Origin of the sequence: Anaerostipes hadrus ATCC 29173 = JCM 17467 (assembly GCF_030296915.1) — a bacterium.
Classification (GTDB): Bacteria; Bacillota; Clostridia; order Lachnospirales; family Lachnospiraceae; genus Anaerostipes; species Anaerostipes hadrus.
In genome coordinates this window covers 1,391,199-1,448,869 of record NZ_AP028031.1, presented here as the reverse complement: position 1 = coordinate 1,448,869, position 57,671 = coordinate 1,391,199, and the positions used below count along the sequence as shown (strand labels likewise).

Annotated in this window: 54 protein-coding genes, 1 tRNA gene and 2 pseudogenes (2 of these 57 cut by a window edge); 46 read left to right on the top strand and 11 right to left on the bottom strand. The window is 36.0% G+C overall.

Annotated features, from left to right (window positions below):
* The 6 genes from QUE18_RS07115 to QUE18_RS07090 form a co-directional block, all read left to right on the top strand.
* A protein-coding gene (locus tag QUE18_RS07115) for an acyl-CoA carboxylase subunit beta (RefSeq protein WP_009203336.1) crosses the window boundary here: on the top strand, positions 1-579 show its end. The gene continues 807 nt to the left of window position 1, outside the view; only the last 579 of its 1,386 coding nucleotides appear in the window; the start codon falls outside the window, past its left edge; its stop codon occupies positions 577-579.
* Between the two features lie 15 nt (positions 580-594).
* Positions 595-897 (top strand): OadG family protein, encoded by a 303-nt coding sequence (locus tag QUE18_RS07110; protein WP_009203337.1) that lies wholly within the window; start codon positions 595-597, stop codon positions 895-897.
* Between the two features lie 16 nt (positions 898-913).
* A complete protein-coding gene (locus tag QUE18_RS07105; RefSeq protein ID WP_009203338.1) occupies positions 914-1,234 on the top strand; it encodes a biotin/lipoyl-containing protein in 321 nt (106 codons plus the stop codon).
* A 15-nt stretch (positions 1,235-1,249) separates the two neighbouring features.
* Positions 1,250-2,398 carry a sodium ion-translocating decarboxylase subunit beta gene (locus tag QUE18_RS07100; protein ID WP_009203339.1) on the top strand — a complete coding sequence of 383 codons (1,149 nt, stop codon included), beginning with the start codon at positions 1,250-1,252 and terminating at the stop codon, positions 2,396-2,398.
* Between the two features lie 13 nt (positions 2,399-2,411).
* A complete protein-coding gene (locus tag QUE18_RS07095) occupies positions 2,412-3,806 on the top strand; it encodes an oxaloacetate decarboxylase subunit alpha (RefSeq protein ID WP_040344146.1) in 1,395 nt (464 codons plus the stop codon).
* Between the two features lie 149 nt (positions 3,807-3,955).
* Complete coding sequence (locus tag QUE18_RS07090; RefSeq protein ID WP_009203341.1) at positions 3,956-5,074, top strand: 5-methyltetrahydropteroyltriglutamate--homocysteine S-methyltransferase; 1,119 nt, start codon at positions 3,956-3,958, stop codon at positions 5,072-5,074.
* A 9-nt stretch (positions 5,075-5,083) separates the two neighbouring features.
* Here QUE18_RS07090 and truA read toward each other — a convergent pair whose 3' ends face one another.
* Positions 5,084-5,830: a tRNA pseudouridine(38-40) synthase TruA gene (gene truA, locus QUE18_RS07085; protein ID WP_009203342.1), complete on the bottom strand. Its 747-nt coding sequence runs from the start codon at positions 5,828-5,830 to the stop codon at positions 5,084-5,086.
* Positions 5,831-5,998: 168 nt separating this feature from the next.
* Between truA and QUE18_RS07080 the strand changes: the two genes are divergently transcribed.
* Together QUE18_RS07080 and QUE18_RS07075 are read left to right on the top strand one after the other, a co-directional pair.
* Positions 5,999-7,372, top strand: a complete 1,374-nt coding sequence (locus QUE18_RS07080) for an aldehyde dehydrogenase (RefSeq protein WP_009203343.1) — start codon at positions 5,999-6,001, stop codon at positions 7,370-7,372.
* Positions 7,373-7,390: 18 nt separating this feature from the next.
* On the top strand, positions 7,391-7,645 hold the full coding sequence (locus tag QUE18_RS07075) for a hypothetical protein (protein WP_008391098.1): 255 nt from the start codon (positions 7,391-7,393) through the stop codon (positions 7,643-7,645).
* A gap of 238 nt (positions 7,646-7,883) precedes the next feature.
* On the opposite strand, the gene yfcE is transcribed toward QUE18_RS07075, so the two are convergent.
* Positions 7,884-8,420 (bottom strand): phosphodiesterase, encoded by a 537-nt coding sequence (gene yfcE / locus QUE18_RS07070; protein ID WP_008391094.1) that lies wholly within the window; start codon positions 8,418-8,420, stop codon positions 7,884-7,886.
* Between the two features lie 125 nt (positions 8,421-8,545).
* Here yfcE and QUE18_RS07065 point away from each other — a divergent pair, with 125 nt between their 5' ends.
* Positions 8,546-10,654: a DNA topoisomerase III gene (locus QUE18_RS07065; RefSeq protein WP_009203344.1), complete on the top strand. Its 2,109-nt coding sequence runs from the start codon at positions 8,546-8,548 to the stop codon at positions 10,652-10,654.
* 7 nt (positions 10,655-10,661) lie between these two features.
* Here the strand turns inward: QUE18_RS07065 and QUE18_RS07060 are convergent, their stop codons facing one another.
* Positions 10,662-11,276 carry a hypothetical protein gene (locus QUE18_RS07060; RefSeq protein ID WP_040344149.1) on the bottom strand — a complete coding sequence of 205 codons (615 nt, stop codon included), beginning with the start codon at positions 11,274-11,276 and terminating at the stop codon, positions 10,662-10,664.
* Positions 11,277-11,434: 158 nt separating this feature from the next.
* On the opposite strand from QUE18_RS07060, the gene QUE18_RS07055 reads away from it, so the two are divergent.
* The 3 genes from QUE18_RS07055 to QUE18_RS07045 all read left to right on the top strand — a co-directional run bounded on the left by QUE18_RS07055 (position 11,435) and on the right by QUE18_RS07045 (position 13,990).
* Positions 11,435-12,418: a diaminopimelate dehydrogenase gene (locus QUE18_RS07055; protein ID WP_009203346.1), complete on the top strand. Its 984-nt coding sequence runs from the start codon at positions 11,435-11,437 to the stop codon at positions 12,416-12,418.
* 119 nt (positions 12,419-12,537) lie between these two features.
* Positions 12,538-13,245 carry a zinc metallopeptidase gene (locus QUE18_RS07050; protein ID WP_009203347.1) on the top strand — a complete coding sequence of 236 codons (708 nt, stop codon included), beginning with the start codon at positions 12,538-12,540 and terminating at the stop codon, positions 13,243-13,245.
* A 100-nt stretch (positions 13,246-13,345) separates the two neighbouring features.
* Positions 13,346-13,990, top strand: coding sequence for a ribonuclease H1 domain-containing protein (locus tag QUE18_RS07045; RefSeq protein ID WP_009203348.1), 645 nt, complete (start codon positions 13,346-13,348; stop codon positions 13,988-13,990).
* Here QUE18_RS07045 and QUE18_RS07040 read toward each other — a convergent pair.
* Positions 13,966-14,463: a GNAT family N-acetyltransferase gene (locus QUE18_RS07040; protein WP_009203349.1), complete on the bottom strand. Its 498-nt coding sequence runs from the start codon at positions 14,461-14,463 to the stop codon at positions 13,966-13,968. The two genes, QUE18_RS07045 and QUE18_RS07040, sit on opposite strands and share 25 nt — an antisense overlap.
* Before the next feature lie 260 nt (positions 14,464-14,723).
* On the opposite strand from QUE18_RS07040, the gene QUE18_RS07035 reads away from it, so the two are divergent.
* A complete protein-coding gene (locus QUE18_RS07035; RefSeq protein ID WP_245193714.1) occupies positions 14,724-16,193 on the top strand; it encodes an ATP-binding protein in 1,470 nt (489 codons plus the stop codon).
* A gap of 18 nt (positions 16,194-16,211) precedes the next feature.
* On the top strand, positions 16,212-16,658 hold the full coding sequence (gene rlmH, locus QUE18_RS07030; RefSeq protein WP_008391085.1) for a 23S rRNA (pseudouridine(1915)-N(3))-methyltransferase RlmH: 447 nt from the start codon (positions 16,212-16,214) through the stop codon (positions 16,656-16,658).
* Here the strand turns inward: rlmH and QUE18_RS07025 are convergent.
* From QUE18_RS07025 to QUE18_RS07015, 3 genes are all read right to left on the bottom strand, one after another.
* Complete coding sequence (locus tag QUE18_RS07025; RefSeq protein ID WP_008391084.1) at positions 16,655-17,062, bottom strand: acyl-CoA thioesterase; 408 nt, start codon at positions 17,060-17,062, stop codon at positions 16,655-16,657. The genes rlmH and QUE18_RS07025 overlap by 4 nt on opposite strands.
* Positions 17,063-17,128: 66 nt before the next feature.
* Positions 17,129-18,469, bottom strand: coding sequence for an MATE family efflux transporter (locus QUE18_RS07020; RefSeq protein ID WP_009203351.1), 1,341 nt, complete (start codon positions 18,467-18,469; stop codon positions 17,129-17,131).
* 131 nt (positions 18,470-18,600) lie between these two features.
* Positions 18,601-18,673 (bottom strand) — tRNA-Arg (locus tag QUE18_RS07015).
* A 186-nt stretch (positions 18,674-18,859) separates the two neighbouring features.
* Between QUE18_RS07015 and QUE18_RS07010 the strand changes: the two genes are divergently transcribed.
* From QUE18_RS07010 to QUE18_RS06935, 16 genes are all read left to right on the top strand, one after another.
* On the top strand, positions 18,860-19,534 hold the full coding sequence (locus QUE18_RS07010; RefSeq protein ID WP_008391080.1) for a hypothetical protein: 675 nt from the start codon (positions 18,860-18,862) through the stop codon (positions 19,532-19,534).
* Between the two features lie 5 nt (positions 19,535-19,539).
* On the top strand, positions 19,540-19,950 hold the full coding sequence (locus QUE18_RS07005; RefSeq protein ID WP_009264847.1) for a 23S rRNA (pseudouridine(1915)-N(3))-methyltransferase RlmH: 411 nt from the start codon (positions 19,540-19,542) through the stop codon (positions 19,948-19,950).
* A 23-nt stretch (positions 19,951-19,973) separates the two neighbouring features.
* Complete coding sequence (locus tag QUE18_RS07000) at positions 19,974-20,888, top strand: DUF2156 domain-containing protein (RefSeq protein ID WP_009203353.1); 915 nt, start codon at positions 19,974-19,976, stop codon at positions 20,886-20,888.
* 59 nt (positions 20,889-20,947) lie between these two features.
* Positions 20,948-21,874, top strand: coding sequence for an aspartate carbamoyltransferase (gene pyrB / locus QUE18_RS06995; RefSeq protein ID WP_009203354.1), 927 nt, complete (start codon positions 20,948-20,950; stop codon positions 21,872-21,874).
* Positions 21,864-22,283: an aspartate carbamoyltransferase regulatory subunit gene (locus QUE18_RS06990; protein ID WP_008391072.1), complete on the top strand. Its 420-nt coding sequence runs from the start codon at positions 21,864-21,866 to the stop codon at positions 22,281-22,283. The genes pyrB and QUE18_RS06990 overlap by 11 nt, the downstream gene beginning before the upstream one ends.
* A 26-nt stretch (positions 22,284-22,309) precedes the next feature.
* Complete coding sequence (locus QUE18_RS06985) at positions 22,310-24,607, top strand: RelA/SpoT family protein (protein WP_009203355.1); 2,298 nt, start codon at positions 22,310-22,312, stop codon at positions 24,605-24,607.
* Positions 24,608-24,615: 8 nt separating this feature from the next.
* On the top strand, positions 24,616-25,275 hold the full coding sequence (locus QUE18_RS06980; protein WP_009203356.1) for an MBL fold metallo-hydrolase: 660 nt from the start codon (positions 24,616-24,618) through the stop codon (positions 25,273-25,275).
* Between the two features lie 3 nt (positions 25,276-25,278).
* Entirely contained in the window at positions 25,279-26,709 is a 1,431-nt protein-coding gene (gene hemZ / locus QUE18_RS06975) for a coproporphyrinogen dehydrogenase HemZ (RefSeq protein ID WP_009203357.1), read from the top strand.
* Between the two features lie 14 nt (positions 26,710-26,723).
* Positions 26,724-27,347 carry an HD-GYP domain-containing protein gene (locus tag QUE18_RS06970; protein WP_009203358.1) on the top strand — a complete coding sequence of 208 codons (624 nt, stop codon included), beginning with the start codon at positions 26,724-26,726 and terminating at the stop codon, positions 27,345-27,347.
* Positions 27,344-28,588, top strand: coding sequence for a histidine--tRNA ligase (gene hisS, locus QUE18_RS06965; RefSeq protein WP_009203359.1), 1,245 nt, complete (start codon positions 27,344-27,346; stop codon positions 28,586-28,588). The genes QUE18_RS06970 and hisS overlap by 4 nt, the downstream gene beginning before the upstream one ends.
* 85 nt (positions 28,589-28,673) lie before the next feature.
* Positions 28,674-29,192 carry a flavin reductase family protein gene (locus QUE18_RS06960; RefSeq protein ID WP_008391060.1) on the top strand — a complete coding sequence of 173 codons (519 nt, stop codon included), beginning with the start codon at positions 28,674-28,676 and terminating at the stop codon, positions 29,190-29,192.
* A 76-nt stretch (positions 29,193-29,268) separates the two neighbouring features.
* Positions 29,269-31,062 (top strand): aspartate--tRNA ligase, encoded by a 1,794-nt coding sequence (gene aspS, locus QUE18_RS06955; protein WP_009203360.1) that lies wholly within the window; start codon positions 29,269-29,271, stop codon positions 31,060-31,062.
* A 4-nt stretch (positions 31,063-31,066) separates the two neighbouring features.
* Complete coding sequence (locus tag QUE18_RS06950; protein WP_009203361.1) at positions 31,067-31,537, top strand: ACT domain-containing protein; 471 nt, start codon at positions 31,067-31,069, stop codon at positions 31,535-31,537.
* A gap of 92 nt (positions 31,538-31,629) precedes the next feature.
* Positions 31,630-32,865, top strand: a complete 1,236-nt coding sequence (gene glyA / locus QUE18_RS06945) for a serine hydroxymethyltransferase (protein ID WP_008391053.1) — start codon at positions 31,630-31,632, stop codon at positions 32,863-32,865.
* Positions 32,866-32,901: 36 nt separating this feature from the next.
* Positions 32,902-34,392, top strand: a complete 1,491-nt coding sequence (locus QUE18_RS06940; protein ID WP_009203362.1) for a L,D-transpeptidase family protein — start codon at positions 32,902-32,904, stop codon at positions 34,390-34,392.
* 25 nt (positions 34,393-34,417) lie between these two features.
* On the top strand, positions 34,418-34,807 hold the full coding sequence (locus tag QUE18_RS06935; protein WP_009203363.1) for a hypothetical protein: 390 nt from the start codon (positions 34,418-34,420) through the stop codon (positions 34,805-34,807).
* On the opposite strand, the gene QUE18_RS06930 is transcribed toward QUE18_RS06935, so the two are convergent.
* A complete protein-coding gene (locus QUE18_RS06930) occupies positions 34,776-35,714 on the bottom strand; it encodes a helix-turn-helix transcriptional regulator (RefSeq protein WP_009203364.1) in 939 nt (312 codons plus the stop codon). The genes QUE18_RS06935 and QUE18_RS06930 overlap by 32 nt on opposite strands.
* A 194-nt stretch (positions 35,715-35,908) precedes the next feature.
* The gene (locus tag QUE18_RS06925; protein WP_040344153.1) at positions 35,909-36,547 is read right to left on the bottom strand and encodes a lactate utilization protein; all 639 of its coding nucleotides are present in this window, start codon (positions 36,545-36,547) and stop codon (positions 35,909-35,911) included.
* Positions 36,548-36,688: 141 nt separating this feature from the next.
* Between QUE18_RS06925 and QUE18_RS06920 the strand changes: the two genes are divergently transcribed.
* The 11 genes and pseudogenes from QUE18_RS06920 to QUE18_RS06870 all read left to right on the top strand — a co-directional run bounded on the left by QUE18_RS06920 (position 36,689) and on the right by QUE18_RS06870 (position 48,021).
* Positions 36,689-38,668 (top strand): DNA topoisomerase, encoded by a 1,980-nt coding sequence (locus QUE18_RS06920; protein WP_009203366.1) that lies wholly within the window; start codon positions 36,689-36,691, stop codon positions 38,666-38,668.
* A 73-nt stretch (positions 38,669-38,741) separates the two neighbouring features.
* Entirely contained in the window at positions 38,742-39,668 is a 927-nt protein-coding gene (gene spoIIIAA, locus QUE18_RS06915; RefSeq protein WP_040344156.1) for a stage III sporulation protein AA, read from the top strand.
* On the top strand, positions 39,665-40,183 hold the full coding sequence (locus tag QUE18_RS06910; RefSeq protein ID WP_009203368.1) for a stage III sporulation protein AB: 519 nt from the start codon (positions 39,665-39,667) through the stop codon (positions 40,181-40,183). The genes spoIIIAA and QUE18_RS06910 overlap by 4 nt, the downstream gene beginning before the upstream one ends.
* Before the next feature lie 36 nt (positions 40,184-40,219).
* Complete coding sequence (gene spoIIIAC, locus QUE18_RS06905; protein ID WP_008391038.1) at positions 40,220-40,417, top strand: stage III sporulation protein AC; 198 nt, start codon at positions 40,220-40,222, stop codon at positions 40,415-40,417.
* 21 nt (positions 40,418-40,438) lie between these two features.
* Entirely contained in the window at positions 40,439-40,828 is a 390-nt protein-coding gene (locus QUE18_RS06900) for a SpoIIIAC/SpoIIIAD family protein (RefSeq protein WP_009203369.1), read from the top strand.
* Positions 40,825-41,952 (top strand): stage III sporulation protein AE, encoded by a 1,128-nt coding sequence (locus tag QUE18_RS06895; RefSeq protein ID WP_009203370.1) that lies wholly within the window; start codon positions 40,825-40,827, stop codon positions 41,950-41,952. Before QUE18_RS06900 ends, QUE18_RS06895 begins: the two co-directional genes overlap by 4 nt.
* A gap of 5 nt (positions 41,953-41,957) precedes the next feature.
* Entirely contained in the window at positions 41,958-42,401 is a 444-nt protein-coding gene (locus QUE18_RS06890; RefSeq protein WP_009203371.1) for a stage III sporulation protein AF, read from the top strand.
* Positions 42,402-42,408: 7 nt separating this feature from the next.
* Positions 42,409-42,948: a stage III sporulation protein AG gene (locus tag QUE18_RS06885; protein WP_009203372.1), complete on the top strand. Its 540-nt coding sequence runs from the start codon at positions 42,409-42,411 to the stop codon at positions 42,946-42,948.
* 2 nt (positions 42,949-42,950) lie between these two features.
* Positions 42,951-43,526: a SpoIIIAH-like family protein gene (locus QUE18_RS06880; RefSeq protein ID WP_009203373.1), complete on the top strand. Its 576-nt coding sequence runs from the start codon at positions 42,951-42,953 to the stop codon at positions 43,524-43,526.
* Positions 43,527-43,727: 201 nt separating this feature from the next.
* Positions 43,728-46,799 carry a metallophosphoesterase gene (locus tag QUE18_RS06875; protein WP_051040956.1) on the top strand — a complete coding sequence of 1,024 codons (3,072 nt, stop codon included), beginning with the start codon at positions 43,728-43,730 and terminating at the stop codon, positions 46,797-46,799.
* Between the two features lie 193 nt (positions 46,800-46,992).
* Positions 46,993-48,021 (top strand): annotated as a pseudogene (locus QUE18_RS06870) (IS256 family transposase).
* A gap of 164 nt (positions 48,022-48,185) precedes the next feature.
* On the opposite strand, the gene QUE18_RS06865 reads toward QUE18_RS06870, so the two are convergent.
* Positions 48,186-50,477 carry a hypothetical protein gene (locus QUE18_RS06865; protein WP_009203377.1) on the bottom strand — a complete coding sequence of 764 codons (2,292 nt, stop codon included), beginning with the start codon at positions 50,475-50,477 and terminating at the stop codon, positions 48,186-48,188.
* A gap of 17 nt (positions 50,478-50,494) precedes the next feature.
* Positions 50,495-50,725: a hypothetical protein gene (locus tag QUE18_RS06860; RefSeq protein WP_009203378.1), complete on the bottom strand. Its 231-nt coding sequence runs from the start codon at positions 50,723-50,725 to the stop codon at positions 50,495-50,497.
* 676 nt (positions 50,726-51,401) lie between these two features.
* Between QUE18_RS06860 and QUE18_RS06855 the strand changes: the two genes are divergently transcribed.
* The 5 genes and pseudogenes from QUE18_RS06855 to QUE18_RS06835 form a co-directional block, all read left to right on the top strand.
* Positions 51,402-51,683, top strand: a complete 282-nt coding sequence (locus QUE18_RS06855) for a hypothetical protein (RefSeq protein ID WP_040344159.1) — start codon at positions 51,402-51,404, stop codon at positions 51,681-51,683.
* 40 nt (positions 51,684-51,723) lie between these two features.
* Positions 51,724-52,119: pseudogene (gene mutT / locus QUE18_RS13810) on the top strand (8-oxo-dGTP diphosphatase MutT); the annotation flags it as partial.
* Positions 52,120-53,173: 1,054 nt separating this feature from the next.
* Positions 53,174-53,341: a hypothetical protein gene (locus tag QUE18_RS06845; RefSeq protein ID WP_009203382.1), complete on the top strand. Its 168-nt coding sequence runs from the start codon at positions 53,174-53,176 to the stop codon at positions 53,339-53,341.
* A 52-nt stretch (positions 53,342-53,393) separates the two neighbouring features.
* Entirely contained in the window at positions 53,394-55,190 is a 1,797-nt protein-coding gene (locus QUE18_RS06840; RefSeq protein ID WP_009203383.1) for a DUF4209 domain-containing protein, read from the top strand.
* 68 nt (positions 55,191-55,258) lie between these two features.
* Positions 55,259-57,671, top strand: the 5' portion of a protein-coding gene (locus tag QUE18_RS06835; RefSeq protein WP_009203384.1) for a nitrilase-related carbon-nitrogen hydrolase. Its footprint extends 497 nt past the window's final position; 2,413 of the gene's 2,910 nt are visible here — the first part of the coding sequence; the start codon lies at positions 55,259-55,261; its stop codon lies beyond the right edge, outside the window.

Below are 57,671 nucleotides of genomic sequence, written 5' to 3'. Positions count from 1 at the left end.
GGATTTATCCGCCTGAATGGAGAAACGATAGGATGTATTGCCAATAAGGAAGAAAGAATCAGCGCACAGGGAGCGAAAAAAGCAGCATCCTTTGTGAAATTATGCGATGCGTTTGGCATTGGAATTTTGACAGTTACAGATACCGTTGGATTTGTAGCCGAAATCGAACAGGAAAAAGAACTTTCACAGGCAATCGGAGCAATGACAGGAGCGTTTGTACAGGCAACAGTTCCAAAAGTGAATGTGATCTCAAAGAAAGCATTTGGAAGTGCCTATGTATCTATGAACAGTAAATCAATTGGAGCAGACTTCGTATATGCATGGAGTGATGCAAAGATTGGAATGATGGAAGCAGATATGGCTGTCAAGATCATGTATCCAGGAGCAAATGCAGATGTACTAAAAGAAAAAGCAAAGGAATATGAAGAATTACAGTCAGATGTTTATACAGCAGCAAGACGTGGATATGTTGACACAGTGATCGATCCGGCAGAAACAAGAAAATATGTCATTGGTGCTTTTGAAATGCTGTATACAAAAAGAGAAATGCAGATACCAAAAAAACATTCTGTATTTTAAAGAAGGAGGGAACCTATGCAGACAGCAGTAAGTAATACGATCATGGGTGTATCCATTGTATTTTTTGTACTGGTTTCATTAAGTTTTCTCATTTACTTATTTCGTTTTATTCCAATGTTGGAAGAAAAATTGACGAAAAAGAAGATAGCAGAACCGGTAAAGCAAGAAGTACCTGTAGAGGTACCAGTAGAAAAAGAACTCGTTGATGATCTGGAACTAATTGCAGTGATCACAGCAGCGATCGCAGCTTCTGAAGGAAAAGATCCAAGACAATATATTGTTCGTTCGATAAAAAAAGTACACAGAAATCAATGGTAGATCAGGAGGAGAGAAAATGAAAAGTTATAGGATCACAGTAAATGGAAATGTATACGATGTAACAGTGGAAGAAACAACAGGAAATGAAGCAGCAACTGCAACACATCCAGTATCAAATGCAGGAAGTGTTGAGATTAAATCTTCTGTTCCAGGAAAGATCATTGCAGTTGAAGTATCACAAGGACAGGCAGTGAAAGCTGGAGATACGGTTGTGATCTTAGAATCTATGAAAATGGAGATTCCAGTCGTTGCACCTCAGGATGGAACAATTGCAAGTATCGCTGTATCACAGGGAAATAATGTTGAAAATGGAGCTGTCTTAGCTACAATGAATTAGAATGGAGGGGATTTGATGGCTAATATCACACATACTTTATCGAATCTGATCCACTCTACAGCATTTTTTCATCTGACATGGGGGAACTATGTCATGATCTTAGTCGCACTGGTATTTTTATATCTTGCGATCCGTCATGGATTCGAGCCATTGTTATTAGTACCGATCGCATTTGGAATGTTACTTGTTAATATCTACCCGGATATCATGGCAGATCCAGCAAGTACATCAAACGGTGTAGGTGGATTATTACACTACTTTTATACTTTAGATGAATGGAGTATTCTTCCATCATTGATCTTCCTTGGTGTTGGAGCTATGACAGACTTTGGTCCACTGATCGCTAATCCAAAGAGTTTCTTATTAGGAGCAGCAGCACAGCTTGGAATCTATAGTGCATATTTCTTAGCAATTTTCTTAGGATTTAATGGAAAAGCAGCGGCAGCGATCTCAATCATCGGTGGAGCAGACGGACCAACTTCCATTTTCCTTGCAGGAAAGTTACATCAGACAGGACTTATGGGACCGATTGCAGTAGCAGCATATTCCTATATGTCACTAGTACCGATCATTCAGCCGCCAATCATGAAATTATTGACAACGGAAGAAGAGAGAAAAATCAAGATGGAACAGTTACGTCCAGTATCAAAGACAGAAAAGATACTGTTCCCAATCATTATCACAATCGTTGTCTGCCTGATCCTTCCAACAACAGCACCGCTCGTTGGTATGTTAATGCTTGGAAACTTATTCCGTGAAAGTGGAGTAGTCAAACAGTTATCAGAAACTGCATCCAATGCTTTGATGTATATCGTTGTCATTTTACTTGGAACATCTGTTGGAGCATCCACAAGTGCAGAAAACTTCTTAAATATCGCAACACTTAAGATCGTATTATTAGGACTGGTTGCATTCGCAGTAGGAACCGCAGGAGGAGTCTTATTTGGAAAACTGATGTGTAAATTATCTGGTGGAAAGATCAATCCACTGATCGGTTCTGCAGGAGTATCCGCAGTGCCAATGGCAGCCAGAGTATCACAAAAAGTCGGAGCAGAAGCGGACCCAACGAATTTCTTATTAATGCATGCAATGGGGCCAAATGTAGCAGGAGTCATCGGAACAGCCGTTGCAGCAGGTACATTTATGGCGATCTTTGGAGTGTAAGGAGGAAAATATTATGGCAAAACCAATTAAAATAACAGAAACAATCTTAAGAGATGCACATCAGTCCCTGATCGCCACAAGAATGACGACAGAACAGATGTTACCGATCATCAACAAAATGGATCAGGTCGGATACCATTCTGTGGAATGCTGGGGTGGAGCAACCTTCGATGCATCCCTGCGTTTCTTAAAAGAAGATCCATGGGACAGACTAAGAAAATTCAGAGATGGATTTAAAAATACAAAATTACAAATGTTATTCAGAGGACAGAATATCTTAGGATACCGTCCATACGCAGATGATGTTGTTGAATATTTTGTACAGAAATCCATTGCAAATGGAATCGATATCATTCGTATCTTTGACTGTATGAACGATCTTCGAAATTTACAGACGGCAGTAAATGCAGCAAACAAAGAAAAAGGACATGCCCAGGTCGCAATGTCATATACATTGGGAGATGCCTATACCTTAGATTACTGGAAAGACCTTGCAAAAGGAATCGAAGATATGGGAGCAAACTCTATCTGTATCAAAGATATGGCTGGATTATTATTACCATACAAAGCAGAAGAACTGGTAAAAGAACTAAAAGCAACGGTTGATATTCCAATCCAGTTACATACACACTATACATCCGGAGTAGCATCTATGACATACATGAAAGCAGTAGAAGCCGGAGTTGATGTCATTGATACAGCTATGTCACCATTTTCCATGGGAACATCCCAGCCAGCAACAGAAGTTATGGTAGAAACATTCAAAAATACACCATACGACACAGGCTTAGACCAGAAATTATTAGCCGAGATCGCAGATTATTTCCGTCCGATCAGAGATGAAGCCTTAGATTCTGGATTATTAAATCCAAAGAACTTAGGAGTCAATATCAAGACCCTGCTCTATCAGGTACCAGGAGGAATGCTCTCTAACCTGACATCCCAGTTAGAAAGCCAGCATGCATCTGATAAATACTACGAAGTACTAGAAGAAGTACCAAAAGTAAGAAAAGACTTGGGAGAATGCCCACTCGTTACTCCATCCTCTCAGATTGTTGGAACACAGGCTGTATTTAATGTTGTGACTGGTGAACGCTACAAGATGGTAACAAAAGAAACCAAAGAAATCCTTGAGGGGAAATACGGAGCAACAGCTAAACCATTCAATCCCGAAGTACAGAAAAAATGTATTGGAGATAAACAGCCAATTACATGCCGATATGCAGACATGATCGAAGACGAACTTCCTGAATTTGAGAAGGAGGTAGCAGCTTATAAAGAACAGGATGAAGATGTATTAAGTTACGCTTTATTCCCTCAGGTTGCTACAGAGTATTTTAAATATCGCGATGCACAGGAAAAGAAAGTTGATGTTACAGAAGGAAATGAAGAAGCATACCCTGTATAAAATGTAATTCACTTTAATGCCTATGTAGTCCATTACTATAACTTAAAACTATGGCAAACTGATAATTATATATATTTTGAAAAATAGTTTTTTGATGATATACTCTATGTATAACTTAAAAATAAGGCAAACAAAGGAGATACAGCAAGATGAGTAAATTACAAGAGCCATTTCGATATGATTATGTAGGAAGCTTTTTAAGAACAGAAGAATTAAAGAAAGCAACAACACAATATAACGAAAACAAGATCACAAAAGAAGTATACGATAACATCGTAAATGAAGAGATCGCAAAATTAGTAGCAAAACAAAAAGAATTAGGATATCATGTGATTACGGACGGAGAGTTCAGAAGAACTTACTGGCATTTAGATTTTATGTGGGGATTTGAGGGTGTAGCACATGAACAGACAGGAAGTGGAGTACAGTTCGATGGAGAATTAGCTTCTTTAGAAGACACTTATCTGGTAGGAAAGATCAAAGCGAAAAAGCATCCATTTGTAGAGTATTTTAAATATTTAAAACAGTTTGAAGATGAAAATACAATTGCAAAATATACAATTCCTGCACCAGCACAGATGTTTCAGCAAATGATTGTTCCAACAAACATTGAAACGACAAGAAAATATTATGCGACAAATGAAGAATTGATTCAGGATATTGGTGTTGCATATCAGGATGTGATCAAACAGTTCTATAAGGCAGGATGCCGTAATCTTCAGTTAGATGACTGTACTTGGGGAGCAATCGTGGGAGATGCTGCGAAACAAAGATATAAAGCATTAGGAATTGATCTTGAAGATGTGAAGAAACAGCTGCTTACTGTGAACAACCTTGCATTAGAAGGAAGACCAGAAGATATGGTAATTACATCCCATATCTGTCGTGGAAATTATCATTCTACATTCTTCACAAGTGGTCCATATGATACAGTTGCAGATTATGTATTTGCAAAAGAAAATGTTGATGCACTTTTCCTTGAATATGATGATGAAAGATCTGGAGGATTTGCACCACTTAAGAAAGTATCAGAAGACAAGAAAGTTGTCCTTGGTCTGATCACGACAAAGAAACCAGATCTTGAAGACAAAGAAAAAGTAATCAACAGAATCAGACAGGCAGCAAAATACATTCCTTTGGAAAGACTATGCCTAAGCCCACAGTGTGGATTTGCTTCTTGTGCGATCGGTAATAAATTAACAGAAGAAGAACAGTGGGCAAAACTAAAATTAGTGAAAGAAATTGCTGAGGAAGTCTGGGGAGAATAAGATTAGATCTTAATACTCCACAGAAACCAGAAATAACCCTTGAGGCGGTGCAGTAATCCCTGCATCGCTTCTTTTTGTACTTTCCAGTGCTTTTGTAATATCCTCTGGTTTTATTTTTCCACATCCAACTTCTACTAAAGTTCCAGTAAGAATCCGGACCATGTTATGAAGGAAGCCATTTCCTGTATAAGAGATCTGGATTTCTTTTTTTGTCTTTTTGATCTCGATGTTATAGATAGTACGGACGGTAGATTTCTTCGTTTTCTTAATTGAAGAAAATCCTTTAAAATCATGCGTTCCGATCAGTAATGATGCAGCTTCTTCCATCTTTTTGATATCCAAAGTTTCCGGGAAATACCAAAGGTATTTACGTTCAAAAACATTCGATACACCAGGAATTGCAATCCGGTAAAGATAAGTTTTCTCTTTCGCATTTAAACGACTGTGAAAACGTTCGGAAGCTTCAGAAACTTCCACAATACCGATATCAGATGGAAGATATTTGGTAAGATAGTTTTTGATCTCACTAACAGACATCATACAGTTTGTATGGAAATTGGCAACCTGACCATAAGCATGAACACCAGCATCGGTACGGCCAGATCCATTGATATTGACATCTTCTCCAGTCATTTTTGATAAAACAGACTCTAATTTTCCTTGAATCGTATTCGCATTGGAATCACCGCCAAGCCTCTGCCAGCCCTGATAGCGGGAACCATCATATTCAATTGTTAATCTGATATTACGTTTCATATATGTATAAATCCTTTCATTGTAAAGATATGGTTGTTGTAAAACAAATTTATTATAGCGAATTTCTTAAAAAGTGGCAATAAATAAAAAAGAGAGGCGGTAGTTTACTATATATGGTAAAATTAAGATAAAACGCGGTGAAGGTAGAGAAAGAAAGGATAGGTTATCATGGAAATCAATCAAATGTTAAAAAGACAAGAACATTTTTTTCAAAGCCAGAAGACAAAGAAATACGAATTTCGAAAGAAAGCATTATTGCGCTTGGAATGTGCGATCAAACAACATGAAGAAGATATGGAACATGCATTATACAAAGATTTAGGGAAATCATCTTTTGAGTCCTATATGGCAGAGATTGGCATGGTAAAAAGTGAACTTTCTTATGCAAAGAAGCATCTAAAAAAATGGATGAAAACAGAGCAGGTAAAAACACCGCTTGCCCAGTTTCCATCCCAAAGTTATAAGATCAAAGAACCACTCGGAAAGGTATTGATCATAGCCCCATGGAATTATCCAATTCTTTTATCCTTACAGCCGCTGATCGGAGCGATCGCAGCAGGAAATTGTTGTGTTTTAAAACTATCTGAACACGCACCACATTGTGCCAGTCTTTTAAAGAAGATGATTGGAGAAGTTTTCCCTTCTCATTACGTTGCTGTGATCAATGGAGGAGTAGAAATCAGTGAAAAACTTCTGGAACAGTCATTTGATCATATTTTCTATACTGGTGGAGAACGAGTTGGAAAGATCGTGATGGAAAAAGCATCGAGACATTTAACACCAGTGACTTTGGAATTAGGTGGAAAAAGTCCATGCATTGTAGAAGAAAGTGCCAATATTAAGTTGGCAGCAAAACGAATTGTTTTTGGAAAATTTTTAAACAGTGGGCAGACCTGTGTTGCGCCAGATTACATTTTCGTAGATAAAAAAGCAGAAAGTGAACTGATCTTCTACTTAAAATACTGGATCAATAAAATGATCGGGGAACATCCTTTGTCGAATAAAGATTATTCATCTATGATAAATCCGAGACATTATCAGCGCATTATGGAATTGATGAAACATGAAAAGATCGTTGAAGGCGGTTATGGAGATATAAGACTTCGAAAGATCGCCCCAACGATACTTGTGAATGTAAAAGAAGAATCCACGGTGATGCAGGAAGAGATTTTTGGTCCATTACTTCCTATAATGACATATGACAAATTAGAAGATGCAGTTTCGTATATCAGAGATCATAACAAGCCTTTGGCATTGTATTTATTTACAGAAAATGATAAAGTAGAACAAGATGTACTTTCACAGTTGTCTTTTGGCGGTGGCTGTATCAATGATACGATCATCCACCTTGCAACTCCATATCTAGGATTTGGAGGAGTTGGGAATAGCGGAATGGGGTCTTATCATGGGAAGAAAAGTTTTGATACATTTACGCATGAAAAGAGTATCATAAAGAAATCAGATAAGATTGATATTCCAGTTCGTTATATGCCATATAACAAAGCTAAAGAACAATTGATGAAATTTTTTCTAAAATTATAAGATAAAGGAGCAACTTTTATGGAATTTACAAATGTATTACCAGGAGTGAAATTGGTAAAACAAGATGAAGCTGGGAATGAGGAAGAACTTTTTGTTTCACAAAATGATCATGTGATCGTAAAGACATTAAATGGAAGAGAGATCAAAGGTATTTTTATGCAGATTGAATTTGCAAGATGTTTAGAAGAAGATGATATTGTACATGTGCATAAAGACAACGGGGAAAATGAGGGAATCCCATTTGACACGATCGATGATATCATTAAGGGTTAAGAAAGAAATAGAGGATGAATTTATATGGGAAATCCAAATGATACTATATAATCTTCTAGTATATAAAACAAATAAAAAAGAGATAGAATACGAAACATGAATTTCATGACGGATTTTTTGCAAAACGCTGATCCGCCATGAAATTCAATCGTTTTCGTATTCCATCTCTTTTTTATTTGTTTTATATACATGAAGGTTATAGAATACCATTAAGATATGTGATAAGAAAACAAAAAAGTTAAAGTGTATGATATACGTCACCTTTTAAGGTTTTCCATAAAAACTTCTTATTTTCATAGATCATATACCCATGTTCGGATCCTTCTTTTGGGATGGACACAGATCCTGGATTTAAATATAAAAAGTTATCATATTCTTCCCAGGCTGGGATATGGGTATGGCCAGTCAACAGAATATCTCCTTTATGTAATTTTGGAGGATTTGCTGGAGAGTTTATGTGCCCGTGGGTTGCGTAGATGGTTTGTCCATCGATGTATAGGATGCAGGATTCGCTTAGGACAGGGAAGTTTAGTACCATCTGGTCGACTTCGGCTTCGCAGTTTCCTCTGACACAGATCAATTGGTCGCTGATAGCGTTTAGCATTTCGATGACTTGTTTTGGTGCGTAATCTTTAGGAAGGTCATTTCTTGGGCCATGATAAAGTAAATCTCCTAAAAGAAGTAGTTTATCAGGCTGTTCTTGTTTATATGCTTCGATTAATTGTTTACAGTAAAAAGCAGATCCGTGAATATCGGATGCGATCATTAATTTCATATGTAAATACCTCAATTCTGTAAAAATACGATAAAATATCTTTATTCCAGTATACCACAAAATATGTTAAAATGGTCGGGATAATAAATTTGAGATGACAATTTTAGAAAGGTTTAAATAATAAAATGAAACGATTAGTATTAGCAGAAAAGCCTTCGGTTGGGCGTGATATTGCGAGAGTTCTTGGTTGTAAGAAGGAAACGCATAGTTATATCGAAGGAAATGATCATATTGTAACGTGGGCATTAGGGCATTTAGTATCTCTGGCGGATCCTGAGCAGTATGGAAAGGAATACAAAGAGTGGAATATGGATGTCCTTCCAATGATGCCAAAACATTGGAAATTAACAGTGTTAAAGAAGACATCCAAACAATTCCAGACAGTAAAGAAATTACTCCTTCGAAATGATATCAAAGATGTGATCATTGCAACCGATGCAGGAAGAGAAGGAGAATTAGTTGCCAGATGGATCTTACAGATGTCTGGAAATAAGAAACCAATCTACCGTTTGTGGATATCTTCGGTAACAGACAAAGCGATCAAAGATGGTTTTGCACATTTAAAACCGGGAAAAGAATATGATGATCTCTTCCGTGCAGCAAGATCAAGAGCTGAAGCAGACTGGTTAGTCGGGATCAATGCGACAAGAGCTTTGACATGTAAATACAATGCTCAGTTATCTTGTGGGCGTGTGCAGACCCCAACTTTGGCAATGATCATGAACCGAGAGCAGGAAATTAAGAGTTTCAAACCGCAGAAATATTACGGTTATAAGATTTTTGCAACAGGAATGAATTTCACATGGGAGAATCAGAAAGGAAATCAGAGAATTTCTGACAAGAAATGGGCAGAGGAACTTGGTAAGAAATTAAGAGGTCATGATCTTGTGATCACGGAGGTTTCAAAAAAAGAGAAAAAGAACTATGCTCCAGAACTTTATGATCTGACAACTTTGCAGAAAGAAGCGAGTAAACGTTACGGCTTTTCACCAAAACAGACATTAAATATCATGCAGAGTCTTTATGAGCATCACAAAGTATTGACATATCCAAGAACAGATTCCAGATATTTGACCAATGACATGACAGATACATTAAAAGACAGGATCAAAGCATGTCAGAATGGATCATATAAAAAGTCAGCAGCAACGTTATTAAGAAAAGAAATCAAAGCAAGCAGCCGTTTTATCAATGATAAAAAAGTATCTGACCATCATGCGATCATTCCAACAGAGCAGTATGCATCCTTGACAAGTTTTAGTTCCGATGAACGAAAGATCTATGATATGGTTGTTGCAAGATTTTTAGCTGTTTTATCAGCACCAGCAATTTCTGAACAACTCTCTGTGAAAGCAAGCATAAATGGAGAACTTTTCCGTGCAAAAGCAGAGAATATCAAACAGCTGGGATGGAGAGAACTCTACGAAGAGGAAACTCAAACAAAAGACACGATCAAAGCAGGAAATATCCCAGTCAAAGGAAAAGAATATCCGGTTGGAACGATTTCCATGACAGAAGGAACAACGAATCCACCAGGGCGTTACACAGAAGGAACATTGATCGATCAGATGGATAAAAAAGGACTTGGAACGGTTGCGACAAGAGCCGATATCATTGATAAGTTATTTAACAGTTATCTTCTTGAGAAAAAAGGAAATGAAATCCATATCACATCCAAAGGAAAACAATTGTTAGAACTTGTTCCAGAAGATCTAAAAAAAGCAGAGTTAACCGCCGACTGGGAGAAGAAACTGACAGCAATCTCTAAAGGAAAACAAAATGATCAGAAATTTATGAGAGAAATCTCAGACTATACACAGGCATTGATCAATGATATTAAAACATCGGATGGTAAATTTAGACATGATAATGTTACAAGACACCGCTGCCCGGAATGTGGAAAATTTTTATTGGAAGTCAATGGAAAACACGGAAAACGTCTAGTATGTCAGGACCGTATCTGTGGATATAAAAAGACGATCTCAAAAGTCACAAACGCCAGATGTCCCGTATGCCACAAGAAGATGGAAATGGTCGGAGAAGGTGAAGGACAGAAGTTTGTATGTGTTTGTGGGTATAAAGAAAAACTGTCTGCATTTAAACAAAGAAAAGAAAAACAAGGTTCTGGAATGAGTAAAAAAGAAGTGAACCGATATTTGAAAAAACAGCAAAAAGAAGCACAGGAGCCGATCAATAATGCATTTGCGGAGGCTTTTTCGAAGATAAAACTATAAAGTAGCATTATCTTAAAACATAAGATTTCACAGGCTTTCCTACAGGATTATATTCGGATTGCTGGTCATAATATTGAATCAATCCATCCAATTCTTTTGCAACAGTTTTCTGCAATACATCAACAGAGGTGATCTGTGAAAGATATGGAAGGTTATCAAAGTGTTCCCGATATTTTTCATCTCCGCCAGTAAAGAAATGTTCCATTGGGGTTGCGAGCCGTTGTGCGTAGGCACAATAACGTACTTGATGATGTTCTAAGATGTATTCTTCCTGACGGATTTTGCGTCCAACCAGAAAGTTTACAGGTTCTGTATTGGCTGGGTTGGATGTCATTTTTACAAGCAGAGATTGGAAGAAAGAAGCATCTAGGATATTCTTTAAATGCAGATATTCATAAACCAGATCTTCGATGGCAATGACTTTTGAGGAAAATTCAAAAGGATTCTGGACTAAGATCTGGTTAGCACCAAAAGTTGTTGCAATTCCGTTTTGGAATACAAAGAGCTTTTCTGGATTTCTGTGAACGTCTTCATAAGATTGCCCGTTTTCTACTCTGGATGCCTTTGAATCAACGACAGCGACAATGCCGTTTTTTGCTTTGAAAATGCCGGTAAATGACATGATAAAATTCCTCATTTCTGTTAGAATATTCCCGAAGGATCAGGAATCATCGGGAATTTTTAAGATCATTATAGCAAAAAAATCATAAAAAGAATACATTGAACGCAAAACACAGAGATGATATACTATGTTTAATAAAGTCAAAAAGGAGAAAATCAATGATTAGAATTGGTATTATGGGTTATGGTAACCTTGGACGCGGAATTGAATGCGCGATCAAACAGAATGACGATTTGGAGCTTGTAGCTGTATTTACAAGAAGAGATCCAGCGACAGTCAGCATTTTAACAGAAGGTGCAGCTGTATGTAATGTCAAAGATGTTGAAGATTGGAAAGATAAGATTGATGTTTTAATGTTATGTGGAGGAAGTGCAACAGACCTTCCTGTTCAGACACCAGAATATGCCAAATTATTTAACGTGGTAGACAGCTTTGATACACACGCAAGAATTCCAGAACATTTTGCAAATGTCGATAAAGCAGCGAAAGAATATGGACATATTGGAATCATTTCTGTAGGTTGGGATCCAGGAATGTTCTCTTTAAATAGAATGTATGCAAACGCGATCCTTCCAGAAGGAAAAGACTATACATTCTGGGGAAAAGGAGTCAGCCAGGGACACTCTGATGCGATCCGTCGTGTGGAAGGTGTCAAAGATGGTAAACAGTACACAATTCCTGTAGAAGCAGCTTTAGAAGCAGTTCGTAATGGGGAAGATCCAGAACTTACAACAAGACAGAAGCATACAAGAGAATGCTTTGTAGTACTTGAAGAAGGTGCAGATGCGAAGAAAGTTGAAGAAGAGATCAAGACAATGCCGAACTACTTCTCAGACTATGATACAACTGTACATTTCATCAGCCAGGAAGAATTAGATCGTGACCACAGCAAGATCCCTCATGGTGGATTTGTATTAAGAAGTGGATGTACAGGATGGGAAAAAGAAAACAAACATATCATCGAGTACAGCTTAAAATTAGATTCTAATCCAGAATTTACATCAAGTGTTTTAGTTGCATATGCAAGAGCTGCATATAAGCTTTCCAAAGAAGGACAGAGTGGATGTAAGACTGTATTTGATATCGCACCAGCATATTTAAGTGCGAAATCAGGAGACGAATTAAGAGCTTCTTTGTTATAAAAATATGAAGAATTAATCATTCAATAAAATGATTATAAAATATTTCTAAACTGCCTTGATTTCATGTAGGAGGAACGATATAATCATCTACATGTTACAGAGAAAGAAGGGAGATATTTATGTATCCATACGGTTATGGTTATTATTTTGACCCAACGTATATTTTGATCATCATCGGAGTGATCATCACGATGATCGCATCTTCCAAGATGAATTCAACGTTTCGAAGATATTCAAGAGTCCGTTGTCATTGCGGACTGACGGGTTCTCAGGCTGCTGAACGTATTTTAAACCAGGCAGGAATTTACGATGTTTCGGTAGAACGTGTCAGCGGGAACCTTACAGATCATTATGATCCAAAGAATAAAGTATTAAGATTATCAGATGCAACTTATGGATCTGATTCGATCGCAGCGATCGGTGTTGCAGCCCATGAGTGTGGGCACGCTGTACAGCATCAGCAAGGATATGCACCATTGAAGATCCGTGGGGCTATGGTTCCAGCTGTAAATCTTGGATCCAATCTTTCCTGGTTGTTTATTCTAGGTGGAGTGATTCTTGGAATGAATCAGACATTATTGAATGTTGGAATTTTATTATTTTCATTAGCGGTGATCTTTCAATTAGTAACACTTCCGGTGGAATTTAATGCATCTTCAAGAGCGTTACGAATTCTTGGAAGTACAGGGATCATGTACGAAGATGAAGTGGGGCAGACAAGGAAGGTTTTATCAGCAGCTGCACTGACATATGTAGCAGGTGCAGCATCAGCACTTCTGAGCTTGCTTCGTCTGGTCATTTTATTTGGTGGAAGAGATAACGACTAGAATCATAAGGTTAGGGAAAATCCTGCAATGCAGGATTTTTTCTTTTCAAAGAAAATTATAATATAAGGATTAAGACTATTAAAGAAATAAGAGGAAATATATGGCAGGAAAATTTTACGCAGTAAAAAAAGGAAGAAAACCAGGAATTTATATGTCATGGGATGCATGTAAAGCACAGGTCATGGGATTCCCAAATGCAAGATACAAAGGATTTAAGACAAAGGCAGAAGCAGAAGCGTTCTTAAATCCCGATGCAAATGAATTAATGCAGATTGATGAAGATACATTAGTTGCATATGTTGATGGAAGTTATGATCATTCTCAGAAGAGATTTTCTTATGGTATGGTATTAATGCATGATGGGGTAGAACGTTATTTTGCATATCCTTATGCGGATGAAGAATTAGCAACCATGCGCAATGTAGCAGGCGAGATCAAAGGTTCTGAAGCAGCCATGCGTTTTGCAAAAGAAAATGGCTATAAAAAGCTGGCGATTCATTATGATTATGAAGGGATCCAGAAATGGTGCACAGGAGAATGGGCAGCAAAAAAAGAAGGAACACAGGCTTATCAGCGAATTTACGAAGAAATGAAACAATATGTGCAGATCAAGTTCGTGAAAGTGAAAGGACATTCTAATGATAAATATAATGATTATGCTGATATGTTAGCAAAATCTGCATTAGGAATCGGAGATGGCAGCTTTGAGAAAAAAGAAGATCAAGAATGGATCAAAGTTAGATAATGAGGAATGATATCTTCATAAGTGCCATCTTTTAATAAAAATCCTTTTGGAATGATACCAAGCTGGATAAATCCAAGTTTTTTGTATAGATGTAAAGCTGCCTTATTACTTGCAACAACTGCATTAAACTGAAGGATCTTAAAATCAAATTCAGGAGCGCGTTTTATACAGTCAGTGACCAGAAATTCACCAATCTGTTTTCCTCTGTGAGCAGAAGAAACTGCATAACTTGCATTACAGATATGGCCGCATCTTCCAACATTATTTGGATGTAAAATATAAAGTCCGACAATTTCATTTGTATCAGAATCAACAGCGATCCCGGTATATGTCTGTTCTTCAAAGAAAGCAAGACCACTTTCATGATCTAAGTCATCTAACTGAGGAAAGGCAACGCCGTCGTCAATAACTTCGTTCCAGATCTTGACTGCTGCATCTGTATCATCGGGTTTAAATTTTCGGATTTCAATCATTGTTAGTTGCCTCGTTTAATAATTTTATTATTTCAATTTTAGTACATAAAAATGTTTTTTGCAATAAAGTATCTATTGCAGATGAAAAGAGGGTTCTTGTCATTGTATGAGTGAAGTTTGATGGGGTTATGGAAATGTGCTACACTTTTATGTAAGATGAGAAAATTATATTGTAAATGTCAAAATTGTATGATATGATTCAAAACATATTTATATAGTATTAAGTATATTTTTGATGCATAATGATAGGAGAAGTTATATTGAAAAATAAATTGTTTTCAGGAGAGTCAATAAATATTGAATATAAAGTTGAAATGCCCAAAAAAAGTGAAAAATATATGAAAACAGTAGTAGCTTTTGCAAATGGCAGAGGAGGACGTATTGTTTTTGGTGTTGATGACAAGACATTAAATATCGTTGGTATGAATCCTGATACGATTTTTCAGACAATGGATGCTATTACAAATGCTATTTCAGATAGCTGTGAGCCTAAAATTTATCCAGATGTAACGTTGCAATCAATTGATGACAAGACGATTATAGTAGTAGAGATTCATCCGGGACCGATGCGTCCATATTATATAAAAAACAAAGGACTTGTAGATGGAACCTATGTACGTGTAGCTGGTACATCAAGACATGCGGAAGGATATATGCTGAAAGAATTAATTCTGGAAGGTCAAAATAGATATTTTGATAATGAGCCATGTGAATATCTTGAAATTAATGAAGATGACATAAAAGATTTATGTGACAAAATGAAAAAAATAGCAATTGAAAATACATGGAATGATGAAGAGAAAGCAGCAATACGTGATGTTACAAAGAATATATTGATTACGTGGGGAATTTTGAAAGAAGATAATGGAAAAATTATTCCTACTAATGCTTATGCATTATTGACAGGGAAAATGCAAATTCAACCAACAATTCAATGTGCAGTATTTAAAGGGAAAACAAGAGCTTATTTTGTGGATCGCAGAGAGTTCAGCGGACCGATTCAAGATCAGGTACAATTAGCTTTTCAGTATGTGTTAGAAAAGATTAATATGGGTATGCAGATTAAAGGAATATATCGGCAAGATGTTTATGAACTTCCAATAAATAGTGTAAGGGAACTAATAGCCAATGCAGTTGCTCATCGTAATTATCTGGAACCAGGTAATATACAGGTAGCGATATTTGATGATCGATTAGAGGTAACATCACCTGGTATGCTTTTAAATACGGTATCAATAAAGAAAATGATTGAAGGGTATTCAAGACTAAGAAATCCAGCGATAGCCAATGCATTTGCGTATATGAAAATTATCGAAAAATGGGGAACCGGAATACCAAGAATTCTTAGGGAATGTAAAGAATATGGTCTTAAAAAACCAGAATTAATTGATTTTGATGGTGATTTTAGAGTGAATATGTATCGAAGAGAAGAAAAATCAAAAACTACCCAAACTACTACCCAAACTACTACCCAAACTACTACCCAAACTACTACCCAAACTACTACCCAAATTACTACCCAAACTACGATAAAATTAACCAAAAATGATCACGAAATTTTACAAGTGATTCAAAATAATCCAGCATTAAGTCAGAAAGAAATAGCAATGGAATTAGGATGGACAGTGGATAGAGTAAAATATTATTTAAATAAGATGAAAAAACAAGAGGCAATTAGACGAATTGGCAGCAGTCACAAAGGCTATTGGGAATTGCTGATTAAGTTATAAAGAAAGGTATCGAAACACATGAAAATCCAAATGATCTGTGTCGGAAAAATTAAAGAAACATATTTAAGAGAACTGATCGATCATTACACAAAGATCATCCGTAAAAAATATAATTTTGAGATCATAGAACTCCCTGATGAGAAAACACCAGATAATGCCAGTGACAAAGAGGAATCAAAGATTAAAGAAATTGAAGGTCAAAGAATTCTTGATAAGATTCCAGAAGGATCTTTCGTAATTCCTCTCTGTATAGAAGGAACTCCTTACTCCACCGAACAATTCCAGAAGAAATGGGATCAGTGGAACAAGGAGTCCATAAACAATATTACATTTATTATTGGTGGTTCCCTCGGATTATCACCAAAGGTTGTATCCAAAGGAAAATTAAAATTAAGTTTCAGTAGAATGACATTTCCACATCAACTAATGCGGTTAATTCTAATTGAGCAGTTAAGTTATCTTTAATCCAAAGCATTTTCGAACATTCGGTAAATTTCCGGATGTTCTTTTTTTACGTTGATCGGTTTTAAATCTTTTGTCACCATACCATGTGTTGTTTTTCCAGTAGCGATCAGGTCCCCACCTCTTGTAACCTTATAAGAGAATTCCAGACGAACCGGAGACAGCTTTGTAAGACTTGCATGAATCTGTAACTGGTCTTCATAGAAAGCTGCTTTTTTGTATTTACATTCAAGACTCGTTAATGGAGTGATGATTCCTTCTTTTTCTACATCTGTATAAGAAATGCCAGCAGCCTTGATAAAATCAGTTCTGGCAACTTCAAACCAGACGGCATAGTTGCTGTGATGAGCAATTCCCATCTGATCTGTTTCTGCATAACGAACTTCAACGGTTGATATATGTCCCATAAACTTTACTCTCCTTTTTTCTTTTTGTTTATTGTAAGCGTTTCTTTACAATCTGTCAAAATTTAGTTAATTTTTTCCTGATTTTCCGATCAACTGGTAATAAAGAATAAAAGCTATTACAGCTGTAATGATTTCAGCAATCCAGAAAGCATGCCATACACCATGCACTCCAACTGTTTTGCTTAATACAAATGCAGCAGGAATGATCACTACAACATAACGTAAAAATGAAATCAAAAAAGACTGGATACCTTTTCCTAACGCTTCAAACGCACCTGCAGAAACAACAGAAACGGAAGAAGCTATAAATCCTGCACAGATAATATGGAGTGCGATCACACCTTCTGTCAATGTTTCAGGATTACTTGTAAACATACTCATCAGTGTCTGTGGCATCACAAAACAAATAACCGTTCCAACAGCCATGATTCCAACAACAATCTCAAACGTCATAAGATAAATCTTACGAACACGAGCTGATTCCTTTGCTCCATAATTATAACTCATGATCGGACGCATTCCCTGGATCATTCCATTTGCTGTTAGATATAAGAATGTTTGTAATTTGTAATAAACACCAAGCACAACAACATATGTTTGCGAAAATGATGCTAAGATCGCATTTAAAGCAGATACTAAGAAAGATGGCAGTGCCATATTTAAAGTTGCTGGAATTCCGATTGCATATAAGCGCTTAACGTAAACAGCTTCCAGCTTTAAGTAATCTTTTCTGATTTTCACATGAATTGGGCGTAATACATAAACAAGAAGATAAATGATCAGTGTACTGCTTTGACCGATACCTGTTGCAAGTGCTGCACCCTGAATTCCAAGTTTGGGGAAGAATCCGATTCCAAAGATCAAAAGCGGGTCTAATATGATATTTACAATACAGCCAGTCATTAAAGAGAGCATAGTGATCACCATATTTCCAACTGCCTGAAAAATCTTTTCAAAAGAAATACTTACCATAATGATTGTTGAAAACATTAATATAATTGTTGAATATTGTAATCCCATCCCAATAACAGTTTGATCATTCGTAAACATTGCAAGAAATGATGGCATGATCATTAATCCAACGATTGTAAGCAGAATTCCATGAATGACATTTAAAAACAATCCCTGAGTTGCAGCTTTATTGGCTTCCTTTGCTTTTCCTGCACCAAGAAACATTGCAATGACTGCATTAATTCCAACACCGAATCCAACCGCAATTGAGTTGATAAGATTTTGTACTGGGTATACAAGAGATAATGCAGTCATTGCATCTTCACTGATCTTGGCAACGAAAATACTGTCAATGATGTTATACAATGAGTTTACAAACATTGAGATTACCATTGGCAGAGCCATTGATAGTAATAATGGTAAAATTGGTTTTTCTTTCATATACATCTGATCCATAAAATGATTCCTCCTTAATAACAAAAAAAGAGACGATAGACCTTGCTGTTTAATAATCAGAAACAGTAAAATCTATAGTCTCTTATAAGACGATATTAAATTGTATTCGTTGATTTTATCTAGATAAAGCATGCACCAGGCGGGAGTCGAACCCGCGGCCAACAGCTTCGGAGGCTGCCACTCTATCCACTGAGTTACTGGTACATAAGCTATATTATATTACAACATATTCAAAAAAATAGCAAGAGATATTTTGGGGTCGGACTGGACTCGCTCCGCTCGATAAGGTATACCCGCAGGGCATTCGTGAATGCATAGTCCTTCGGACTGGACTTGCTTCGCAAGGTAAGGTATAATATACTGTAAATTTGCTGTAGGTGGATTGGAGGGATGTGCGTGAAGCTTAGAAAATCTACAATTGTTGTTATCATTACAAGCTGGATCTTATTTTTTATTGCAGCTTTTTTGGCATATGCGAAATTGGACCAGATGAAACAAGAACGACTTACAAATGAAAAGATTTTTCAACAAACAACACAAAAGAATACCTCACAAGGCGTGATCAGAGAAACAAATGATGCAGCGGAAACGAAGAAGGAAGATTCAGAGACTGAGAAAAAAGCAGTTGAGGATTTTATGAAAACATATTATGAGAGAGTTCAGAAAAATGATCTAGAAAATCTTAAGAATATGGTAGAAGATACGAATGAATTAACTGAGGATCAAAAGGCAATCCATCAGTATGTGAAGAAATATAAGAATCTTACATATCTGATCAAACAAGGAGCAGACGATGAATCCTATATCGTTTATGTAACATATGAGATGAAGATCCGCAAGATTAAAACACTTGCACCGGGGATGACATCGTATTATGTGATGAAGAAAGGGGATACATTCTGTATCTATAATAATCAAAAACATGATACGGATGAGATCACAGATGCAAAAAAAGAAAGCCAGAATAGCAAAGAAATTAAAAAACTTACAAAACAGATCAACAAAAGATATGAGCTGGCTTTAAAACAAGATAAAAAATTAAAACAATTTTTTGAAGGAAATTAAAAGATATGATGAAATTTGAAATTTATATTCTGCAGAAGAAATCACAGGATCCTAAGATGTATCAGGAAGCAATGGGTGAGTATCTAAAACGTCTTGGTGCATACGCGAAAGTTTCTGTAGTATATAAGAAGAATGCAAAACAAGTAGAGAAAATATTAAAAGAACCGGGAGAACATTATCATATCCTGCCTGGAAGAGACAGTATGACAAGTCCGGGGCTTGCACAGCTGATTAATGAGAGTTCTGTACAGGGAATTTCAAAGTTTCATTTTTATATTGGAGATTTAGGATCAGAGGAAGCAAAGCCATTTCATGTATCGTCATTTACACAAAGTGGTTCGCTTGCAGGCACGATCATATTAGAACAGATTTATCGTGCTTATCGGATTTTGAATCATCAGCCATATCACAAATAAAAATATTACGAGAAAACACTAGAATGGAGTTGATAAAGATGGAGTTTAAAACACCAACAATTGAAGATAAGGAAGAAATTGATCGATGTATCTTAGCAGATGATACAAGAAGTTGTGATTATGCAACAGCGAATATTATTTTATGGAGTCCTTTTTATCAAGTAAAGTATGCGATCATAGATGGATTATTTGTATCTCATACTGATGAGGAGGGAGGTTCTTTTTGTTATCCACTTGGAAAAGGAGATAAAAAGAAAGTATTGCAATATTTTATGGATGATTGCAAAGAAAAAAAGATTCCGTTTGTATTACATGGTGTAACTCATGAGATGGAAGAAGAGTTTCGTGAGATATTTGGAGATATTTATGAGATTGAATATGACAGAGATATCTCAGAATATATTTATGACAGAGAAAAACTCGCAACATTATCAGGAAAGAAACTTCATGGAAAGAGAAATCATATCAATCGTTTTAAAGAAAATCATGAATGGTCCTATGAACCACTTTCCGATGAAAATCAGTTAGAAGTACTGGCAATGCTGATGGAATGGAAGATGCAAAATTGTGATCCAGAAGATATAGAGAAACATGACGAGATCTGCGTTTCTAAAAATTGTGTGATCAATTATAAAGAATTAGGACTTGTCGGAGGTGTTCTGCGTGCGGAAGGAAAGGTCGTAGGATTTTCAATCGGCGAACGTGCATCAAATGAAGATACATTTATCGTTCATATTGAAAAAGCTTTTGCAGATATCCAAGGAGCTTATCCGATGATCAATCAACAGTTTGTGATCCATGAGATGGAAGATTTCAAATATGTGAACAGAGAAGACGATGCTGGAGAAGAGGGACTTAGAAAGTCAAAATTATCGTATCGACCAGTCTTTATGGTAGACAAGGGCGTTCTTCGTCTAAAATCAGAAGTAAAGAATTGACACTAGGTGCCTAAAAATGTAGAATTGAAGGTAGGACAAACCATTAGGAGGAATATGTAATGAGACATTTGATTGATCCGATGGATTTAAGCGTGGAAGATATTGATAGATTATTAGACCGCGCTGATGACATCGAAAAGAATCCTGAGAAGTATCAGGAAGTGTGCAAACACAAGAAATTAGCAACGCTGTTCTTTGAACCAAGTACAAGAACAAGATTAAGCTTTGAAGCAGCAATGCTTGAATTAGGGGGAAGTGTTCTTGGATTTTCTTCTGCTGATTCATCATCTGCATCTAAAGGAGAAAGTGTTGCAGATACAGCAAGAGTCATTGAATGTTATGCAGATATCATTGCGATGCGTCATCCAAAGGAAGGAGCACCATATGTAGCGTCACAGTATGTAAATATCCCTGTGATCAATGCAGGAGACGGTGGTCATAATCATCCAACACAGACATTGACAGACCTTTTAACAATTCGAAGAGAAAAGGGACGTTTAAGTAATTTCACGATTGGATTTTGTGGAGATTTAAAATTTGGACGAACAGTGCATTCTCTGATCAAAGCATTATCAAGATATGAAGGAATCAATTATATTTTAATTTCTCCAGAAGAACTCCAGATTCCAGAGTATCTGAAGAAAGATGTTTTTGAGAAGAAAGGAATCACATTTACAGAAGTTGATAAGATGGAAGATGTGATGCCACAGCTTGACATTCTTTATATGACACGAGTACAGAGAGAACGTTTCTTTAATGAAGCTGATTATGTAAGATTGAAGGATAGCTATATCTTAGATATGGATAAATTAAAGATCGCCAAGAAGGATCTTTCTATTTTACATCCATTACCTCGTGTGAATGAGATTTCTGTAAAAGTTGATAACGATCCAAGAGCCTGCTATTTCAAACAGGTATTGAATGGAAAACATGTAAGAATGGCATTGATCATGGAATTACTGGGGGTAAGTGCAGATGAACATTGATAGCATTAAGAATGGAATCGTATTAGATCATATCCGTGCAGGACGCGGAATGCAGATTTATAATAGTCTTGGATTAGATCAGTTAGATTGCAGTGTTGCGATCATTAAGAATGTAAAAAGCAGCAAAATGGGCAAGAAAGATATCATTAAGATTTCAGATGCATTTGAAGTGAACTTTGATGTTTTAGGTTATATAGATCCAGAAGTTACGGTATGTGTCATTGAAAATGGCAGTGTAAAGTCCAAACACAAAGTAGAACTTCCAGAGAAGATCGTGAATATTGCAAAATGCAAGAATCCAAGATGTATTACATCTGTAGAACAAGAAATCGATCATGTGTTTAAATTGACAGACAGAGAACACCAAGTATATCGCTGTATTTACTGCGAATCAAAGCTTAAAAAATAATCAAAAGAAACAAGAGGTATCCGTGCATGAAACAAGAAAGCAGAACAAACATTAATCGTGTAAAGAAGGATATCAGCAGTCCAGATAGTTTCACACCGCCGGAGGAACTGAAACGACAGCTGATCACAACCATGCAAAGCATTTATGATGAAGAAGATATTGAGGCTGTAGAACGTGCCTATAAAGTAGCATATAAGGCACATGAGAAACAGAAACGAAAGTCTGGAGAGCCATATATCATTCATCCTATTTGTGTTGCAATCATATTGGCAGAATTAGAACTTGATAAAGAAACGATTATGGCAGGACTGCTTCATGATGTAGTAGAAGACACGGAAACAACCCATGAAGATATTGTAAGAGATTTTGGGGAAGAAGTTGCCCAGTTAGTTGATGGCGTAACAAAGTTAGGACAATTAAGCTATTCCAAAGACAAGATCGAAGTTCAGGCGGAGAACTTACGAAAGATGTTTCTTGCAATGGCAAAAGATATCCGAGTGATCCTGATCAAACTTGCTGACCGTTTGCATAATATGCGTACCATGCAGTTTATGCGTCCAGAGAAGCAAAAAGAGAAATCCAGAGAGACGATGGATATTTATGCACCGATCGCACATCGTCTTGGTATTTCCAAGATCAAAGTTGAATTAGATGATCTGGCACTTCGATATTTAAAACCAGATGTTTATGAAGATTTAGAACGCTCTCTTGATTCTGCAAAGGAAGAAAGAGAAGCATTCATTCAGGAAATCGTTGACGAAGTGAAAGGACATATTGACCGCGCTGGAATTAAGGCAGAGATTGATGGCCGTGTGAAACACATGTTCAGTATATATAAGAAGATGGTCAATCAGCATAAGACGATCGATCAGATTTATGACTTATTTGCAGTTCGGATCAAGGTTGATACGGTTAAGGACTGTTATGCGGCACTTGGGATCATTCATGAGATGTATAAACCGATCCCAGGAAGATTCAAGGATTATATCGCTATGCCAAAACCGAATATGTATCAGTCACTTCACACAACATTGATCGGACCAGAAGGACATCCATTTGAGATTCAGATCCGTACATTTGAGATGCATCGTGTTGCTGAATATGGTATCGCAGCCCATTGGAAATATAAAGAAAATAATAATACCAAGGGACTTAACAAAGAGGAAGAGAAGTTAAGCTGGTTAAGAGAAGTGCTGGAATGGCAGCGTGATATGGATGATAATAAAGAGTTTTTAAGTTTGCTGAAGACGAACTTGGATCTCTTTGCAGAACAGGTATATTGTTTTACACCGAATGGAGATGTCAAAAACCTTGCGAATGGTTCGACACCGATCGATTTTGCATATTCAATCCATAGTGCAGTCGGTAATAAGATGGTTGGAGCCAGGGTCAATGGAAGACAGGTACCATTTGATTATCATTTGCAGAATGGTGATCGTGTAGAGATCATTACATCACAGAATTCAAAAGGACCTAGCAGAGACTGGTTAGGAATCGTAAAATCAGCACAGGCAAGAAGTAAGATCAATCAGTGGTTTAAACGACAATTCAAGGAAGAGAATATCGTCAGAGGTAAAGAACTGTTAGAAAAATACTGTAAGAGCAAGAGCATCAGGCTCCCAGAACTCATGAAACCTGAATACATTAAGAAGGTTGAACTAAAATACGGATTTAAAGACTGGGATTCTGTATGTGCAGCTGTTGGACATGGTGGTTTAAAAGAAGGCCAGGTTATCAATAAGATGCAGGAAGAAGACCGTAAGATCCAGAAACAAAAGATCACGGATGAACAGATCTTGCAGAAAACAACAGAAGCAGCACAGGCGGCAGCATCGAATCCAGAGAAGAAAAAGGATGAGAAATCCAAAGGAGGAATTGTTGTACGTGGAGCGAATGATGTTGCTGTTCGTTTTTCAAAGTGTTGTAATCCAGTACCAGGAGATGAGATCGTTGGATTTATTACAAGAGGACGAGGAATCTCGATTCACAGAACAGATTGTGTGAATCTTCTGAATATGCCAGAATCTGACAGGGCAAGACTTATTGAAGCTGAATGGCAGGTAAGTGAAGCAGATACAACACAGACTTACACGACAGAGATCAATATTTATGCCAATAATCGAAAGGGATTGTTAGCAGAAGTATCAAAGATCTTCTTAGAATTAGATATTGACATCATAACGATCAACGTATCAAACAATAAGAAAGGAAGAGCAACGCTTAGTATGTCCTTTGATATTACAGGCGTAGAGCAGTTGAACCGTATTATTGCGAAGATCAGGAATGTAGAAGGCGTGATCGACATAGAAAGAACAGCAGGATAGGTGAAAATATGAGCGAAACAACATTAAGACTTGACAGACCTCTTAAGATGGTAACGATCTGTCTTGGGCAGATGCAGACAAACTGCTATATTGTTGAGAATACAAAAACAAATCAGGCATTCGTCTTTGATCCGGGAGATCAGGGAGAGCGTATTATGAATACATTAGAAGAAGATGGAATGGAACTGGCAGGCGTATGTCTGACACATGGGCATTTTGATCATGTAATGGCCCTTCCATATCTGATGGAACAAAAACCAGATCTTGATATCTATCTTTATGAAGATGAAGCAGATGTTCTGGCAGATCCACAGCTCAATCTCGGAGCGATGATGGGAATGGATCTCTCATTAAAAGCGAATCATCTGGTGAAAGATGGAGAGATCATAGATGTATTAGGAACAAAGGTAAAATGTATCCATGTTCCAGGACATACAAAAGGTGGAGTATGTTATTATTTTGCAGATTATGGATGGCTGATCTCTGGAGATACACTGTTCCAGATGAGCATTGGAAGAACAGACTTTCCGACAGGCAATTTGAATGATCTTCTGACAGCGATCAGAGAGAAATTATTCGTACTCCCACCATGGACAAAGGTACTATCCGGTCATACACCACCAACGACGATCGAGGAGGAAAGCAGATGCAATCCGTTTCTGCAATAGATTATGATTGGATTAATTCAGAACAAGACCATTTATGAATATGACATTCGAAGTTTAATATTGGCATTTATGCTTGGAGAGAAGATAGAATTGACGGATCACGTTGATTCTATCTATGATTTTATACTGGATGTGGATTATAAAGATCAGAAAATCGTCATGAATCTATATAAAAAGGGCGAGTTAGAAGATGAAATCCAGTTATTTGGTGATTATGAAAATAAGAAGATTTTTAAAAACCGGATGAAACAAGGAATTTATCAGTTGTTTTCCAAAGCATTAGACAAACAGCTTCCATGGGGAACGTTGACTGGGATCCGTCCGACAAAGATTGCTTTTGATGGATATGAAAAGGGTGAGAGCAGTGAAGAGATCATTCACAGATTTCAAAAGGATTATCTGGCATCCGAAGAAAAAGCAAGATTATGTACAGAAACCGTTCAGAAAGAGAAAGAACTTCTAAAAGCATTTCCATACAAAGAAGGATACAGTCTATATATAGGAATCCCATTTTGCCCAAGCACATGTTTGTACTGTTCTTTTACATCGTATTCGATCGATCAATTTGAGAATATTGTACAAGACTATCTTGAAGCTTTATTGAAAGAACTGGATTTTGTGGCGAAGACTTATGCGCACAAAGAACTTCAGACGATGTATATTGGCGGTGGAACACCAACATCTTTAAAAGAAGAAGATCTGGAATATCTGTTATATGAGGTTAATAAGAGATTCCCATTTTCAAAGATCCAGGAGATCACTGTGGAAGCAGGACGGCCAGACAGCTTGAATTTCGAGAAATTAAAGATTCTAAAGAAATATGGTGTGACAAGGATCAGTATCAATCCACAGTCAATGAACGATAAGACATTAAAACTCATTGGAAGAAATCATTTCGCACAGGATATCAAAGAGAAATTTAATCTTGCGAGACAGGCTGGGATCGATAACATTAATATGGATATGATCTGTGGGCTTCCAGAAGAGGGCATGGAAGAACTTTCCTATACTTTAGATGAGATCAAAAAACTTGATCCAGAGAGTTTAACGGTCCATGCACTTGCAGTCAAGCGTTCATCGAGATTGAATCGAATGAAAGATACATATCACTTTGGAGCGAGTGAAGAGATGGTATCTTATGCCGCTTCATGTGCAAGAGATATGAATATGGAACCATATTATTTATACCGGCAGAAAAACATTCCAGGGAACCTTGAGAATGTCGGTTTTTCAAAAAAAGGAAAAGAATGTCTCTATAATATTTTGATTATGGAGGAATTACATGATATTATAGCAGTTGGTGCTGGTACATCTTCAAAGATCGTCCATCAGGAAGACCATCAGGTGGACCGCATCGAAAATCTTAAAGATATAAAGCAATACATTACACGAATTGATGAGATCATTCATAGAAAAGAATTAAAGATGATATAAACAGGAGTTTGATTATGGCAATCAGTTATGGACGAACAGATATTGAGACACCGATCCATGCGGATATAAAAGAAACGATCAGTCATGGTATCATTGTCAGTAATTTGGCTTATCTTGTTGGCAAGGAATTAGGATTACAAGAAGAAGTGTGTTATGATCTTGCGGTTGCAGGAATGTTACATGATCTTGGAAAAGTAAGACTTAATTTCTATATGAATGAGAAAGTGGAAGATGAGATTCTGGCTGTTGACGAAACAAGATATATGAGAATGCATCCATCCATTGGATATGCGATCCTTGCAGATTACGATTATAACCAGACGGTTTTAGACGCAGTTCTATATCATCATGAACATTATGATGGCACCGGTTATCCACATAATCTGACAGGAAAACAGATTCCATTAGTTGGAAGGATCATGCATGTATGTGATATTTTCGGAGCATTGATCTCAAACAGGGATTATAGAGAGGGATTTGATGTTGAGACTGCACTTGATATCATGATCGATGAAGTAAAGAATTTTGATATGAAAGTATTTTTAGCATTCCAGAGAGTCGCATTTTCAGACGGAGTTATGGAAACTGTGATGGAAAAAGGCAATCTGGATGAATTATTTGAGGAGGAACAAGAATGATTACACAGGCACCAAGAGGAACAAAAGACTGGTTTGGAAAAGATATGGACCAGCGCACATATTTAGAGAATATTTTCAAAGATTTATGCGCATCCTATAATATTCACGAGATCATCACACCAGTATTTGAGCATACAGAGCTTTTTCAGAGAGGTGTTGGAGAAACAACAGACGTTGTCCAGAAAGAGATGTATACATTTGAAGATAAAGGACACAGAAGCATTTCATTAAAACCAGAAGGAACAGCAGGAGCGATCCGTGCATATTTACAGAATGGTCTGGCAAATGAGCCACAGCCGATCAAGATGTTCTATATCACACCAGCATTCCGCTATGAAAAACCACAGAGTGGAAGATTAAGACAGCACCACCAGTTCGGAGTTGAATTTGTCGGAGCGGAAAGTCCATTAGCAGAAGTAGAGCTGATCACATTAGTATCCACTTTTATTAAGAAAATTGGGTTAAAAGATGCAAAATTACACATCAACAGCATTGGATGTGAAAATTGTAGAAAAGAATATAACAAAGCATTATTAGCATATTTAAAAGAACATGAAGAACATTTATGTCCTACATGCAGAGAACGTATGGAAAAGAATCCATTACGTGTCATTGACTGTAAAGTTCCAGAATGCAAAGAGATCGTCAAAGATGCACCAAGAACAATCGACTATTTAGATGATGAATGTAAAGCACATTTTGAAGAATTAAAGAGTCTGTTAGATGCATTAAATATTCCATATGAAGTTGATACAGAAATCGTTCGTGGATTAGACTACTATACAAAGACCGTATTCGAATTTGTAAATGAAGATGGATTTACTTTATGTGGTGGTGGACGTTACGACAATCTTGTTCATGAGATCGATGGAAAAATTTCTATGCCATCCGTTGGATTTGGTATGGGTGTAGAGAGAATCCTTTATTTCTTAGAAGAAGAGAAAGTAGATCTTCCATGCACAAGAGATATTGACCTTTATGTAGGAATTCTTGGACAGGAAGCAAAAGCAAAAGCTTACCAGATCGTTGTAGATCTTCGTGATCAGGGATTTGTCGTAGAAACAGATTATCTTGGAAGAAGCGTAAAAGCACAGATGAAATATGCAAATAAGCTGAATGCCAAGAATACGATCATCATTGGTGATGACGAATTAGCGAAGAATGAAGGAAATGTCAAAAATATGGAAACAAGAGAAGTTACGACCATTTCGCTTGATAAGATCGCAGATTGTTTAAAATAAAATCATGCTTTCTTATACTAGTTCGTGACATTTTTGACAAAATCATATATAATGAGTAATAATTACAAGAAAGGAGGTAACATGCATGAGTGAATATGCGATCGTGGCACCAGAAGATTTCGACCAAAGCGTATTTCGCCTGATTGGTAAGGAATGGATGCTTGTTACTGCAAAGAATCAGGAAGGAAAAGTTAACACAATGACTGCCTCATGGGGTGGTTTAGGTGTTATGTGGGGTAAGAATGTCGCTGTGACAGTCTTAAGACCACAAAGATATACAAAAGAATTCATTGACCAGTCAGAATCATTTACATTATCTTTCTATGATGATACTTTTAAGAAGGATTTAAGCTATCTTGGAAGTGTATCTGGAAGAGATGAAGACAAGATCGCGAAGACACGTCTGACACCAACAGATGCGAATGGAATTCCATTTTTTGAGGAAGCAAAGATCGTACTGATCTGTAAGAAGTTATATTCTCAGCCAATGGATCCAGAAGGATTTGTTGATAAATCTTTAGATGAACAGTGGTATCCAGAGAAGGATTATCACGTACTTTACGCTGCAGAGATTGAACAGATCCTTGTAAGAAAAGATTCATAAAAGAATATATAAGGCAGAACCGAAGATACGGGCTCTGCCTTTCGTACAAAGTGAAAAGGATGAAGGAGGAAATATCATGGCAGAATCAATGTCAGGTTTAGCCAGATCCCACCGATGTACAGAGGTAAGCAACAAACTTATCGGAACAGAAGTCACTGTCATGGGATGGGTACAGAAACGAAGAAATTTAGGAAGTCTTATATTTGTAGACTTAAGAGACCGCTCAGGAATCTTACAGTTAGTTTTTGATCAGGAAGTATTATCTGAGGAAGACTATAATAAGGCAAACTCTTTAAGAAGTGAGTATGTCGTTGCAGCAGTAGGTACTGTAGAGAAGAGAAGTGCAGCGATCAACGAGAACTTGAAGACAGGAGATATCGAGATCAAGGTACATACATTACGTATCTTATCAGAATCAGAAACTCCTCCATTTCCAATTGACGAGAATCAGACAGTCAAAGATGAACTTCGTTTAAAATACCGTTATCTTGATCTTCGAAGACCAAATCTTCAGAGAAACTTACGCATTCGTAATGATGTAACAAGAATGGTACGTAACTTCTTAGGGGATGAAGGATTCTTAGAGATCGAGACACCAGTTTTAGGAAAGAGTACACCAGAAGGAGCAAGAGATTATCTTGTACCAAGCCGTGTACATCCAGGAGAATTTTACGGACTTCCACAGTCACCACAGCTGTTTAAACAGCTTTTAATGTGCTCAGGATTCGACCGTTACTATCAGATCGCAAAATGTTTCCGTGACGAAGATCTACGTGCAGACCGCCAGCCAGAGTTTACACAGATTGATATGGAACTTTCATTTGTTGATGTCGATGATGTGATCGATGTAAATGAACGTCTGTTAAAGAAGATCTTCAAAGAAGTATTAGATATTGATGTACAGCTTCCTATGCTTCGCATGACTTATAAAGAAGCAATGGACCGTTTTGGATCTGATAAACCAGATATGCGTTTTGGAATGGAACTTACGAATGTATCCGATACAGTTGCCGGATGCGACTTTATGGTATTTAAAGGAGCATTAGAGAATGGTGGATCTGTAAGAGGATTAAACGCTAAAGGTTTAGGAGATCTTGGACGTAAGAAGATCGATGGATTCGTTGACTACGCCAAAGACTTCGGAGCGAAAGGTCTTGCATATATTCAGTTAAAGAGCGATGGAACAGTGAAATCATCTTTCGCTAAATTTATGAAAGAAGAAGAGATGGATGCACTGATCAAAGCAATGGATGGACAGGCAGGAGACTTATTACTATTTGCCGCAGACAAAGACAAAGTTGTCTTTGATGTACTTGGTAACTTAAGACTTCACATTGCGAAACAGTACGATATGATCGACAAATCCCAGTATAAGTTCTTATGGGTTACAGAATTCCCATTACTTGAGTGGAGCGATGAACAGAATCGTTACACAGCAATGCATCACCCATTTACGATGCCATTTGAAGAAGATCTTGAATTCATTGATGAAAGACCAGGAGATGTCCGTGCGAAAGCATACGATATCGTATTAAATGGTACAGAACTTGGTGGTGGATCAATCCGTATCCATCAGGATGATATTCAGGAGAAGATGTTTGAAGCTCTTGGATTTACAAAAGAAGATGCTTACAACCGTTTTGGATTCTTATTAGATGCATTCAAATTTGGAGTACCACCACATGCTGGTTTAGCTTATGGTCTTGACCGTCTTGTTATGTGGTTAACAGGAGAAGACAGCATTCGTGATGTCATCGCCTTCCCGAAAGTAAAAGATGCTTCCTGCCTGATGACACAGGCTCCAGGACCGGTTGATACATTACAGCTAGAAGAACTTGGAATTGAACTTTCAACACCAGAGGAGGAATAATCAGATGGAGAAAATGTTATTTAGCGGTGTTCAGTCTAACTCTGAAGTTGCACTGATCGCAATCAAAGGAATCAAAAACCAGCCAGGAATCGCAGCAAAAGTTTTTGGTGCCATTGCAGAAGAAAAAATCAACGTGGAACTGATCCTTCAGTCCATCGGACGTGGAGAGAATAAAGACATCTCTTTCGTTGTAGCACAGGATGAAGCAGATCATGCCGTTGAAACATTAAAGAAAGCATTTGATGAAGCAGATTACGAAGATATTATCAGTGATAAAGAAGTCGGAATTGTATCTATCGTCGGAGCTGGAATGATGTCTAACAGCGGAGCAGCTTCTAAGATGTTTGAAGCACTGTATAATCGTGGAATCAACATTCACTTAATCTACACATCAGAGATCAAGATCACTGTTCTGATCAAAGAGAGTCGTGTAGAACGTGCAGTAGAAGCATTAAAAGAACAGTTCCAGGAATAATCAGATAGATCAAGTGATCGAATGATCATAAGAATAAGACACAACATACGAGACACAATATTATTTTACATAAATATATAAAGGAGAAAACAATGTTTGATTTTAGCGAAGTAAAGAACTACGATCCAGAATTAGCAGAAGCAATGGAAAACGAATTAACAAGACAGAGAACAAATCTTGAGTTGATCGCATCAGAGAACCTTGTTTCCAAAGCTGTTATGGCTGCAATGGGAAGTCATTTAACAAATAAATATGCAGAGGGATATCCAGGAAAACGTTACTATGGTGGATGCCAGTATGTAGATGTGGTAGAAGATCTTGCAAGAGAACGTGCCAAAGAATTATTTGGATGCGAATATGTAAATGTACAGCCACACTCTGGAGCACAGGCAAACATGGCAGTATTCTTCGCAGTATTGAATGTCGGAGATACATACATGGGAATGAGCTTAGACCACGGTGGACATTTAACACACGGAAGCCCAGTCAACATGTCTGGTAAGAACTATCACTGCGTACCATACGGAGTTAATGATGAAGGATTCATCGATTATGATGAAGTAGAAAGAATCGCATTAGAATGCAAACCAAAGATGATCATTGCTGGTGCAAGTGCATACGCAAGAGCGATCGACTTCAAACGTTTCCGTGAGATCGCTGACAAAGTTGGGGCAGTTTTAATGGTAGATATGGCTCATATCGCAGGATTAGTAGCTGCAGGATTACACCAGAGCCCAATCCCTTATGCTCATGTAACAACAACTACAACACATAAGACATTAAGAGGACCTCGTGGTGGAATGATCATGTGCAGCAATGAAGTGAACGAAAAATACAACTTCAACAAAGCAATCTTCCCAGGAATCCAGGGTGGACCATTAATGCATGTGATCGCTGGTAAAGCTGTAGCATTCAAAGAAGCATTAGACCCATCATTCAAAGAATATATGACACAGGTTGTGAAGAATGCAGATACTCTTGCAAATGCACTGATCGAAGAAGGATTCGATATCGTATCTGGAGGAACAGACAACCACTTAATGTTAGTAGATCTTAAGAAATATGATCTGACAGGAAAAGAAGCTGAAAAAGTACTGGATTCTGTACATATCACATGTAATAAGAATACTGTACCAAACGATCCAAAATCTCCATTCGTAACATCAGGACTTCGTCTTGGAACACCAGCTGTTACAACTCGTGGACTGAAAGAAGACGATATGAAAGTGATCGCAAAAGCTATTCGTCTGACATTATTAGACAAGAAACTTGATGAAGCAAACGAATTAGTATTAGGATTAACAGAAAAATATCCACTCTATGAATAATCCATCACAGAGTCGTATTTGGAGGCAGAAATCAATATGAGGATTACAAAGAAACAAGGGGGAATCATAGGAGGTGCCGTAGCGGTTGTTTTAATAGCAGCCGCTATCGGTGTCCATGCCCATTATCAGAACCGTTGGTATCCGGGGAGTACATTTAACAAAGTTGATGTGTCAGGAATGACATACGAAGAATCAGTGAAGAAAGTAAAGAAATCCATTGATTCTTACAAGTTAAAGATCAAGGGAAGAAATAACGGACAGGAAGTGATTTCCGGTAAGGAGATCGATCTTGCATTTAAGACAGAATCACATGTAAAGGATGCTTACAAAAAGCAGCACAGCCAAAGTGTATTTTCAACGATCTTTGGTGGCAAAAAAACCAAAGTGACAGCAGTTGCATTATCAGAGCAGAAATTAAAGACTAAATTAAAACAATCCGTTTTGATCAAAGGCAGTGATACATATAAGATCACAAAACCAGTGGATGCAACGATCGTATATTCTGCAGATAAGAAATACGGTGTAATCCAGAAGGAAGATGAAGGAAATTACTTAAACCGTAAAGCATTTTATGACGCAGTAGAGAAATCCATAGAGTCTTTAAGTAACACACTGAATCTGACAGATGAAAAGAAGAATCCGGACGTCTATAAAAAGCCTGGTCTGTATCATGATGATGAAGAATTAAAACAGATGCAGACAACCTACAATGAGTATTTATTACATTTCATTCAGTGGGATATGGGCAATAATGTCAAAGAAACATTAGGTCCAGATGCGTTAAAAGACTGCATCAAAGTAAACACAAAGAGACATACTGTAAAATTAGATCAGCCTGCTGTCGAGAAATGGTTAGAAAGCTTTTGCTTAAAATACAAGACACAGGGAATCGCAAGAACATTTAAGACACATTCTGGCAAGAAGATCAAAGTAAGTGGTGGAGACTATGGATGGCGTATCGATTATGACAAAGTTATCGCACAGACAATGAAAGCGTTAAAGAAAGCACCAGATGAATCTGCGATCAAAGCCTATGAGAAAGACCCTTCCAAGGAGAATGAACAGGCTTTACTTACAAGCTTAAAACCAGTCTACAGCCACAAAGGATATCGTATGGATTATACGAACAAGCAAAATGACTGGGATACACAAAACTACAGTGAAGTTGACCTGTCAGCACAGGAAGTTTTCGTCTACAAGAAAGGAAAACTTGTATTCAGCACAACCTGTATCACTGGAAAAGCAACACCAGATCGTATCACAAGAACCGGTGTTTATGACATCAAAGAGAAGAAACTTACAAAGACATTAACAGGTGCGGATTACAGTGTTCCAACAAGATACTGGACAAGGATCATGTGGACAGGAACAGGATATCATTACAGCAGCAGAGGAGACTGGGGAAGCTGGTCACCAACGTATTATAAGACGAATGGATCTCATGGATGTGTTAACTTAACATTATCAGATGCAAGATCTGTATATAACCTGACGAAGATCGGAGATCCTGTATTTATTCATTATTAAAAGAAAGAAAAAGAGGTTTCAATCAATGAGAAATCAATATGAAAAACAGGAAAAAGTATTATGGTATGCACAGATCATGATCTTTTTAGGTGCTTTGGCAACTTGGTTTAATCATATGGATATGCATACATTTTATACGATCAATATCATTTTATCAGTGATTTCAATCATTTCTCTGACACTGGATCGCTTTTATTTTAGTGAGAAGATCGGGCAGAAAGTACATAATTCTTATTCTGTTGCATATGGATTACTAGTGATCTTTACGTTACTACTGGTAATTTTGTATGCGGGGATATTAAAGATCGATCTGATCATGCAAGAAGGGACAAAGATGATCTGGGCATTAACACCAGCATTGAGTCTTCTTTGGAAGACGAAATTCATCGCCTTCCGTGAATGGGATCAGCGTTAGAAGAAAGAGTTTGTTGCTGAAGAACAGATTTATAAAAGGCTCTTGGCGTTATGCCGAGGGTCTTTTTAAACATTTCAGAGAAATAACTGCTGCCAGAGAAACCATACATCTTAGCGATATCTGTTATCTTTTTCTCATGTTTTATGATCTCAGGCAAGCTCATATGAATACGAAGTTGATTCAGATAATCCACAGGACTTAGATGAACATTTCTTTGAAAGAGTCGGCAGCATTCACTATTGCTTAGATGGCAGTAAGAAGCAATATCAGCGAGTGTATGCTTTTGGTCGATCGTTTTAGTAAGATATATCATCACATCTTTCATACGTTCCAAATCTCTGGATTCTTTTAAGGACAGTTCTTTGGAGAGATTCACATTATGAAAGATATAATAAAAGATCTCGTTTACAAAATGGTTGATCTTCAATTCATAACCATCAACAGGACGGTCACAGATATCATTCATTTTGCGGATCATTTCAAGGATATATTTCTGCCAAGGGACTTTTGGAACGAACGTTAAAAATCCAAAGGAAGGATGATCGACCAGAGGTTTGATATATTTTTGATATAAAGGATTATCTTCTGTCTGAAAAAGAACAGAAGGGCAGATCCGGTAGATAACAAAGCGGCAGTCATAAGACTGATATACACAAGCGGAATGAATCTCCCCAGTGTTTAAAAAGAAACCTTCTCCAGAAGAAACCAGAAAAGCCTTCTGCCGGACACGAAATTCCATCATGCCAGAGAGAACATATATAAACTCAAATTCATCATCCCAATGAGGAAATAAAACCTGAGCAGGCATCTGTCGGATATCCAGTACCTTGCGTTCAAATGAAACGGTTTTAGAAAGCGGAAGCAGTGGAAAATAAGTGATAGATGAATGGTAAATATCATAATTCATAGAAAAACCTCATAATATCAATATTGTTATAAAAAATGTCGAATTGTGTCATAATATAGTTTGATTTTACTATGATTGTTATAAAAATTCAAGAATAGAAAAGGCATTTTCACTGGAATGGCGATAAAATATCCAGTGAAAATGCCTGATAAAATGTCTGTGTTCTGTGATATTTGATAGAAAGAGCGAGTGCCTTAATAACCTAGAGATTCACCAACAAGGATCACTTTGACACGATCTTTCATCATTGCACTCTGACGTCTTGTCACAACGATCTGACTGCAGATGCAGGTATCACCATAACAGTCTCCACAACGTCCAGTCATAGAACAAGGGGTTTTCAGTCCGAGACGAAGAGTGTTTGGAGGGCTGGCAAAATTACGAACTCTCTTAATACCATCTTCCACATCATTGACAACTTTGTTCATACCAACGATCATAATCACATGTTTAGGACCATAACTTAAGCATGCAACACGGTTACCAGTTCCATCGATATTGATCAGTTCTCCGTCTAAGGTGATCGCATTAGAGCTCATCAGGAAATAATCAGATAAGACAGCCTTAGAAAAGATCTCACGCTGCTCATCAAAATTCTTTGCAACAGAACGATCGATCAGCTGATAGTTTCCTTCCTTTAAGGCATCCATCAGCCCAATCTCAGAAACACTCATAGAACCACCCCAAGAAACAGAAGAGCCCTCTTTGATATAACTAAGAGCCTGTTTTAGGGCGTCTTCCTTGGTTGCACAGAAAACACCATGCATATTTCTTTTTTCAAGTCCCTTGATAATTGTCTGTGCACGAAGTTTGGTTGCTTCATTTAAAAACATACTCATCATCCTTTCAGTATAAATTTTATGTGGAATCATGATTCTACAAATATGAATTCCATAAGAACCAGATTTAATTATATCATGTTTTCAATGGTTATGTTATAATATATCGTAAAACTTTTAGAAAGAGGTAATTTTTTGAAAGCACTATTTATCACAGAGAAACCAAGTGTCGCAAGAGAATTCGCAGCGGCACTGAATATAAATGCAAAAAACAGAGACGGATATATGGAAGGAGACAAGGCAGTCATCACATGGTGCGTCGGACATTTAGTTACCATGTCTTATCCAGACCAGTATGACCCTGCACTAAAGAAATGGGACTTAGAAACCATTCCATTTATCCCAGATACATTCAAATATGAAACGATCCCAGGAGTACAAAAACAGTTTGATATTGTATCTTCACTCCTTAATCGAGAAGACATTGATACGATCTACGTCTGCACTGACTCCGGACGAGAGGGAGAATACATCTACCGTCTGGTAGACCAGCAGGCCAATGTCAGCAAAGACAAGAAGAAAAAACGTGTCTGGATTGATTCCCAGACAAAAGAAGAAGTGATCCGCGGGGTAAAAGAAGCGAAAGACTTAAGTGAATACGACAACCTAGCAGCCGCCGCATACCTGCGAGCCAAAGAAGACTATCTGATGGGAATCAACTTCTCCAGAGTCCTGACACTCAAATATGGCTGGACACTTGGTAACTATTTAAATCAGAAACGAAGCTTAGTGGTAGCAGTCGGACGAGTGATGACTTGCGTGCTCGGAATGATCGTCAAGAGAGAACGAGAGATCCGTACCTTTGTGCCAACACCGTTTTACAGAATCTTAGGACACTTTGACTGCCAGGGATTTGAAGTGGAAGCCGAATGGAAAGCAGTGAAAGGATCGAAATACTTTGAGTCCAAGAAACTATATAAAGATAACGGATTCCTGGACAAGAAAGATGCGCAGGAATTCATCAAATATTTAGAAGATGGAAGTAACAATGAGACGATCGTAGTATCCTCATCCAAACGACAGGAAAAGAAGAATCCGCCGTTATTATATAATCTGGCAGAACTTCAGAATGAATGTTCCAAACGATTCAAGCTAAGTCCAGATGAGACATTAAAAGTGATCCAGGACCTATATGAAAAGAAACTGGTTACATATCCAAGAACCGATGCCAGAGTCTTATCCAGTGCGGTCGCTAAAGAGATTTATAAAAATATCGGAGGATTAAACAATTACACTCCACTATCAGGATTTGCAAATGAGATCATGCAGGACAAGAAGTATCAGGGAATCATCAAGTCGAAATACGTAGATGACAAGAAGATCACCGACCACTATGCGATCATTCCAACCGGACAGGCAGTAGGCAGTTTATCAAGGATCTCAGAGATGGGACAGAAAGTCTACGATGTGATCGTCAGAAGATTCCTAAGCATTTTTATGCCGCCAGCTGTGTACTTAAAGATCAAATTAGAGACACAGACCAAAGGCGAAGCATTCTTTGCAAACTTTAAGATGTTAAAAGACCCAGGATACTTAAAAGTCACAGGAATGGGCGGACAGAAGAAAGAAGCCCAATTAACAGAAGAACAGATCCATGCGATCTCATCTTTGAAGAAAGGAATGTCTCTTCCAGTGAAAGACTATACGATCAAAGATGGAACGACATCCGCACCAAAACGATACAATTCAGGTTCCCTGATCCTTGCGATGGAAAATGCAGGACAGCTGATCGAAGATGAAGATTTAAGAGAACAGATCAAAGGAAGCGGGATCGGAACGAGTGCGACAAGAGCAGAGATCGTAAAGAAATTAGTGTCCAATAAATACATTGCATTAAATAAAAAGACACAGATCGTAACACCGACTTTAACCGGAGAGATGATCGTCAATGTTGTCAGTGCATCCATTGGATCACTCTTAAACCCAACCTTAACCGCAAGCTGGGAAAAAGGTCTTACTTATGTGGCGGAAGGAAGTGTCACAGAAGAAGAGTATATGCAGAAGTTAGACAAGTTTGTCACCCAGAAGACAAATATCGTCAAGCAAAATAACTTCCAGTATCAGCTCAGACAATCCTTTGACCAGATCGCACCATATTATCAGAAGAAAAAATAAAATAACATTCATAAAAACACCTTCCATCACATATATTTGGATTATACCAAAATGGGGAGGTGTTTTTAAATTTATGAAAGAGGAAGAAATCTTAGGAATCCTTCCATTACATATCAGAACGATCATAAAGCAGGCAGGCATCAACTGGGACGAACTTCAGGAAATCCGCCTGCGTATTCAAAAGCCAGTCATTTTAAAATACAACGCAAAAACCTGTTATCTATCCGAACAGGGAAAGATCACAACAAGAAAAGAACAATTACATATCGTAACCTCACAAGAGATCAGACAAGCCATGGAATATATCAGCAGCTACTCGATGTATGCTTATATCGAACAGTTAAAACAAGGATTTTTAACGATCCGAGGTGGACACCGGGTTGGAATCTGCGGAACCGTTGTCATGGATCATGATAAAGTCAAAACGATCCGACATATTTCCGGATTAAATATCCGAGTCGCACATGAAGTGAAAGGATGTGCGGACACATTATATTCACGCTGCACCAGAATGGGAAAACTCATTCCAACGTTGATCATCTCACCACCCGGCTGTGGAAAAACAACTCTGCTTCGGGATATGATCCGAAAAATCTCTGATGAAGGACAGACCGTCGGAGTTGTCGATGAACGAAGTGAGATCGGAGCATGCTACCAAGGCGTTGCCCAAAATGATCTCGGGATCCAGACGGATGTCATGGATGCATGTGAAAAAGGACAGGGCATGAATATGCTGATCCGATCCATGGCCCCCGATGTGATCGCTGTGGACGAGATCGGAAGCAAAGAAGATGTGGAAGCCTTATTTTTCTGTGCCTACCGTGGATGCAGCATTCTTGCAACGGCCCATGGAAAGAACAAAGAATCGTTATCCAAGAATCCCTATATGCGGGAGATCATCAACAAAAAGATGTTTCAGCGCTACGTGATCTTAGAACAGCGAAACCAGCCTGGCTATATCGCACAGATCATAGATGAAAACGGGGTGGTCCTAAATTGATCAAGATATTAGGATCATTGATCGTGATCTTTGCAGGGATCGGATTTGGATTTCACAAAGCCGCAAAAGAACAAAAACGTCTGGAACAGGGAATTGCGATCAAACGAATGTTATACCTTCTGCAAGGAGAGATCCGCTATGGATTTACCCCACTTCCAGAAGCTGTTTTAAAAATATCGACAAAGACAGAAAAGGAATATCAGCCATTTCTAAAAAAGGTGGCAAAGCAGTTAGAGACACACAGTGAAGAATCCTTCGCTAAAATATGGCAGCAGACCGCTGATCAGAAATTAAAACAAGTGATCTATGAACCAAAGTTTTATGAAATCTTAAAAAACATGGGTGAAACGATCGGATATCTTGACCAACAGATGCAGGAGAAAACGATCCTGCTGACGATCGAACAACTCGATGACCAGATCTTCCTTATGAAAGATCAAGTAGTAAAGAACTGCAAGATGTACCGAAGCCTCGGTATATCACTAAGCGTTCTGATCGTGATCATCTTACTATAAAGCAACTACCAGACATTTTTATGACAAGGAGGGGTTATGAGTGTCAATATCATTTTTCGGATCGCAGCTGTTGGAATTCTTGTAACGATCCTTGTGCAGGTCTTAAAACATTCCGGAAGAGACGAGCAGGCATTTTTGATCACACTTGCCGGTCTGATCCTTGTCCTTGGCTGGGTGATCCCGTATATCTATGATCTGTTTGAAAGCGTCCAGACACTTTTTACGATATCCTAGAGATTGGAGGCGGATACTAAGATGATAAAAGTTGCAGTCTTTGGGATCGTTGCAAGTCTGATCGCCATGAAGATCAAAACGATCCGTCCAGAGATCGCAGTCGTGATCGCAGTGATCTCAAGCATTCTTCTGGCAATGTATGGTCTAAAACAAATGGAGGAAATACTAACCGTGTTTGAGATGATCCGGTCCTATTCAAAAATCCCACAAAGCTACTTCCAGATCCTTTTAAAACTGATCGGTATCTCCTTCATCTGCGAGTTTGCATCCAACATCTGTAAAGATGCAGGACAGGCATCGATTGCAAAGCAGATCGAGTTTGCAGGGAAATTAGCGATCCTGATCGTTGGACTTCCAGTCTTTGAATCGCTGCTTGGAACGATTCAGAAACTATTAGGAAATGGCATATGAAACAAAGAATATTCCTGCTAACCTTGCTGTTTTTACTGATCCTTACAAGAACAAATGATATTTCAGCCAAAGAAACAAAACTCAACGAAGATATGTTTACCAATGTGGAAAACACCTTAAAAGACAAAGAGATCAATCTATCTTATACACAATTAGTAAAACAGCTGATCGACGGAAATGTAAAAGGTGTTCTGCATACGATCAAAGCCAAAATGAAAGAGGTCTTTTTAAACCGTATGTTGATCCAAAAAGACTTGATCAGAGAAATCCTTCTGATCGCATTTACCGCAGCCATCTTTAAAAATCTGTCCGATTCCTTTTTTCAGCAAAGCACAGCCAATAGTGCATTTTATATTACTTATGTGATCCTATGCGGTGTCATGGTACATTCCTTTTTTTATTTAAACAAAACAGTGACGCAGCTCGTTACCTTAATGGCAGATTATATGAAAGGAATGATCATGGCATATTCACTGGCTGTTGTCTCAACTTCCGGGATCACGACATCAACGACAGTTTATGAATTCTATCTTCTGCTGATCTATGCAATGACAACCCTTACAAATGTTGTATTACTTCCGATGATCAAGATCTTATTTGTCCTAAAGATCATCAACCATATATCAAAAGAAGAACATTTTTCAAGACTATGTAAAACGCTCGAAGGTGTGATCAAGTTTTTGCTCAAAGGATTCCTAAGTGTCCTGTTAGGAGTCCAGCTGATCCAGTCAATGATCCTGCCAGCCGTTGATTCCATGAAAAATACAGTTCTCCAAAAAGGAATGAGTGCCATTCCAGGAATCGGAAGTGGTTTGAATTCAGCCATGACCATGGTCATCGGTTCGGCAGTTGTGATCAAAAACAGCATCGGAGCCGTTGGGATCCTTGTACTGATCGTGATCATCGTGCCACCAGTTATAGAGATCACAGCAGTTGTTCTTACCTATCTGCTGGCAGGGATCATGATTCAGCCCATATCCGACAAAAGGATTACCGGAGCGATGGATGCAGTCATTCAAAGCGGGAAATTAATGCTTTCGATGATCTTTACGATGGCACTATTATTTATCCTGTCCGTGGCATTGATCGCATTCTCAACCAACGTTAATTATTATGCGGGGTAAGGATTATGGAATATCTGAAAATGATCATATTTTTTCTGATTTTAACAACACTGATCGATCAGCTCTGCGACAAAAGCATCTACCGTCCATACCTTCGGTTAATGACAGGATTTATGCTCATCTCCCTGATGATGCAGCCAATATCCTATTATTTATCCAACGAAGATATCGTGACACAGGCAATCTCAACCGCAGTCAAAGGAGAAAATAACCCTGCATTTTTAGATGGTGCAAAAGAAGAAAAACAAAATCAGATCAAAGAACAGATCACAACATTATTTTCACAGTACGATCTCAAAGTATTAGACGTTGACTCAAAGGTAAATGAAAAAGGAACCATCGAGAAGATCGACATCAAAACAGACAAGCTTCGTCATACAAAGAAACTAAAAACCGCAATTTCAAACTTCTATAATATGAAGGAATCTAATATAAATATAAGTGAGTAGAAGAAATATGATAGAGAGGGAAAAACTACAACATCTGATCGAAAATATCGGCATTCCAAAACTTTGCCTGATCTTACTTCTTGGCATCAGCCTGATCATCGTAAGCATCCCATCCGGGAAGACAAAGAAGAACGCACAAAGCACTGAAACCACAGCAAAAGAAGATTCTACTGATCTCTATGTGAAAAAGCAGGAGAGGCGATTGGTCAATGCATTAAAACATGTAGAAGGAGTCGGAAAAGTAAAAGTGATGATCACCGTTAATTCATCCAAAGAAGCCGTCGTAAATAAAGACAGTCCCTACGAACAAAGCAGCAGTGAAAAAGAAAAAACGGTCAAAGAAGATGAACAGACTGTCTTAGTCGAAGAAGATGGAAAGAAAGTCCCATATGTGATCAAAGAAGTAGAACCAGTTGTCGAAGGAGTGGTCGTTGTCGCCCAAGGCGGCGGGAATGATATTATAAAGAATCAGATCGTTGAAGCAGTTTCTGTGTTATTTCATATTTCATCTTATAAAGTGAAAGTCTTAAAAATGGAGGATTCCTAATAATGAAAAAAGTATTTCAGAAAAATCAGATGATCATCATGACCCTAGCGGTCGTGATTGCTGTTGCAGGGTATGTAAATTATAGTCAGAAATACGATTCGGATGGGGCGAAGAATAGTAAGACGAAGACAGTTTCAAAGAACGTGGCAAAAGAGAGTGCGGCAGCAGTGACCGATGACGTTACCGATGTTGGGGAAGCGGTGCTTACAAATGCACAGGTTAGTAATTATGTGGCAAAGGCGAAACTTGAGAGGGAGCAGACACATAGTAAGGCGAAGGATACATTGGAAGAGATTATTAAGGATAAGACAGTGAAGGATAGTGTGAAACAGGATGCGGTGGATAAGCTGGCAATGTTGTCAGAGCAGATGGAGATGGAGACTGCAGCGGAGAATCTGCTGGGGGCTAAGGGATTTTTGAATAGTATTGTTACGATTACGAATGGGAAGGTAGATGTGTTGGTGAATAAGAAGGATCTGTCGAAGGTTGAGAGGAGTCAGATTGAGGATATTGTGGTGAGGAAAGTGGGGTGCCAGTTGGGGGATGTGGTGATTAGTAGTATTAAGACGGAGGAGTAGGTGGAAGGTTAATATGGAATAGATGTTTTGACTCTCTCTGGATGATATTCATTGATAAATGAATATCATCCAGAGAGAATTTTGTTTATATACAAATTCATATATTAGAGTTGTGTATTTAATTGAATTGATTCATAATATATATTATAAATGAGTTTGAATATAATGTAGGTAATGACTATAGAAAATGGTGGTGAAGAGATGATATATAATGATTTACAACTAGATACAATAAATTTAGATGCTAAAAATATTATCGCAAAATTAAAAAATAGAGAATTGGATATAACGAATATTCCAGAAGAATTTGCTTTAGATATGAAGATTGTAAGAGCTGAAAGACAACTTGGATTAAGAAAGAGTAAGCGAAGAGGATTTGATATTATTAGACAAAAATTTTTTGTGGAAGAGGAATGGCTATGTAGAGATTGGATGAATAATTGGGGGTATAAAGAAAATAAAATTACATTTGACACCTTTGAAGAATATTATAATTTTTTAGATGGTGATATATATGAAAATGCATGTTATTATCAATATTCATTTAAGGATGATTTTTCCAAAATATTAAAATTAAATATAAAAAAATTAAAGAGAAAGAAATGTTTTATATCTGAAAACATAGATGATTATAAAAATCCATTATTAAAAGAAGAAATGGATTTTTATATTGAATCAGAGCATCGAAAGAAGGATTTTAAACAATGGATAAGAAAATTTAATAATTGTGATACATACGAAGAATTTAAAAACGTATGTGATGAATATGAAAATTCTGAAATGAAAAGCTATGCAGAAATTATGTTTTTTCAATATGCACGTTCAAATAAGCCCGATAACAAACATTTAGATATACTAATGGAATATTTATCAAAAGATTATTATGGAGACAACATTGTACAAGGGTTATGTTTAATTTATAATCCGAAAGAAGTAGCTGAAAAATATAATTATTCACAGAATTCTAAAATTGTAAATAAAAGACATATAAATTTAATCAAAAAATTTGTAGATGATTTTGAAAATAATAACAATATAGAAAAAACAGTGGTTGCTTATTTTGATAAAAATATACATTATTTTTTTGAGAAAACAATGATTGATTGGTATGTGATTAATAGAGATAGAAAGCAGAGACGTAGAAGTCGAGTATATCAAGCTTTTGAAAATTTTAATGACTTTATTAAGTATAGAAATGGAGATTTGAGGGAATGTGATTTATCTGATGCGTTTGGTTTAGATATGGATTTGTCGAAATATGTAATAGATGATACAACAAAATTACCAGTAGAGAGAAATCAAAAATTAGAATATGAGGTGGAAAAAACATATGAAAATGAGAAATTTTTAGTAAAAAAAACTTGGTATAATAAATATGGATATGAAGTAAAAGAACAAACATTTGATTTTACATATTTTTTTGACTTTATTGCTTTTTTAAAAGGAGATTTATCAGATGCAAACTTAATTTTTTGTACAGGAATGAAAAATCTTTTAGATATAAAAGATATTAATTTAAAGAACGCTAAATTGACGAGCCAGGTATGTAAATCGTTAAATATTATGTATGATAAATATATCTATGATAAAAAGTTGGTACAAGAGTTTGCATGTGTAGAAGATAATGAAAAGCAGATGGAGTCGGAAAAGATTGAGTCAAAGAAATATGGTATTTCAGTTGATAATATGGATGTGGAAGGAGATTATAGAATTAGTTATATATCAGATTTACATTTACTTCACAGAATAGCTCATGCTGAATGTGAATCAAAAGAAGATATATATTATTTGATTTATAAAATTGCTGATAATATAGTAAAAGAAAGTGATGAGATAATCTTGATTGGAGGAGATGTATCATCAACATTTTCAATATTTAGATTGTTTGTGAAGATACTTAGAAAAATTGCAGATCAAAGCTATGTAAAGAAAGAATTTGTATTTGTTCTTGGAAATCATGAGCTATGGAATTTTCCAGAGTTATCATTGAATCAGATTGTCGAAAAATATAGAAATTTTTTAGAAGAATATGATATGTATTTGTTACATAACGATTTAATGTATAAAGATAATAAAAATGAAACTAATATTATACCATATAATAAATTGATGCATTTTAAAGATAGTAATATTATAGAAAAATTGAAATCTTCAAGAATGGTTATATTAGGAGGACTTGCATTTTCAGGATATAATAAAAAGTTTAATGCCAATCAGGGAATATATAGAGAAACTATTGACAGGGATGTTGAAATTGTAGAGAGTAAAAAGTTTGAAAAATTATATTATAAGTTAGAAAAATTATTAGACAAGAAAAATACTATTATTTTTACGCATACACCAAAAAAAGATTGGTGTGCAAATGAAAGTTGTCATAAAAAATTTGTATATGTTAGTGGACATACACATAAGTCGATGTTTCATGATGATGGTGTGGAAAGGATATATGCAAATAATCAAATAGGATATAGGAATGAAAATCCACATTTAAAAAATTTTTTATTAAGTGGAGAGTATGATTGTTTTGATTATTATAAAGATGGAATTTATGAAATTACATCTGAGCAATATAGAGATTTTGCAAAAGGGAAAAATATAAATATGACATTTAATAGAAAAGTGTTGATATTATATATGTTAAAGAAAAAGGGATACTATTGCTTTATATATAAAACAAAAACAGGATCGTTATGTATATTAAATGGTGGGGCATCAAAAAAATTGGATAAAAAAGATATCCAATTTTATTTTGATAATATGGAATTAATGATATCTACAGTTAAGAATCCGTTGGATAAATATACAAAGTATCAACAAAGGATTTCAGATGAAATTAAGAAAATTGGTGGTAGTGGAAGAATCCATGGATGTATTATAGACATTGATTATTATAATCATGTATATGTAAATCCAATAGGATTGGAGATAGTATCTTATTGGGCATCGGATATAATTAATAAAATAGTATATCCTAATATAATATCATTGTTAAAAGAAAAGTGTCCTACATTATATTTTGATTATTTGAAAGCCATCGAGATGCAAGATGATAATAGTGTATTACTTAAGGGGCATAGAAATGAAAAAGTAGCGTTAGAACCACAGAAATATTTAGAAACGGATATTTATAGAATTTCTGTCGAAATTAAAAAAATGCAAAAATTGTATTCCAATATTCTAACAAGCTGGTATGACACAGAACAATTAAAAATAAATTCTAATAATCAGGAGATAGATATTTGTCAAAATAATAACTTATTGAAAGATAAATAAAATGATTTATAAGGGCTGTTTGTGATTTCTGAGACCGTTTCAAGTTTTGTGTAAATACAAAAAAATGATAAGATTAGTCAATAGTTAAGAGGGCTATGAATCAAAAATTGACTCATAGCCCTTATCTGCATTATATAAAAAAGGTTTACACAAACTGATGTAAGATAATATTACTCAGTTTGGAGGTTTTTTTATGGGAAGAAGAAAAGGAGACACACCGCAAAAAGCAGCATTAAGGCAACTAATGCAAGGATATTTAAAAGACAATGATATCAGCATAAAAAATGGAACGGACGTTAATGCAATCATGCGTGATATGATGTCAGTAATCCTTGAAGGTGCTCTGGATGAAGAACTTAATGAGGAACTGGGTTATTCCAGATACGATTATCGTAATAAAGATACGGAGAACAGCCGTAATGGTCATTCTGGAAAAACCATGCATACCAGTTATGGTGATATTGAAATTGCTGTTCCTCGTGATCGCAACGGTGAATATGAATCACGATTGATCAAGAAATATCAGAATACTGTTACCTAGGACATGGAAGAAAAGATCCTCTCCATGTATGCAAAGGGCATGACAACCGGAGATATTGAATCTCACATGAAAGATCTTTATGATATTGATATATCAGACAGCACGATCAGCCGTATCACAAATAAGATCCTTCCGATCGTAAAGAAATGGCAGGAAAGACCTTTGGAAGAAGTATATGCTGTTGTTTATATGGATGCCATCCATTATCATGTACGAAGTGAAGGACGGATTGTAAAACGTGCAGTTTATATTGTGCTTGGTATCAACATGGATGGGAAAAAGGAAGTCCTTGGAATATATGTAGGCGATAATGAAAGTGCTAAATTCTGGCTTTCTATCATCAATGGGCTGAAAAATCAAGGAGTGAAAGATATCCCGATCACATGTGTGGATGGACTGACAGGATTTCCACAGGCAATTGAAGCCGTATTTCCACAAACAGAGATACAGCAATGTGTTATTCATCAGATACGAAATACAACAAGATATGCATCTTATAAAGGCAGTCGAAAAGTCATGGCTGATCTTAAAGCAGTGTATGCTGCACCAACCGAAGAGATTGCTTTAGAGAATCTTGAAGATTTCGGAGAAAAGTGGACTGGTCGCCGAAGGGACTGGAGCCAGATCCGTGCACAATTGGATATATTTTTTGAAGAACGATTAGAAAAATATATGTATTAAAAATCTGTATTTTGAGGCAGATCTATTTGACATGTCCAAAATTTTTTATATAATGCAGATAAGGGCTATGAGTCAAAAATTGACTCATAACCCTCATAACTATTGATTAATTTTATATCAGTTTTTTGTGTTTACACAAAACTTGAAACAGTTTCTATGTTGTATTATTTTAAGAATTCATATTTGAACAATGTCGGTACGATTTCTTTATTATAGTAATCTTTAACCAGAGATTTTAACGTCCGAAGAGCGGAATGTACTTCAATGTTATTCCAAATGGTGTTGCCATCATCATCTTTGTAAGATGTATCAATCTCGGCAAATATTTGATACACACCATAAGTGAGTGATGGATTATATTCGTCAGTCTGTTTTGCGGATTCTAACAATGTATTCCATTGATCGATAATGCAAAGTTCAGCATCTTCGCAAATGAGTAAATCTAGATCTTTTGATGCAACAGTTGGACCATTTGTTGTGTCCATGCATAGTTCATTGCGGTAAAAACGACCATCGCTTCCAGTGAACGTACGTATATGGTTCTGCATTTCAATACAGGTAAACAATAGACATTTACGCAACCATTGATCGAGCTTTCCTGATGCGACGTCAGTGTGGAACTTATCAGCTCCATCTCCAGACTTCATGACTCGAGCACGTTCTGTCCACTCACGGTTATATGTGATATATCTTCCAGTGCAGAACATAGGAAGCTTTTCGAGATAGTTATGTTTGCGAAGACAGAAACCATGACCATTGTATGCTTCGGCACGTAGTAGTTTAGTGTTCAGGTCAGGATTGTCGAAACCTGCGGTCATAGCAACAAGATAGCCAATAATGTCATCGTTGTACCGCTTTTTGGCATAAATTTTTTTAGTTTTCGACATGCACTCAGTACCATCAAATTCAACACAAATACCATCAAGGACATCGCTAGGTTCAGTACTACGGTCATAGTAGGCATCGCTCAGACGCGAGTACATACGTTTAACAGGTAGACTGCCACAGGAAACAAGCTTACCGGTCATATCGATATCATATCCATCAAGATTGAACTCAGTAATATTATCAGATTCTACACCCCAAAGAATGACTGCGACACATGCGTCGATGTTCGTATGGAAGTGCTTACGGTTCAATGCAAAGCCACTGAGAAATTTTCGATTGATAAGATGTTGTGCTTTCCAGTACTTCACTGGCGAATAGACCACGTAGCTATCAGTTGGCTGGCGAAGGTAATATTTGAATGCAGACCAAATAAATGCATTACCAAGGTCATTTGATGCTGTACCTCTAACCTCTTTCTTCATTTCAGAAACGACAAAGCTATTTTTCCATGTTGAAGACTTCTTACCAGCTCCCTTACGCTGATGTTCAACACTTGTAGTCTCTACGTATGGTGGATTCTCAAATAAGATAATCGTACAGTTTGGGTCATTCACATACTGTTTGATAACAGGATTTTGGACATATTCTTCACTTAGGGCATCGGCTCCACGCACGAGCCCGGCATTGAATGTGTCATCAGACTCAATGGGTGGGATAATATGACGGACTTTTGCTCCAAGAATCTCTTGCATGACTTTGTACTCGTAATATTCAACGGTAGACAAGATACAATGCGCTAGTTCCTCGTCTGTGAGACCTTTCTCTAAGTTTCCAGTCCCTGCACAACGGTCGATGATAACATAGTCATTTCCTGCGGGCACGCGGTCAATCGCCATACGTAGCAGTTCATGAGATTTTTCGGCATAGGTCGTCGGGGTGTAAAATGCTCCAAGATTTTTCTTCTGAAGTGTATCGTTTAGCTTGTCCATTAAATATTGGAACTTGACGTTCGTAATACCTTTGTATGGATAAATGTACTTGGCAAACACTGATGGATTGCGAATCTCGCCGATAGTTTTGTGTCTACCTGTATCGTCGCCGAGAAAGTCTTCTTTACGTGCTGTAGGTACAGCCTTGTAAAACGCTGTTGCCCAGCCAACGATGCAGTTCTCATCGATATGAATACGCGTGAATTCCGTTTCTTTTAGGCATTTAATTAGTTGTGTTGTCGAAAGTTGATCTGCACCATATATATATTTTTTATTATATCCACGACCAACAAAGCCTGTATTCGATTTTGAAGCTCCACCTGAATATACTTTTTCGATGTCATTGAGGTAGTTTGCCGATTTATAAAGATATGCTTGCTCAGCATTTAGATCGATGATAACGATGTTTGCAGGGACCGGCTTACCTTTGATACGCAGGGCTGAAAGGTATTTCACGCATTGGAACAACACTGCGTTTAAATCATTTACGCGTAACTTGAATTCCAACAGATTTCCGTTCAAAACACCGTCGTTATCGTCTGCAAGAATATCATCCAATGTGAGATTCGGATCAATAAGGGGCAGAAATGTCTTGTAAAATTCAATCTGTCCCTCACGTTCAGTATCATAATTTGCCATATATAAACTCCTCCTTATTACCAATTGTGATTTGCGATGTACTCGTCAGCGGCTAAACGAAAGAACGCGCTCAAACTCAGACCGTGAGCTTTTGCAACTGCTGTCAGACGTTCCTTATCGCTTTTTGTCATGGAAACCAGCGACGTTGCGCGAGATGTAGATGTGTCGGCTCCGTTCTTATCATGTTTCTTGTCGGCATTGATATCGAACGTGTCGAGTGCCGTCATCAAATTCTGTTTCTTAATCATATTCTGCCTCCTTGTGTTAGATATACATAACTTAACAAATATCTAATTTATATCTATTTTTAATGTCTTTTGTTCAGATGGTAACACTGTAAGCTCATTTACTTTACGATAATGCTATCACATTAGTTGCTTATACCAGTAGCAGAAATGTCTAATTTTATAGATAATCAATATCTAAATTATAGATATTGATTATCTATTTGTCAATATTTAATAATCTATTATGATTAGTTCATTAAAGGCCGCTATTAGGTTTGTGTTCGGAATTTAGGCACAGGACGAAATGCGTAATTTTCTAAACTATGGTGACATTACATTATGCTATAATAACATCATACCAAGAGGCAACAAGAAAGAAACCAACCATGAGCAAATTATTGCGCAGTGTTACGGAGTCCAAGGTAAAGTCTACACAGCGCAAGTCTGTTGCTATGACACGTGTGGGCAAACGGAAACTTAAATTATTGAAAATAAACAAAAACATGTTATAATCATAAATATAATTCACTATATTTACCAAAAAAATAGAATTGGAAAATACATGAAAATAAATAGGGAATTTTAATATTCAATGTGAGTATATAAAAAAATGTATGTATGGCTAAAATTTTGGACGATAAGCAAAGAAAAGAGTCAGAGAGGGAAATAGAACAAAAAGAAAGAGAAACAAGAAAAAGTGTGGAGAAGACAACATCGAAAGGGCTTAATAATAGTTGATTTAATAATTACTCTTATATTGACAAGTACAATAGGGTGTTATGAATATTTAATTAGAATTCCTGTGGATTATGTTGATTCAGATTTTATAGGAAAAAATTATCAAGAAGTTGTAAGGAAATTAAAAAGATCAGGATTTAAATATATTATGGAAGAGCCTGTCAAAGATTTGTCTATAAATGATATAAAAAAAGATAATTTTGGTATTAGATGTAAAAATAGGTTGGAAAGATTCTTTTAAGAAGAATTCAAAATATCCATCTAAATGAGAGGGTTAATAAATGAAAACAGTTAGAGTTGCTGCTGCAGTTATTTGTGATTCGGTAAAAGAAAAGCATAAAATATTTGCTGTGGCAAGGGGCTACGGAGAATTTAAAGATCTATGGGAATTCCCAGGTGGAAAAATAGAAGAAGGAGAAACACCGGAGCAGGCATTAAAACGTGAAATTGAAGAAGAATTGGATATGAAAATCGAAGTATATGATTTGATTGATACTATTGAATATGATTATCCTAAGTTTCATATTTCAATGGACTTTTTTTGGTGTGAGACAATAACTGGTAAGCTGGTTCTGAAGAAGGCAGAAGCAGCTAGGTGGTTAAGCAAAGATGAACTAGATTCTGTTCAATGGTTATCGATAAATTTAACATTAATAGAGAAAATTCGCATTGAAATGAATGCAAATAAGGAAATCATTTCAACTGAAGAAACAGAAAAATTAGAGGAAAAAATTGTTTTAGATAGTAGAAGTAACAAAATTCTTAAAATCCATGAAGGAATGACAAATATTGATTTTGCTAGTGCCGTTGATAGATTGGCACAATATGTTAACATTGCAGAAATTGTATCTACAATAGAAAAAGGTGTGGAATATGTAGTTCAAATACCAATACAGTATCAAAAGCAATACGAAACAGGTGAGTATTTTATTAATCAGAATAAAACAACTGGAATAGAATGGCCCACATTAATGAGAAAGGCTGAAACTGGACAGTATAGATTTGTAGATAATTTGCCAATTGAGCAAGAAGAATTTATACGGGGTAATCCTTTCCAAGATATTTGCAATAGTTATCATAATATATGTATGCAACAGCAAATGGCTCAGTTATCAGAAAGAATAGAAGAAACTTACCAGACAGTTGAAATGATTGAACGTGGACAGCAAGATGATAGAGTAGCATTTATTGAAGCGGGAAGAAAAGAAATAATGCTTGCGTTGACATTACAAGATGAAAATGATAAGAATGAGCAGATGCGGTTAGGAATCCACAATTTACTTTTAGGTCGGGAGCAAATTGGTAAAGCAATGGTTCGACGAATAGAGAATTTTGAACCTTTGCCAGAGAGTAGAGTGGTGCTCTTTTTAAATACATTGGCTCATAGCAACTATCAGAATAAAAAGGATGATGAAATTGAATATATTCAGGAATGTTATGAAATGTATTTGCAAGCTACAAAGATGATTGCAGGAACATATGCATATAAAGGTGAAATGACTGCTGTTGAACAGACATTTGAAGATGGCATAGCTTTTTTAGATGGTATAGATTTTGGTAAACTTAAGTCAATAGAGTTAGCACACAGGGGTGTTGATCTTGATGATATGTTTTATAATCATGCATTATGGTATATGGAAATTGAAAAGAAACAATTTTTAGAAAATGGCAAATTGTATGATTATGTTGCAGTTGAAGTTACTGGTGATAGGTTATTGGAGGTGTTGTCAGATGGAAGAGAGATTTCAAAAGAAAAAGTTGAATAGATATGATCATAAGAAAATGGAAAATGTTGCCAAGTATGTAAAAAAAGGTGGAGTTATTTTAGGTGCACTCACAACATGCGTAATTGTTGGAAAAAAGAATGGTTCTAAATTATCAGAATGGCTAAGAATATAATTACAGATGAGATAATATATTGTAGAGTAAATTCGTATTAGGAGTTGAGAGTGTGAGTATATATGAATTATTGAATCAAATTATTGTAGATAAAAAATATACATTATTATCTAGTTTGTTTACGGATGCTGACAAGAAAAAATTACCTGAAGAAGAAAGATATATTTTTGATTTAGTAAAAAATATATCTTCATTAGGCATGAAAATTGATAATAATGGAATAGAATTCCATCCTATGCTTGTAATGGCAGATGGTAGACGTGCTTTTTCAATTGAAGATATATCCGAAGATGATTATTTAAAATTGCAGAATTTGGAATTAGAGAAATTACCATTAATTTTGCGTGCACGAATTGCTGATATATTGTGGGTAAATAAAAAAGAATTTGTTGCTGCAAAAATTGCGGCCAATACATATTGGAAATTATTTATTCTTTGGTATGAGGCTAATGAAAATATTGCTTCACTTGATATGATACAAAGAGCTGTATGTATTTCAGTGCAAACAAAACAAGATACATTATATAATGAAATACAAGAGTGGCTTAATAATTTTATTAAGAGTAATACTGCAAGTAGTGATGGTTTTTTCTTGCTGCGAATAATAGAGTTGTTTTTTTATCAAAAAGGATTCGATGTATCTATATTTTTAAAAGTGTTAGATGATTTGATCAATGATAGTGATAATAACGTTATTAAAGTTGAACAAGCCTATGAATTAAAGATACAGTGCTTATCTAAATTAAAAAGAAATGACGAAGCGAAACAAAATAAAATAATGTGGGCAAATTATTATGTAGATTTTGCTGAGAAGATATTTCAGAATAATATTCAAGATGCATTAAGGGCAGTTAATTATTATCAAAAAGGGATAATGTTATATCGAGATAATGGAGAAACTCAAAAAGCAGAAAATACACATAGAAGATTAGTTGAAATACAGAAAGAAATTCCTAAAATAATGGTACCATTTACCAAGGAAATTGATATAAAAGGTGTTATTGAAAATCTTAAAATCAATATGGATGGATTAACTTTTGAGGAAAGTATCCTTAGGTTAACACAAATGCTTGTATTTGAGAAGTATGAAGATATTAAAGAACGTGTGATAAAAAGATATAATGAAAATCCTATAGCTCATTTATTTGAAAAAAAATTAATTAATGCTGAGGGACAAACAGTGTTAGTATTGCCACCATTAGATATTCATAACCCAGAAAAAAATTTAAAATTTTTGAAATTGCATATGTATCAAAATGCGTTAGAACAACAAAAACTTTTAGGGGATATTTGGATTAAAAATGCATTGTCTTTATTGAGGGAAAAGTTTGTTATTGATGACTCAAAGATGAAATTTTTAGTGAAAGACAATTTGATTATTCCAGATGGAAGAGAACGCATATTTCAAAGTGGATTGTACATGTTTATAAATGGGGATTATTATGAAGCAATTCATATTCTTGCACCACAAGTAGAAAAACTTTTTAGAAACATTGCTCGAGAGGTGGGTGGCTTGACAATAACATTAGAAAGTGATGGTTCATCTCTGGAAAAGGTATTAAGTTCTGTTTTTTCTTTACCTGAAATGTTAGATTGTTATGATAATGATATTTTATTTACATTTAGAGGTTTACTAAATGAACGAGCAGGTGCTAATATAAGAAATGAAATTGCACATGGTATTATGGATGAATATACTTGCTCTACAGGTGCTTGTTTATATTTGGGAGTAGCAGTTATAAAGTTACTTTCGTTAACTTCTCATTCTTGCTATCAGATTTTTAAAAATAGTGAGAAGTTAAAACATTTTGAGATGCCGAGTAAGGATGCGTTCAAAGTAATTCGTTAAAAATTTTCACAACATTTTTGTCAAAATAATAGTTAAACAATAATATATAAGGGGAATGAAATACAGTTATGGATAAGAAATTAGTTGAAGATGCATATAGAAAATTAAAAGGGAGTGTATATTTAGATAAAACAGTACCGTTTTTAAGAATGCGAATAGCAGAATATGAGGAATACAATATAGATGAAAAATTGACAGATCTTTATGAGGCAATTCAAGAGGAAAATAAATGGATAAATTATGAAAATAAAATCTTGAAATCTATAAAAGTATTAACATTCCCTAAGAAAATAAGAAATAAAAATGAGATAGAAGACACTAAGTCCATTGTAATCTCTAATATAAACGGTGAGGATATAGAAATAGAAAAATATAATAATTTTATAGATATGTCAGTGGATGGTCATATACTAGGAATATTGTGGATACTAAAAATAGGATATAAAATAGATGAGAAATTATATGAAAATTGCTATGGGAATCGATTAAATGAAAATTTAATGTTTGATGGACAAAAAACAACAGCATCTCCTAATTTATTTAAACCATATTTTAATCAATATGAAAGTTGGAGAAATAATGGATTAAATTTAGCTAGAGAAAAGGCAGGAACAAAAAGTTTAATAATAACAATGTTAGATTTAACCAGATATTATTACAATGTAGAAATTACAGAGAAAATATATGACAAAATGACAGTAGATTTTTGTAAGGATATAGATGATCTAGACATTATAAAAAGATTGAATAGGTTTGTTTATAAAGTTTTTGAAACATATTCAAAGAAATGTGGATATAAAAATGCTAATATTTTACCAATAGGATTTCTACCAGCTAATATTATAGCAAATCAATATTTGAAAGATGTAGATCTTATGATTGATAAAGTTTCAGATATTTCATATTATGGTCGCTATGTTGATGATATGTTGTTATTAATGGAAATTCCAGATGATGAGGCTCCTAAATTAAAGAAACAAATTCTAAAAAAGGGGAATCAATATATTTTTGATTATATGATAAAAAAACTAAGCAAAGAAAATATATTGGGAAAGAATGAAGATGAATCTTTTTATCTTAAAAATTATGAAAAACTAGTATTTCAAGGAGAAAAGTTTCGATTTTTTTATATAGATAAAGATGGCTATGATACAATTATTGATAAAATACATAATGATATTTGCAAAAATACGAGTGAATTTAATTATATTCCAGAAACGGCAGTAGAAGAATTCGGAACAGAGATTCTTAGAATTGAAAGAGATGATAGTGTTAATAAATTAAGATCAATTAACAAAACGACTATTGATAAATATGCTATGTCAAAGATATTAGGCAAAAATATTTTGATGTCTAAATTTACAGAAAGAAAAATTGTAGAAAAATTCACAAAGAGTTTAGAACAAATATTAGACTATAAAGAGACGTTGAATAATTATACGTTATGGGAAAGTATTCTTAATTATTATGTAATCAATAAATATAGTAAAGGCATAGTGCATTTGTCTCAAGTTGTATTTCAAGCAATTAATCATATGGATGAAAACACCAATAAATCTGAAGAATATGGGTACTTAAAAAGTAACGAAATTGAAAATGTGGGGGACTCTTTAATATATTATTATTTGTCTTGTTTGACAAGATCAACAGCAATATTTTGGGGAGAAGATGTTGATCATGCAATAGCAGAAACGAGTATTATATTTCAAGGTTGTGAGAAATATAAAAAATATGATAATTTATACAATATAGATGTTATAGAAAAAATTCGAGAATTATATTGTAGATCGAGAATGATTAACAAATCGTTATTGCCTATTAATATAGAAAATTTCATGGAAGAAATTCAGCCGAATGTTTCAGTGGAAGATAATAAGAATTTTTTACCATTAACTCAATATATGGAATATGGTTTAAAGAATCCATATATAAAAAATAATCGAAAATATGCACCCTATATACTAAGTCCATTTGAAATTTTATTTGGTGAGTTACTTAGATCAATTAAAAATGGAAATAGAACTTTATATTCAGATCAAGAATGTGTGGAAATCTTGTATAGAAAATATGCAGAAAATTTTGGAGAGAATAAAGGAACTATTTTGGAGAGATATATTTCAGTACAATCTTTTGAAAATGAACATTCTTTAATAAAGATTAAGAGTAAATCAAAAAAAGAAATGCATATTGCAGTTGCTAATGTGAAAATGAATGGAGACGATATTGCAGATATATTAAATGACAAAACAAGAGATGTTTCAAATAGATGTAAAGAAATAGGGCGAATCTTAAATGAAGCAATACGCAATCATGTAGATTTATTGGTTTTTCCTGAAGCATATATTCCATTGGAATATTTGGAGATATTGCAAAAGAAATCGGCAAAACATAATATGGTGATAATAGGTGGAATTGAACATATAAAACATGAACATCTAGTGTATAATTTAACAACTACAATTTTACCTATAAAAATTAGTG

Bases quoted from the DNA above. Each gene is read 5' to 3' on its own strand.
- QUE18_RS06865 (WP_009203377.1), bottom strand. From the start codon at position 50,477: ATGGCAAATTATGATACTGAACGTGAGGGACAGATTGAATTTTACAAG.
- QUE18_RS07090 (WP_009203341.1), top strand. From the start codon at position 3,956: ATGAGTAAATTACAAGAGCCATTTCGATATGATTATGTAGGAAGCTTT.
- QUE18_RS06950 (WP_009203361.1), top strand. From the start codon at position 31,067: ATGGAGAAAATGTTATTTAGCGGTGTTCAGTCTAACTCTGAAGTTGCA.
- QUE18_RS07050 (WP_009203347.1), top strand. From the start codon at position 12,538: ATGTATCCATACGGTTATGGTTATTATTTTGACCCAACGTATATTTTG.
- QUE18_RS07110 (WP_009203337.1), top strand. From the start codon at position 595: ATGCAGACAGCAGTAAGTAATACGATCATGGGTGTATCCATTGTATTT.
- glyA (WP_008391053.1), top strand. From the start codon at position 31,630: ATGTTTGATTTTAGCGAAGTAAAGAACTACGATCCAGAATTAGCAGAA.
- hisS (WP_009203359.1), top strand. From the start codon at position 27,344: ATGATTACACAGGCACCAAGAGGAACAAAAGACTGGTTTGGAAAAGAT.
- QUE18_RS06860 (WP_009203378.1), bottom strand. From the start codon at position 50,725: ATGATTAAGAAACAGAATTTGATGACGGCACTCGACACGTTCGATATC.
- spoIIIAC (WP_008391038.1), top strand. From the start codon at position 40,220: ATGAGTGTCAATATCATTTTTCGGATCGCAGCTGTTGGAATTCTTGTA.
- pyrB (WP_009203354.1), top strand. From the start codon at position 20,948: ATGAGACATTTGATTGATCCGATGGATTTAAGCGTGGAAGATATTGAT.
- QUE18_RS06925 (WP_040344153.1), bottom strand. From the start codon at position 36,547: ATGTTTTTAAATGAAGCAACCAAACTTCGTGCACAGACAATTATCAAG.
- QUE18_RS07010 (WP_008391080.1), top strand. From the start codon at position 18,860: ATGTGCGTGAAGCTTAGAAAATCTACAATTGTTGTTATCATTACAAGC.
- QUE18_RS07060 (WP_040344149.1), bottom strand. From the start codon at position 11,276: ATGTCATTTACCGGCATTTTCAAAGCAAAAAACGGCATTGTCGCTGTC.
- QUE18_RS06845 (WP_009203382.1), top strand. From the start codon at position 53,174: ATGGAAGAGAGATTTCAAAAGAAAAAGTTGAATAGATATGATCATAAG.
- QUE18_RS07045 (WP_009203348.1), top strand. From the start codon at position 13,346: ATGGCAGGAAAATTTTACGCAGTAAAAAAAGGAAGAAAACCAGGAATT.
- QUE18_RS06875 (WP_051040956.1), top strand. From the start codon at position 43,728: ATGATATATAATGATTTACAACTAGATACAATAAATTTAGATGCTAAA.
- QUE18_RS07100 (WP_009203339.1), top strand. From the start codon at position 1,250: ATGGCTAATATCACACATACTTTATCGAATCTGATCCACTCTACAGCA.
- QUE18_RS06935 (WP_009203363.1), top strand. From the start codon at position 34,418: ATGAGAAATCAATATGAAAAACAGGAAAAAGTATTATGGTATGCACAG.
- QUE18_RS07025 (WP_008391084.1), bottom strand. From the start codon at position 17,062: ATGGGACATATATCAACCGTTGAAGTTCGTTATGCAGAAACAGATCAG.
- QUE18_RS06890 (WP_009203371.1), top strand. From the start codon at position 41,958: ATGGAATATCTGAAAATGATCATATTTTTTCTGATTTTAACAACACTG.
- QUE18_RS07075 (WP_008391098.1), top strand. From the start codon at position 7,391: ATGGAATTTACAAATGTATTACCAGGAGTGAAATTGGTAAAACAAGAT.
- spoIIIAA (WP_040344156.1), top strand. From the start codon at position 38,742: ATGAAAGAGGAAGAAATCTTAGGAATCCTTCCATTACATATCAGAACG.
- QUE18_RS06960 (WP_008391060.1), top strand. From the start codon at position 28,674: ATGAGTGAATATGCGATCGTGGCACCAGAAGATTTCGACCAAAGCGTA.
- QUE18_RS07040 (WP_009203349.1), bottom strand. From the start codon at position 14,463: ATGATTGAAATCCGAAAATTTAAACCCGATGATACAGATGCAGCAGTC.
- QUE18_RS06900 (WP_009203369.1), top strand. From the start codon at position 40,439: ATGATAAAAGTTGCAGTCTTTGGGATCGTTGCAAGTCTGATCGCCATG.
- QUE18_RS06980 (WP_009203356.1), top strand. From the start codon at position 24,616: ATGAGCGAAACAACATTAAGACTTGACAGACCTCTTAAGATGGTAACG.
- QUE18_RS06940 (WP_009203362.1), top strand. From the start codon at position 32,902: ATGAGGATTACAAAGAAACAAGGGGGAATCATAGGAGGTGCCGTAGCG.
- rlmH (WP_008391085.1), top strand. From the start codon at position 16,212: ATGAAAATCCAAATGATCTGTGTCGGAAAAATTAAAGAAACATATTTA.
- QUE18_RS07005 (WP_009264847.1), top strand. From the start codon at position 19,540: ATGATGAAATTTGAAATTTATATTCTGCAGAAGAAATCACAGGATCCT.
- aspS (WP_009203360.1), top strand. From the start codon at position 29,269: ATGGCAGAATCAATGTCAGGTTTAGCCAGATCCCACCGATGTACAGAG.
- QUE18_RS07055 (WP_009203346.1), top strand. From the start codon at position 11,435: ATGATTAGAATTGGTATTATGGGTTATGGTAACCTTGGACGCGGAATT.
- QUE18_RS06885 (WP_009203372.1), top strand. From the start codon at position 42,409: ATGATAGAGAGGGAAAAACTACAACATCTGATCGAAAATATCGGCATT.
- QUE18_RS07065 (WP_009203344.1), top strand. From the start codon at position 8,546: ATGAAACGATTAGTATTAGCAGAAAAGCCTTCGGTTGGGCGTGATATT.
- QUE18_RS06970 (WP_009203358.1), top strand. From the start codon at position 26,724: ATGGCAATCAGTTATGGACGAACAGATATTGAGACACCGATCCATGCG.
- QUE18_RS06880 (WP_009203373.1), top strand. From the start codon at position 42,951: ATGAAAAAAGTATTTCAGAAAAATCAGATGATCATCATGACCCTAGCG.
- QUE18_RS06930 (WP_009203364.1), bottom strand. From the start codon at position 35,714: ATGAATTATGATATTTACCATTCATCTATCACTTATTTTCCACTGCTT.
- QUE18_RS07020 (WP_009203351.1), bottom strand. From the start codon at position 18,469: ATGGATCAGATGTATATGAAAGAAAAACCAATTTTACCATTATTACTA.
- truA (WP_009203342.1), bottom strand. From the start codon at position 5,830: ATGAAACGTAATATCAGATTAACAATTGAATATGATGGTTCCCGCTAT.
- QUE18_RS06985 (WP_009203355.1), top strand. From the start codon at position 22,310: ATGAAACAAGAAAGCAGAACAAACATTAATCGTGTAAAGAAGGATATC.
- QUE18_RS06990 (WP_008391072.1), top strand. From the start codon at position 21,864: ATGAACATTGATAGCATTAAGAATGGAATCGTATTAGATCATATCCGT.
- QUE18_RS07095 (WP_040344146.1), top strand. From the start codon at position 2,412: ATGGCAAAACCAATTAAAATAACAGAAACAATCTTAAGAGATGCACAT.
- QUE18_RS07000 (WP_009203353.1), top strand. From the start codon at position 19,974: ATGGAGTTGATAAAGATGGAGTTTAAAACACCAACAATTGAAGATAAG.
- QUE18_RS06895 (WP_009203370.1), top strand. From the start codon at position 40,825: ATGAAACAAAGAATATTCCTGCTAACCTTGCTGTTTTTACTGATCCTT.
- QUE18_RS07105 (WP_009203338.1), top strand. From the start codon at position 914: ATGAAAAGTTATAGGATCACAGTAAATGGAAATGTATACGATGTAACA.
- QUE18_RS07080 (WP_009203343.1), top strand. From the start codon at position 5,999: ATGGAAATCAATCAAATGTTAAAAAGACAAGAACATTTTTTTCAAAGC.
- yfcE (WP_008391094.1), bottom strand. From the start codon at position 8,420: ATGAAATTAATGATCGCATCCGATATTCACGGATCTGCTTTTTACTGT.
- hemZ (WP_009203357.1), top strand. From the start codon at position 25,279: ATGATTGGATTAATTCAGAACAAGACCATTTATGAATATGACATTCGA.